The sequence below is a fragment of the Aeromonas eucrenophila genome (assembly GCF_000819865.1).
Taxonomy (GTDB): domain Bacteria; phylum Pseudomonadota; class Gammaproteobacteria; order Enterobacterales; family Aeromonadaceae; genus Aeromonas; species Aeromonas eucrenophila.
The window spans coordinates 54515-111018 of the sequence record NZ_CDDF01000003.1 but is presented as its reverse complement, the minus strand read 5'-3'; the positions used below and the strand labels follow the sequence as shown (position 1 = coordinate 111018).

At 60.9% G+C, this 56504-nt stretch carries 56 protein-coding genes and 1 pseudogene (2 of these 57 running past the window's edge); 28 read left to right on the top strand and 29 right to left on the bottom strand.

Annotated elements, in window-relative coordinates; all coding sequences use genetic code 11:
• On the bottom strand, positions 1 to 742 hold the start of the coding sequence (gene ovoA, locus BN1124_RS03835; protein WP_378051804.1) for a 5-histidylcysteine sulfoxide synthase. 1460 nt of this gene lie to the left of the window's left edge; 742 of the gene's 2202 nt are visible here — the first part of the coding sequence; the start codon lies at positions 740 to 742; its stop codon lies off the left edge, out of view.
• A gap of 290 nt (positions 743 to 1032) precedes the next feature.
• Between ovoA and BN1124_RS03830 the strand changes: the two genes are divergently transcribed.
• Complete coding sequence (locus BN1124_RS03830; RefSeq protein WP_042639332.1) at positions 1033 to 1755, top strand: head GIN domain-containing protein; 723 nt, start codon at positions 1033 to 1035, stop codon at positions 1753 to 1755.
• Between the two features lie 72 nt (positions 1756 to 1827).
• Here BN1124_RS03830 and BN1124_RS03825 read toward each other — a convergent pair whose 3' ends face one another.
• From BN1124_RS03825 to BN1124_RS03815, 3 genes are all read right to left on the bottom strand, one after another.
• On the bottom strand, positions 1828 to 2334 hold the full coding sequence (locus tag BN1124_RS03825; RefSeq protein ID WP_042639330.1) for a DinB family protein: 507 nt from the start codon (positions 2332 to 2334) through the stop codon (positions 1828 to 1830).
• A 102-nt stretch (positions 2335 to 2436) separates the two neighbouring features.
• On the bottom strand, positions 2437 to 3279 hold the full coding sequence (gene fghA, locus BN1124_RS03820) for an S-formylglutathione hydrolase (RefSeq protein WP_042639328.1): 843 nt from the start codon (positions 3277 to 3279) through the stop codon (positions 2437 to 2439).
• 52 nt (positions 3280 to 3331) lie between these two features.
• Entirely contained in the window at positions 3332 to 4459 is a 1128-nt protein-coding gene (locus tag BN1124_RS03815) for an S-(hydroxymethyl)glutathione dehydrogenase/class III alcohol dehydrogenase (protein WP_042639326.1), read from the bottom strand.
• Between the two features lie 118 nt (positions 4460 to 4577).
• Here BN1124_RS03815 and BN1124_RS03810 point away from each other — a divergent pair, with 118 nt between their 5' ends.
• From BN1124_RS03810 to BN1124_RS03805, 3 genes and pseudogenes are all read left to right on the top strand, one after another.
• A complete protein-coding gene (locus BN1124_RS03810; protein ID WP_042639324.1) occupies positions 4578 to 5483 on the top strand; it encodes a LysR substrate-binding domain-containing protein in 906 nt (301 codons plus the stop codon).
• Between the two features lie 150 nt (positions 5484 to 5633).
• Positions 5634 to 5816, top strand: a pseudogene (locus tag BN1124_RS21830) (hypothetical protein); the annotation flags it as partial.
• Between the two features lie 194 nt (positions 5817 to 6010).
• Positions 6011 to 7183, top strand: coding sequence for a M28 family metallopeptidase (locus BN1124_RS03805; RefSeq protein ID WP_042639322.1), 1173 nt, complete (start codon positions 6011 to 6013; stop codon positions 7181 to 7183).
• A gap of 77 nt (positions 7184 to 7260) precedes the next feature.
• On the opposite strand, the gene BN1124_RS03800 is transcribed toward BN1124_RS03805, so the two are convergent.
• From BN1124_RS03800 to BN1124_RS03785, 4 genes are all read right to left on the bottom strand, one after another.
• Positions 7261 to 8226 (bottom strand): ABC transporter permease, encoded by a 966-nt coding sequence (locus BN1124_RS03800; RefSeq protein ID WP_042639320.1) that lies wholly within the window; start codon positions 8224 to 8226, stop codon positions 7261 to 7263.
• 5 nt (positions 8227 to 8231) lie between these two features.
• On the bottom strand, positions 8232 to 9350 hold the full coding sequence (locus BN1124_RS03795; RefSeq protein WP_042639318.1) for an ABC transporter permease: 1119 nt from the start codon (positions 9348 to 9350) through the stop codon (positions 8232 to 8234).
• Positions 9347 to 10915 (bottom strand): ABC transporter ATP-binding protein, encoded by a 1569-nt coding sequence (locus BN1124_RS03790; RefSeq protein WP_042639316.1) that lies wholly within the window; start codon positions 10913 to 10915, stop codon positions 9347 to 9349. The genes BN1124_RS03795 and BN1124_RS03790 overlap by 4 nt, the downstream gene beginning before the upstream one ends.
• 80 nt (positions 10916 to 10995) lie before the next feature.
• Positions 10996 to 11994, bottom strand: a complete 999-nt coding sequence (locus BN1124_RS03785) for a BMP family lipoprotein (RefSeq protein ID WP_042639314.1) — start codon at positions 11992 to 11994, stop codon at positions 10996 to 10998.
• A 411-nt stretch (positions 11995 to 12405) separates the two neighbouring features.
• On the opposite strand from BN1124_RS03785, the gene uvrD reads away from it, so the two are divergent.
• On the top strand, positions 12406 to 14577 hold the full coding sequence (uvrD, locus tag BN1124_RS03780) for a DNA helicase II (protein WP_042639312.1): 2172 nt from the start codon (positions 12406 to 12408) through the stop codon (positions 14575 to 14577).
• A 129-nt stretch (positions 14578 to 14706) separates the two neighbouring features.
• Here the strand turns inward: uvrD and BN1124_RS21145 are convergent, their stop codons facing one another.
• The 4 genes from BN1124_RS21145 to ydfZ all read right to left on the bottom strand — a co-directional run bounded on the left by BN1124_RS21145 (position 14707) and on the right by ydfZ (position 17353).
• Positions 14707 to 15093, bottom strand: a complete 387-nt coding sequence (locus BN1124_RS21145; protein ID WP_156128042.1) for a BstA C-terminal domain-containing protein — start codon at positions 15091 to 15093, stop codon at positions 14707 to 14709.
• Positions 15057 to 15617 (bottom strand): hypothetical protein, encoded by a 561-nt coding sequence (locus BN1124_RS21140; RefSeq protein WP_156128040.1) that lies wholly within the window; start codon positions 15615 to 15617, stop codon positions 15057 to 15059. Before BN1124_RS21140 ends, BN1124_RS21145 begins: the two co-directional genes overlap by 37 nt.
• Positions 15618 to 15685: 68 nt before the next feature.
• A complete protein-coding gene (locus tag BN1124_RS21135; protein ID WP_156128038.1) occupies positions 15686 to 16573 on the bottom strand; it encodes a hypothetical protein in 888 nt (295 codons plus the stop codon).
• Between the two features lie 582 nt (positions 16574 to 17155).
• Positions 17156 to 17353: a putative selenium delivery protein YdfZ gene (gene ydfZ, locus BN1124_RS03775; RefSeq protein ID WP_042639310.1), complete on the bottom strand. Its 198-nt coding sequence runs from the start codon at positions 17351 to 17353 to the stop codon at positions 17156 to 17158.
• Positions 17354 to 17645: 292 nt separating this feature from the next.
• On the opposite strand from ydfZ, the gene BN1124_RS03770 reads away from it, so the two are divergent.
• Positions 17646 to 18146 carry a DUF1993 domain-containing protein gene (locus BN1124_RS03770; RefSeq protein ID WP_042639307.1) on the top strand — a complete coding sequence of 167 codons (501 nt, stop codon included), beginning with the start codon at positions 17646 to 17648 and terminating at the stop codon, positions 18144 to 18146.
• A gap of 83 nt (positions 18147 to 18229) precedes the next feature.
• On the opposite strand, the gene BN1124_RS03765 is transcribed toward BN1124_RS03770, so the two are convergent.
• A complete protein-coding gene (locus tag BN1124_RS03765; protein WP_042639305.1) occupies positions 18230 to 18679 on the bottom strand; it encodes an SRPBCC family protein in 450 nt (149 codons plus the stop codon).
• Between the two features lie 137 nt (positions 18680 to 18816).
• Complete coding sequence (locus tag BN1124_RS03760) at positions 18817 to 19473, bottom strand: VIT1/CCC1 transporter family protein (RefSeq protein WP_042639303.1); 657 nt, start codon at positions 19471 to 19473, stop codon at positions 18817 to 18819.
• A gap of 352 nt (positions 19474 to 19825) precedes the next feature.
• On the opposite strand from BN1124_RS03760, the gene BN1124_RS03755 reads away from it, so the two are divergent.
• Entirely contained in the window at positions 19826 to 20494 is a 669-nt protein-coding gene (locus BN1124_RS03755) for a chromophore lyase CpcT/CpeT (protein WP_082041413.1), read from the top strand.
• 4 nt (positions 20495 to 20498) lie between these two features.
• Here BN1124_RS03755 and BN1124_RS03750 read toward each other — a convergent pair whose 3' ends face one another.
• Positions 20499 to 21395, bottom strand: coding sequence for a LysR family transcriptional regulator (locus BN1124_RS03750; protein WP_042639301.1), 897 nt, complete (start codon positions 21393 to 21395; stop codon positions 20499 to 20501).
• A gap of 98 nt (positions 21396 to 21493) precedes the next feature.
• Here BN1124_RS03750 and BN1124_RS03745 point away from each other — a divergent pair, with 98 nt between their 5' ends.
• On the top strand, positions 21494 to 22114 hold the full coding sequence (locus BN1124_RS03745; RefSeq protein ID WP_042639299.1) for a LysE family translocator: 621 nt from the start codon (positions 21494 to 21496) through the stop codon (positions 22112 to 22114).
• 82 nt (positions 22115 to 22196) lie between these two features.
• On the opposite strand, the gene BN1124_RS03740 is transcribed toward BN1124_RS03745, so the two are convergent.
• From BN1124_RS03740 to BN1124_RS03710, 7 genes are all read right to left on the bottom strand, one after another.
• Complete coding sequence (locus tag BN1124_RS03740) at positions 22197 to 23306, bottom strand: YeeE/YedE thiosulfate transporter family protein (protein ID WP_231553592.1); 1110 nt, start codon at positions 23304 to 23306, stop codon at positions 22197 to 22199.
• A gap of 170 nt (positions 23307 to 23476) precedes the next feature.
• Entirely contained in the window at positions 23477 to 24112 is a 636-nt protein-coding gene (locus BN1124_RS03735; protein WP_042639297.1) for a LysE family translocator, read from the bottom strand.
• A gap of 365 nt (positions 24113 to 24477) precedes the next feature.
• Positions 24478 to 25278: an AraC family transcriptional regulator gene (locus BN1124_RS03730; protein ID WP_042639295.1), complete on the bottom strand. Its 801-nt coding sequence runs from the start codon at positions 25276 to 25278 to the stop codon at positions 24478 to 24480.
• Positions 25279 to 25346: 68 nt separating this feature from the next.
• Positions 25347 to 26243 (bottom strand): EamA family transporter RarD, encoded by an 897-nt coding sequence (gene rarD / locus BN1124_RS03725; protein ID WP_042639352.1) that lies wholly within the window; start codon positions 26241 to 26243, stop codon positions 25347 to 25349.
• Positions 26244 to 26365: 122 nt separating this feature from the next.
• Entirely contained in the window at positions 26366 to 26539 is a 174-nt protein-coding gene (locus BN1124_RS21495) for a hypothetical protein (RefSeq protein ID WP_193354274.1), read from the bottom strand.
• 125 nt (positions 26540 to 26664) lie between these two features.
• Entirely contained in the window at positions 26665 to 28161 is a 1497-nt protein-coding gene (locus BN1124_RS03715; RefSeq protein ID WP_042639292.1) for an aldehyde dehydrogenase, read from the bottom strand.
• Between the two features lie 317 nt (positions 28162 to 28478).
• Entirely contained in the window at positions 28479 to 29021 is a 543-nt protein-coding gene (locus BN1124_RS03710; RefSeq protein ID WP_033131378.1) for a cupin domain-containing protein, read from the bottom strand.
• A 172-nt stretch (positions 29022 to 29193) separates the two neighbouring features.
• Between BN1124_RS03710 and BN1124_RS03705 the strand changes: the two genes are divergently transcribed.
• The 6 genes from BN1124_RS03705 (at position 29194) to BN1124_RS03680 (ending at position 35863) form a co-directional block, all read left to right on the top strand.
• Positions 29194 to 30525, top strand: a complete 1332-nt coding sequence (locus tag BN1124_RS03705) for an omega-aminotransferase AptA (RefSeq protein ID WP_042639290.1) — start codon at positions 29194 to 29196, stop codon at positions 30523 to 30525.
• 107 nt (positions 30526 to 30632) lie between these two features.
• The gene (locus tag BN1124_RS03700) at positions 30633 to 32129 is read left to right on the top strand and encodes a CoA-acylating methylmalonate-semialdehyde dehydrogenase (protein ID WP_042639288.1); all 1497 of its coding nucleotides are present in this window, start codon (positions 30633 to 30635) and stop codon (positions 32127 to 32129) included.
• Positions 32130 to 32211: 82 nt separating this feature from the next.
• Positions 32212 to 32940, top strand: coding sequence for a glutamine amidotransferase-related protein (locus BN1124_RS03695; protein WP_042639285.1), 729 nt, complete (start codon positions 32212 to 32214; stop codon positions 32938 to 32940).
• Between the two features lie 154 nt (positions 32941 to 33094).
• Entirely contained in the window at positions 33095 to 34066 is a 972-nt protein-coding gene (locus BN1124_RS03690; protein ID WP_042639283.1) for a LysR substrate-binding domain-containing protein, read from the top strand.
• A gap of 74 nt (positions 34067 to 34140) precedes the next feature.
• Entirely contained in the window at positions 34141 to 34980 is an 840-nt protein-coding gene (locus BN1124_RS03685) for a PfkB family carbohydrate kinase (RefSeq protein ID WP_042639281.1), read from the top strand.
• A 430-nt stretch (positions 34981 to 35410) separates the two neighbouring features.
• Entirely contained in the window at positions 35411 to 35863 is a 453-nt protein-coding gene (locus BN1124_RS03680; protein ID WP_042639279.1) for an Rrf2 family transcriptional regulator, read from the top strand.
• Between the two features lie 93 nt (positions 35864 to 35956).
• Here the strand turns inward: BN1124_RS03680 and BN1124_RS03675 are convergent, their stop codons facing one another.
• On the bottom strand, positions 35957 to 36469 hold the full coding sequence (locus BN1124_RS03675) for a ferredoxin-type protein NapF (RefSeq protein ID WP_042639277.1): 513 nt from the start codon (positions 36467 to 36469) through the stop codon (positions 35957 to 35959).
• A 138-nt stretch (positions 36470 to 36607) separates the two neighbouring features.
• Here BN1124_RS03675 and BN1124_RS03670 point away from each other — a divergent pair, with 138 nt between their 5' ends.
• Positions 36608 to 36823: a hypothetical protein gene (locus BN1124_RS03670; RefSeq protein WP_042639276.1), complete on the top strand. Its 216-nt coding sequence runs from the start codon at positions 36608 to 36610 to the stop codon at positions 36821 to 36823.
• Positions 36820 to 38151 carry a DNA recombination protein RmuC gene (gene rmuC / locus BN1124_RS03665; RefSeq protein WP_042639274.1) on the top strand — a complete coding sequence of 444 codons (1332 nt, stop codon included), beginning with the start codon at positions 36820 to 36822 and terminating at the stop codon, positions 38149 to 38151. Before BN1124_RS03670 ends, rmuC begins: the two co-directional genes overlap by 4 nt.
• Before the next feature lie 224 nt (positions 38152 to 38375).
• Here the strand turns inward: rmuC and BN1124_RS03660 are convergent, their stop codons facing one another.
• The 5 genes from BN1124_RS03660 to def form a co-directional block, all read right to left on the bottom strand.
• Positions 38376 to 39818 (bottom strand): TrkH family potassium uptake protein, encoded by a 1443-nt coding sequence (locus BN1124_RS03660; RefSeq protein WP_042639272.1) that lies wholly within the window; start codon positions 39816 to 39818, stop codon positions 38376 to 38378.
• Between the two features lie 93 nt (positions 39819 to 39911).
• A complete protein-coding gene (gene trkA, locus BN1124_RS03655; protein ID WP_005326185.1) occupies positions 39912 to 41288 on the bottom strand; it encodes a Trk system potassium transporter TrkA in 1377 nt (458 codons plus the stop codon).
• Positions 41289 to 41433: 145 nt separating this feature from the next.
• On the bottom strand, positions 41434 to 42726 hold the full coding sequence (rsmB, locus tag BN1124_RS03650) for a 16S rRNA (cytosine(967)-C(5))-methyltransferase RsmB (RefSeq protein WP_042639268.1): 1293 nt from the start codon (positions 42724 to 42726) through the stop codon (positions 41434 to 41436).
• A 45-nt stretch (positions 42727 to 42771) separates the two neighbouring features.
• A complete protein-coding gene (gene fmt / locus BN1124_RS03645; protein ID WP_042639266.1) occupies positions 42772 to 43716 on the bottom strand; it encodes a methionyl-tRNA formyltransferase in 945 nt (314 codons plus the stop codon).
• 12 nt (positions 43717 to 43728) lie between these two features.
• Positions 43729 to 44241, bottom strand: a complete 513-nt coding sequence (gene def / locus BN1124_RS03640) for a peptide deformylase (protein WP_042639264.1) — start codon at positions 44239 to 44241, stop codon at positions 43729 to 43731.
• Positions 44242 to 44349: 108 nt separating this feature from the next.
• On the opposite strand from def, the gene BN1124_RS03635 reads away from it, so the two are divergent.
• From BN1124_RS03635 to aroE, 8 genes are all read left to right on the top strand, one after another.
• Positions 44350 to 45438: a LysM peptidoglycan-binding domain-containing protein gene (locus BN1124_RS03635; RefSeq protein ID WP_042639262.1), complete on the top strand. Its 1089-nt coding sequence runs from the start codon at positions 44350 to 44352 to the stop codon at positions 45436 to 45438.
• A gap of 13 nt (positions 45439 to 45451) precedes the next feature.
• A complete protein-coding gene (dprA, locus tag BN1124_RS03630) occupies positions 45452 to 46555 on the top strand; it encodes a DNA-processing protein DprA (RefSeq protein ID WP_378051784.1) in 1104 nt (367 codons plus the stop codon).
• Entirely contained in the window at positions 46548 to 47021 is a 474-nt protein-coding gene (locus BN1124_RS03625; protein WP_033131393.1) for a DUF494 family protein, read from the top strand. Before dprA ends, BN1124_RS03625 begins: the two co-directional genes overlap by 8 nt.
• Before the next feature lie 55 nt (positions 47022 to 47076).
• On the top strand, positions 47077 to 47634 hold the full coding sequence (locus tag BN1124_RS03620; protein ID WP_033131394.1) for a DNA topoisomerase family protein: 558 nt from the start codon (positions 47077 to 47079) through the stop codon (positions 47632 to 47634).
• Positions 47635 to 47708: 74 nt separating this feature from the next.
• Complete coding sequence (gene purE / locus BN1124_RS03615; RefSeq protein ID WP_033131395.1) at positions 47709 to 48215, top strand: 5-(carboxyamino)imidazole ribonucleotide mutase; 507 nt, start codon at positions 47709 to 47711, stop codon at positions 48213 to 48215.
• 138 nt (positions 48216 to 48353) lie between these two features.
• Positions 48354 to 48914, top strand: coding sequence for an L-threonylcarbamoyladenylate synthase type 1 TsaC (locus BN1124_RS03610; RefSeq protein ID WP_042639257.1), 561 nt, complete (start codon positions 48354 to 48356; stop codon positions 48912 to 48914).
• Positions 48915 to 49016: 102 nt separating this feature from the next.
• Positions 49017 to 49925, top strand: coding sequence for an oxygen-dependent coproporphyrinogen oxidase (gene hemF, locus BN1124_RS03605; protein WP_042639256.1), 909 nt, complete (start codon positions 49017 to 49019; stop codon positions 49923 to 49925).
• Between the two features lie 103 nt (positions 49926 to 50028).
• Positions 50029 to 50850, top strand: a complete 822-nt coding sequence (gene aroE, locus BN1124_RS03600) for a shikimate dehydrogenase (protein WP_042639254.1) — start codon at positions 50029 to 50031, stop codon at positions 50848 to 50850.
• Positions 50851 to 51916: 1066 nt separating this feature from the next.
• On the opposite strand, the gene yihA is transcribed toward aroE, so the two are convergent.
• The gene (gene yihA, locus BN1124_RS03595) at positions 51917 to 52573 is read right to left on the bottom strand and encodes a ribosome biogenesis GTP-binding protein YihA/YsxC (protein WP_042639252.1); all 657 of its coding nucleotides are present in this window, start codon (positions 52571 to 52573) and stop codon (positions 51917 to 51919) included.
• A gap of 143 nt (positions 52574 to 52716) precedes the next feature.
• Between yihA and BN1124_RS03590 the strand changes: the two genes are divergently transcribed.
• The 4 genes from BN1124_RS03590 to hemN all read left to right on the top strand — a co-directional run.
• Positions 52717 to 53334, top strand: a complete 618-nt coding sequence (locus tag BN1124_RS03590; protein ID WP_042639249.1) for a c-type cytochrome — start codon at positions 52717 to 52719, stop codon at positions 53332 to 53334.
• Between the two features lie 804 nt (positions 53335 to 54138).
• Complete coding sequence (yihI, locus tag BN1124_RS03585; RefSeq protein ID WP_042639247.1) at positions 54139 to 54717, top strand: Der GTPase-activating protein YihI; 579 nt, start codon at positions 54139 to 54141, stop codon at positions 54715 to 54717.
• An 11-nt stretch (positions 54718 to 54728) separates the two neighbouring features.
• Positions 54729 to 55172: a DUF2489 domain-containing protein gene (locus BN1124_RS03580; protein WP_042639245.1), complete on the top strand. Its 444-nt coding sequence runs from the start codon at positions 54729 to 54731 to the stop codon at positions 55170 to 55172.
• Positions 55173 to 55194: 22 nt separating this feature from the next.
• Positions 55195 to 56504, top strand: the 5' portion of a protein-coding gene (gene hemN / locus BN1124_RS03575) for an oxygen-independent coproporphyrinogen III oxidase (RefSeq protein WP_042639243.1). It continues 64 nt past the right edge of the window; 1310 of the gene's 1374 nt are visible here — the first part of the coding sequence; its start codon is at positions 55195 to 55197; its stop codon lies beyond the right edge, outside the window.

Genomic DNA, 56504 nt, shown 5'->3' with positions numbered 1-56504 from the left:
CCCAGCCGTAGGTGGCGTCCTGCTTGCCGAGGCGCACCCGTCCTCCCGCCACCGGCTGCAGGTCGTTGGCGGGTACCTCATCCCGCTGGTGGCAGCGATCCTCGCAGACCGGCCAGTGGGACTGGGGGCGTACCCAGGCCAGCGGCAACTGGCGGATCAGCACGCTGGAGGTCTCGAGGTGGATGCGCTCGTGCTCGGTCCCCATCAGGATGACCCAGGCCGGGCTCTGCCAGTCGATGGGCAGGGTCAGCGGCATCTGCTGGATGAAGTCGACCACCAGGGCGCGCACGCGGCCACGGTAGGCGCGCAACTGCGCCACCTTGGGCCAGTCGTAGTGGGTGTCGTCGAGATCGTCCCAGCTCATCTCATCCACCCCGATGGCGACCATGGCCTCGATGCGCGGATCGAGCCGGTGGTCGATGAGGCGGGCCGCCAGCAGCTTGTTGACGAAGAAGGCGGCGGTGTGGCCGTAGTAGAAGATGAGCGGGTGGCGCAATGAGATCGCCTTGTTGAACCAGGCGCGCTCATCGGCCAGGCAGTCGAACAGGCTGTCGTAGAGATCGAAGGTCTGGCAGAAATAGCCGAGCAGCTCGCGGCGCTTCTGCTCGGGATCTTCGCCGGTCAACAGCGGGGTGCGGGTTGGTGCTGGCAGGCCGCTGATGCCGGCAAGCGGGTGGCTGGCTTGGGTCACGCTCTGACTCCTTGTTGGCAGTGAAGACGGGCAAGACAGGGACAAATACATCGCTGGAGAGCTCTATACGCACAAAGTATCACTATTGGCGCAATAGACCGGCGCGACAACCAAAAACTTCGATGACCCGCCTGCAGAAGGTGCCGATGATGGGCCCGGCTCATCCCCGTTTGGGGATGGTCAGTTTTGCCAACATATGGTCTAAATGACGCCGTTCAGCAGGGTGGTGATGGCGTAAATATCAGTAATTTTGATGAAAATCATAATGTTGATGATATGGCATGAGGTTTGCCCTCGTGATGGCAACAGGCCGGATGTGGCCATAACACAGGAGTGTCGTGATGAAGTGGATGATGGGAGCGATATTGGCCCTGGGACTCGGCGGGTGCAGCTGGCCGGATGTGACCCGAGTGAGCGGAACCGGGGAGGTGATCGAGCAGCAGCATGCGTTGGGCCAGCAGGTGACCCGGGTGTTGGCCGGGGTGCCAGCCAATATCCATCTGGTGGCAGGGCAGACGAGCGGGATCCGCATCAAGGGGCAGGAGAACCTGCTGCCCTATCTGGTGCTGACCGAGCGGGGCGACAAGCTGGAGATTGAGGTCAAGGATGGTTATCGGTTCGATCTCTCCGAGCCCATCGATATCACCATCACCCTGCCAAGGCTCAATGAGCTGGCGCTGGCGGGTCTGGCCCGTGGCGATCTGGGCGGCTTCAAGGGGGATGAACTGGTGCTGTCGGTGGCGGGCTTGGGGGATATAGTCGCCAGCCAGCTGGAACTGGACCGTCTGGAGGGCAATATCGCCGGCGCGGGCAACCTGGATCTGGGGGAGGGCTCGGCCAGGGAGATAGAGCTGAACATCGCCGGCGCCGGCGGCGTGCTGGGAGGCGGTCTGCAGGGGGAGAAGGTCGAGGTCAATATCGCGGGCAGTGGCGACGTGGAGGTGCGTGCCAGCGAGCTGCTCAAGGTCGGCATCGCCGGCTCGGGGTCGGTCAATTATTGGGGTGATCCCCGACTGGAGAGCGAGATCGCCGGCTCGGGCGCCGTCTCCCGGGAAGGGAGCTGAGAATTCCGATCGCAGTTAAAAAACAGGCCCGTGAAGGGCCTGTTTTGTTATCCGTGGTCGTGGCGCTTCATCTCAGGCGAGGGGCAGGGCGAGACGCAGATCCGCATTCAGCCGCATCAGCAGCCACTGCATGCCGGCGAGGTGCTGGTGGTCGTGGCTGACCAGCAGGCGCACCAGACCGTCCAGGGTCAGCTCCCCATAGTTGCCGTAGTGGGCTCGTCGTTCCCAGACCGAGGGAGCCCGCTCCCTTAGCCAGGCGACTGTCTCGGTGCGGGCGGCACGAAAGCGGGCCAGCTGGGTGGCGGGATCCTGTTGGCGGTAGTCGTTATCCAGCGCCAGCTGATAGCCATCGAGGGAAACGAGCTCGGGCAGATCCTCATCCAGGGTGCGTTGAAAACGGACCCGATAACCCAGCACCTCGATATCCAGCAGGTGGCAGAGGTGGCCCTGAGCGCTGAAGCGCTCGGAGGGGATGCCGGCCCAGTTGGCTGGCTCCCAGTTCAGATGGTCGGCGGGCACCTGGGCCAGCAGTTGTGCGAACTGATCCGGCATGGCCTGCAGGCTGGTGAAGAGATGCATCCTTGTCTCCCGTTCCTTGCGTCAAGCGGGCCACCGCCAACTGGCGGTGACCCTTGGGTATTTGCCTCTCTTGCCACGATCAGGGCCAGAGAAGGCCGTTGGCTAGTCGCCGAGGTGCCGTGCGTGGAAGCGCAGGTGTCCCTCGATGAAGCTCGCCACGAAGTAGTAGCTGTGGTCGTAGCCGGCGTGGCGGTTGAGCTCCAGTGGCCACTCCTTGGTCGCGGCGACCTCGGCCAGGGCGTCGATGCCGAGCTGCTCGGCGAGGAAGGGATCGTCCAGCCCCACTTCCACCAGAGTCGGCAGCGATTGGCCGCCGTGGTGGCGCAGCAGCTGGCAAGCATCCCACTCCTGCCACAGCAAGGGGTTGTTGCCGAGGTAGGCACCGAGCGCCTTCTGGCCCCAGGGGCAGCGGCTCGGGTGGCTGATGGGGCTGAAGGCCGATACCGAGCGATAGCGACCGGGTTCGCGCAGCGCCGCGATCAGGGCCCCGTGGCCCCCCATGGAGTGGCCGCTGATGGCGCGTTTCGTCGAGACCGGGAAGTGGGTCTCGATGAGCTCGGGCAGCTCCCGGATGACGTAGTCATACATCTGGTAGTGATCGCGCCAGGGGTGCTGGGTGGCGTTGACGTAGAAACCGGCGCCCATGCCGAGGTCATAGCCGGGATCGTCCGGGATCCCCTCGCCGCGCGGGCTGGTGTCAGGCGCCACCAGGGCGATGCCGAGCTCGGCGGCGATGCGCTGGGCCCCGGCTTTCTGCATGAAGTTTTCATCGGTGCAGGTGAGGCCGGAGAGCCAGTAGAGCACGGGTACCTTCTGGCCGGTGAGGGCCTGGGGCGGCAGGTAGATGGCGAAGCGCATCTCGCAACCGAGCACGGTGGAGGGGTGGCGGTACTGTTTGTGCCAGCCGCCGAAACTCTTGTTGCTGCTGATGATGTCCAGATTCATCGACGAACTCCTCAGCCCCGCACATTCATCGATGGGCGGGGCCGTGATGGGATCAGTAGTGGATGACGGTGCGGATGCTCTTGCCTTCGTGCATCAGATCGAACGCCTCGTTGATCTGCTCGAGCGGCATGGTGTGGGTGATGAAGTCATCGAGACGGAACTCACCCTGCATGTAGCGCTGCACGTAGCTCGGCAGCTCGCTGCGACCGCGCACGCCGCCGAAGGCGCTGCCGCGCCAGACCCGGCCGGTGACCAGCTGGAACGGACGGGTGCTGATCTCCTGACCGGCACCGGCCACCCCTATGATGACCGACTCGCCCCAGCCCTTGTGGCAGCACTCGAGCGCGGCGCGCATCACCTTGACGTTGCCGATGCACTCGAAGGAGAAGTCGACGCCGCCGTCGGTCATCTCGACGATCACCTCCTGAATGGGTTTGTCATAGTCGTTCGGGTTGATGCAGTCGGTGGCGCCCAGCTTGCGGGCCAGTTCGAACTTGCTCTCGTTGATGTCGATGGCGATGATGCGACCGGCCTTGGCCAGACGGGCGCCGATCACGGCGGAGAGGCCGATGCCACCCAGCCCGAAGATGGCGACGCTCTCACCCTCTTTGACCTTGGCGGTGTTTATCACGGCGCCGATGCCGGTGGTGACGCCGCAACCGAGCAGGCACACCTCTTCCAGCGGGGCAGCCGGATCAACCTTGGCGATGGAGATCTCCGGCAGCACAGTGTATTCGCTGAAGGTGGAGGTGCCCATGTAGTGATAGATGGGCTGACCATCCTTGGAGAAACGGGTGGTGCCGTCCGGCATCAGCCCCTTGCCCTGGGTGGCGCGGATCTTCTGGCACAGGTTGGTCTTGCCGGATTTGCAGAACTTGCACTCGCCGCATTCCGGGGTGTAGAGCGGGATCACGTGATCGCCGACCTTGACGCTGGTGACGCCGGCGCCGACGGACTCGACGATGCCGCCGCCCTCGTGGCCCAGGATGCAGGGGAAGACCCCTTCCGGATCCTCACCGGACAGCGTGAAGGCATCGGTGTGGCAGACGCCGGTCGCGACGATCCGCACCCGCACCTCGCCGGCCTGGGGTGGCATGACCTCGACCTCTTCGATGGAGAGCGGCTGACCCGGGCCCCAGGCGATGGCGGCCTTACACTTGATGCTTTGAACCTGTGCCATGGATGATGTCCTTTTGGTGGAGAGTTGAACGGAAATGAGTTCGGACAATCAGTGTAGTTTCCCATCGATTTGGTGATAATAAGGCGAAATATCAAATCACTTTTACAGATAGGTAATAATGTTCGGCTGGGAAGGGATCTGTGAGTTTGTCAGCGTGGCGGAGCAGGGGGGCTTCACCCCGGCGGCGCGCAAGCTGGGGGTGTCGGTGGCTCAGGTCAGCCGCCAGGTGGCGCAGCTGGAAGACCGGCTGCAGGCCAAGCTGCTGCTGCGCACCACCCGTCAGGTGCGGCTCACCGAGCTCGGTGAGATCTATTTTCGCCACTGCCGCCAGCTGCTGGACAACCTGTACGAGGCCGAGCTGGCCCTGGGGCGCCATCAGGCGGTGCCGCAGGGTAGCTTGCGCATCACGGCCCCCGTCTCCTACGGCGAGAGCCGCATCGCCCCGCTGGTGAACGACTTCATGGTGCGTTTCCCCCAGCTGGAGGTGACCCTCAACCTCACCAACCAGCTGCTGGATCTGGTGCACGAAGGCTTCGATCTCGCGATCCGGCTCGGCCATCTCAAGGACTCGAGCCTGGTGGCGCGCAAGCTGGCCAAGCGGGTGCCCTATGTGTGCGCCTCGCCGGCCTACACCGCCCGCCACGGCATGCCCAACAGCCTGTCCGAGCTGGCTCGCCACCGCTGCCTGGTGGGCAACGGGGACGAGTGGCACTTCACCCTGGACGGTCGCCCCCACAGCGCACGGGTGCGCGGCGTGCTGCAGTGCAACAGCGGCCACGCCTTGCTGGATGCGGCGCTCAAGGGGATCGGCATCATCCAGTTGCCGGACTACTACGTGAGCGACCACCTCGCACAGGGGGAGCTTATCGAGTTGCTGCCCGAGCTACGGGCGCCGGAGGAGGGGATCTGGGCGCTCTATCCCCACAATCGCCACCTCTCCCCCAAGGTGCGGCTGCTGGTGGATTATCTCGCCGAGCGGCTGAGCGCACCCGCCCAGCCCGTGCTGGTGCGGCCCATCGGCTAACGCTCTGATGATAAAATTCTCCCCATACAAAAGGTTCTGTCCCAATTCCGTGTTGGAAGGCGAATCCTGAAGCAGGTCATTACCGTGAGGGCCGTCATCCTGGATACCCCAGCCTTTCAACACCTGTTGTCTCTCTTCCCATGACTTACCTTGCTCCAGTGCCGCGTTGCCACTCCCCATCCGACGGCTTCATTGACCACACAATTGCCGGTATGTCGTTGCTGCCCCCCGGCTATCTGTGCCGAAATGGCACAGTTTGACTCCCTATGTCAGCCCCCCAGCCTGGGCTGTTATCGTCCTGTCCGGCGGGCACGCTGTGTGGAACACCTTCGCCAGCACAAAGCTCCGCCTGCCCCCCTCGTACCGGCGTAGTAGACAGCAGATCCTGCAGCGGCCCCCACCGGACGGGGGGATAGCCACACCAGATGGGCAAATTCACATGCATCCACCCTTGGCTAGACTGGGCCAGTCGTCTTATGACACCCATTTGGCACATTTGCCCGCCACTATATCTGGAAGGATCCGATATGAAACCCTTGTTGACCGCCCTCTTGCTGCCCCTCGCCGTACAAGCCGCCGAACCCGTCTGGATCACGATCGGTGCCGACAGCGGCGTCGAACTCAAGCAGGTCAAGGCCAAGCTGGCCCCCCTGTTCAGCGCCAGCGGCGCCCCAGTCCAGCTGGCCCAGGTCGAGGCAAGCGAACTCGGCACCCTCTCCCACCTGATGCACGAAGGACATCAGCGCTGCGGCGGCTATGTGGTGCACAGCACCCTGGCCGACGCGCTGCAGAGCATGGCCCAGCCCATCAGCCAGAGTCTGTTCAGTGCCCCGCCGCTGACCCAGGGAGCCAGCGTCAACCGGCTGCTGCCCTACCTGGATCAGGGAAACATAGCCGGCACCATCAGCCAGCTCGCCAGCTGGCGCAACCGCTACTACACCACCACCACCGGGGTACAGTCGGCCGACTGGGTGGCCGGCCAGTGGCAGAGTCTGAGCGCCGCCCTGCCCTGGGCCAGCGTCAGCCGGGTCAAGCACAGCGGCTATCCGCAGCAATCCGTGGTGTTGACCCTCAAGGGCAGTCGCTACCCGGACGAAGTGGTGGTGCTCGGCGGCCACCTCGACTCCACTGCGGGCTCCGCCCCCAACAGCCGCACCCTGGCACCGGGCGCCGACGACGATGCCTCCGGCATCGCCACCCTGACCGAGGTGCTGCGGGTCATCGCCGAGCAGGGCCGTCAGCCGGAACGCACCCTGCAGTTCATCGGCTATGCGGCGGAAGAGGTGGGGCTGCGCGGCTCCAAGGACATCGCCACCCGCTATAAAGCAGCCAACACCAAGGTGCTGGCGGCGCTGCAGCTGGATATGACCAACTACCAGGGATCGGCGGAAGACATCGTCTTCATGACCGACTACACCGACAAGGGGCTGACCGGCTATCTGGCCCAGCTGCTCGACGCCTATCTGCCCCAGATCCGCTACGGCTACGACAGCTGTGGTTACGGCTGCTCGGATCACGCCTCCTGGCACAATCAGGGCTACCCGGCCGCCATGCCGTTCGAGTCGCGCTTCAACGACTACAACCCCAACATCCACACCGCCCAGGACACATTGCAGAACGCCGATCCCTCGGCCGCCCACGCCCTCAAGTTTGCCCAGCTGGCCACCAGCTTCGCCATCGAGATGGGCAAGATAAACTGAGGCGCCAGGGGGTGATGAACCACGCAAAAAAAGGCCCACTTTCGTGGGCCTTTTGCATTGTTTGCATAGATGGGAAGCTATTCCCGTTCCTTGACGTAGGGGGTGCCGAGTGCCTTGGGTGCCACCGCCTTGCCGATGAAACCGGCCAGCAGGAACACGGTCAGGATGTAAGGCAGCGCCTCGATGGCCTGTACCGGGATCGGGAAGTCGCCGATGCTGACCCCCTGCAACCGGATGGCGACCGCGTCGAGGAAGCCGAACAGCAGGCAGGCCGCCATGGCGCTCCAGGGTTTCCACTTGCCGAACACCAGCGCCGCCAGCGCCATGAAGCCCTTGCCCGCACTCATGTTCGGGATGAACTGAGCGGTCTGGGCCACGGCCAGGTAGGTGCCACCTATGCCGGCCAGCAGGCCGCCGATGATGAGCGCGGTGTAACGCATGCGCACTACAGAGATGCCGGCGGTATCGACCGCGGCCGGGGCTTCACCCACGGCGCGCAGACGCAGGCCGAAACGGGTACGGAACAGCACCCACCAGGCCAGCGGCACGGCGGCGAAGGCCACGTACTCCAGCAGGGAGTGACCGCTCAGCAGCTCGCTGTAGAGCTGGCCGATAACCGGCACGTCATACAGCTCCTTGGCGTAGGGCAGATCGATGGGGGCGAAGCGGGCCGCACCGGACAGAGCCGGGGTCTGACCGCCCTGATCGAACCAGTAACGGCCGAGGGTCACGGTCAGGCCGGCCGCCAGTATGTTGATGGCCATGCCGCTCACCACCTGATCACCGCGGTGGGTGATGGTGGAGAAGCCGTGCAACAGGGCGAACAGGATGGAGACACCCACCCCGGCGCCGAGGCCGATCCAGGCCGAGCCGGAGACCGCCGCTGCCGCCGCACTGGCGAAGGCCGCCGCCAGCAGCTTGCCTTCCAGCGCGATGTTGACCACCCCGGATCGTTCGCAGAACATCCCCGCCATAGCCGCCAGGATGAGCGGCGGTGCGGTACGGATAGTCGCATCCAGCATCAGAATCAATGTTTCGAACATGATGGTCAGGCTCCTTTGACTTGCGCGGCTGAACGGTTGGCGAAGGCCAGATAAGCCTGCTCGATGCGCGGGCGCAGCATGTGCTCGAGGGCGCCGCAGAACAGGATCACCAGACCCTGCAGCACCACGACGATGTTGCGATCCACCCCGAATTCGAAGCTGAGCTCGGCGCCGCCCTGATAGAGGAAGCCGAACAGCAGGCTGGCGATGATGACGCCGACTGGATGATTGCGTCCCATCAGCGCCACCGCGATACCGGTGAAGCCGAAACCTTCCACGAAGTTCAACTTGATCTGGTGCAGCTCACCCTGCAGCACGTTGAGGGCGAAGAAGCCCGCCAGCATGCCGGAGATCACCATGGCCAGGATCACCACCTTGGGATAGGAGATGCCCGCGTAGGCGGAGGCACTCTGGCTGGCGCCGACCGAGCGGATCTCGTAGCCCCAGCGGGTATGCCAGATGAAGACCCAGACCAGCACCGCGCAGATCAGCGCCCAGAAGAAGCTGATGTTCAGCGGGCTGTTGGGCATGGCCACGCCGAAACCGGCCGCCAGCTCACTCATCTTCGGCAACCAGCTCGCCACGGCGAACACCTTGCTCTCGGTGGCCATGGATCCTGGTGGCTTGAAGACGTCGACCAGCAGGTAAGCCATCAGGGAGGCGGCGATGAAGTTGAACATGATGGTGGTGATAACGATGTGGCTGCCGCGCTTGGCTTGCAGCCAGGCCGGGATGAAGGCCCAGGCCGCACCGAACAGACCGCCGGCGATGATGGCCAGCGGCAGCAGCAGCGCGAACGGCAGCACGTCACCGAGCAGCAGACAGACCAGGCCGACGCCGAGGCCGCCGATATAGGCCTGCCCCTCACCGCCGATGTTGAACAGGCCGGCGTGGAAGGCCACCGCTACCGCCAGACCGGTGAAGATGAAACCGGTGGCGTAGTAGAGGGTGAAGCCTATCCCCTCGCCGGTGCCGAAGGCGCCGTACCACATGATCTTGGCGGCATCGACCGGGTTAATGTCGAGGTAATAGAACAAGATGGCCGACACCAGGAAGGCCAGCAGTATGTTGACCGCGGGCAACACGCCCACGGATATCCAGGCAGGGATACGTGCTTGGCTCATGACCGAGCCTCCTTGGCAATCTCGTCGGGAATGATGTTAGCCATCATCAGGCCTATGGTGCGTTCGTCCGCCTTGGCACCGTCCAGCTCACCGACGATGCGACCGTCGGCGATGACCAGGATCCGGTCCGACAGGCTCATGATCTCGTCCAGCTCAACCGACACCAGCAACACGGCCTTGCCCTTGTCGCGCATGGCGATGATCTGCTGGTGGATGTACTCGATGGCGCCGATGTCGACCCCACGGGTCGGTTGGCCGACCAGCAGCACATCCGGGTCCTGCTCCACCTCACGGGCGATCACCAGCTTCTGCTGGTTGCCACCGGAGAAGTTCGCGGTCTTGTGATCGGGATGGGGCGGGCGCACGTCCCACTTGTCCATCTTGGCTTGGCAATCCTGCAGGATTGCGTCCTTGTTCTGCAGCCAGCCTTTGTTGTACTGGGCGCGTCTGTGATAGCCGAGGATGAAGGCCTCTTTCGCCTCGAAGCGATTGATCAGCCCCATCTTGTGGCGGTCTTCCGGGATGTGGCCGAGGCCAAAGTTGCGCACCTGCTCCGGATCGGCCGGCTGGGCCGGATTGACCAGATGCACCTGGCCGCGACCGGTGATGGTGAAGTTGCCCTTGCTCGGCTTGATGATGCCGCCGAGCAGGCTGAGCAGCTCGGACTGACCGTTGCCGGAGACGCCGGCGATACCGACCACTTCCCCTGCACGCACCTCGAAGCTGACGGATTTGACCCGTTCCACCTTGGCGTCATCGAAGTAGCACAGCCCTTCGACCTTGAGCTTGGCTTCGCCCGGCTGGGCGGCACCCTTGTCGACCTTGAGGCGCACCTTGCGGCCCACCATCAGCTCGGCCAGCTGTTCCTTGTCGGTATCCTTGGTGGCGACGTGTGCCACCATCTCGCCCCGGCGCATGATGGAGACCTGATCGGTGATGGCCAGGATCTCGCGCAGCTTGTGGGTGATGATGATGATGGTGGTGCCCTGATCCCGCAGCTTTTTCAGCACCTCGAACAGGTGATCCGCCTCTTGCGGGGTCAGTACCCCGGTCGGCTCGTCGAGGATCAGGATGCGGGCGCCACGATAGAGCGCCTTGAGGATCTCGACCCGCTGTTGCAGGCCCACCGGCAGATCCTCGACCTTCTCGTGCAGCGGCACTTCGAGACCATAGTCCCGCGCCAGCTCGCCGAGCACCTTCTCGGCGCCGGCCAGGCTGCGACCGAGATACCAGTCGTTTTCCGCGCCGAGAATGACGTTCTCCAGCACGGTGAAATTGTTCACCAGCATGAAGTGCTGGTGCACCATGCCCACGCCTGCGGCAATCGCATCTTGTGAGCCATGGGGCTTGAAGGGGCTTCCGTCGATCAGCATCTCGCCTTTGTCGGCGTGGTAGAAACCGTAGATGATGCTCATCAGGGTCGACTTGCCGGCGCCATTTTCGCCGACGATGCCGTGAATACTGCCTTTTTGAACCTGAAGGTCGATCTGCTTGTTGGCGTACACTTCGCCGAACCGCTTATCGATACCTCTTAATTCGATGGCATAGCGATCTGTCTGATCCATGATTCCGTCCGGTCATGAAATTGGAACTAAAAACCGGCCCCTGTGGGCCGGTCATCAGGTTTGAGCGTAGTAGTGCTGACTCAGTATTTGCAGCTGTTGTCGCTCATGTAGTCATGCACCTTGATCTTGCCGGCGATGATGTCGGCCTTGATGGCATCAACCTTGGTTTTCATTTCCGGGGTGATCAGCGCCTTGTTGTTCTCGTCGATAGCCCAATCCACACCACCTTCGGCCAGACCCAGAGTCTGGATACCCGGTTTCCAGGTGCCCTTGGCGCCGTCATCCCAGGACTTGTACGCGGCCATGCCAACGTCTTTGACCATGGAAGTCAGCATGGTGCCAGGTTGCAGGTGGTTCTGGTTGGAATCCACGCCGATGGCCAGCTTGCCTTCGTCCTTGGCGGCTTGATAGACACCGATACCGGTACCGCCGGCGGCGGCATAGACCACGTCGGCGCCCTTGGCGAACTGGGATTTGGCCAGTTCGGCACCCTTGGCCGGGTCAGCAAAGGCGGCCGGGGTGGAGCCGGTCATGTTCTGGTATACGTCGATCTTCGGATTGATGTACTTGGCGCCCTGCTCGTAGCCGCACTGGAATTTGCGGATCAGCGGGATGTCCATGCCGCCCACGAAGCCGACTTTGCCGGTCTTGGAGGCGATGGCAGCCAGTGCACCCACCAGGAAGGAACCTTCATGCTCCTTGAAGATGAGGGACTGTACGTTCGGCTTGTCGACCACCATGTCGATGATGGTGAACTGGGTGTTCGGGAATTCGGTGGCGACTTTTTCTACCGCGGAGCCCATGTTGAAGCCGACGGCGACGATGGGACCGTTGCCACGGCTGGCCAGACGACGCAGGCCCTGCTCACGCTGGGCCTCGTTCTGGGGTTCGAACTCCTTGACCTTGACGCCCTTGTCTTTGTTGTAGACTTCGACGCCATTGCGGAACACGGCTTCGTTGAAGGATTTGTCGAATTTGCCAGCGGTGTCATAGATGACGGCGGGCTCGGAAGCTGCCTGAGCGGAAAGGGCAGCGAGGGTGAAGGCGGCAACGGTGGCCAGCTTGAGCACTTTAGTCACGATCGTATCCTTGATTGTTATGTGAGGGTCCACAACCTGCCTGGGCAGGTCATATAGCACGCTGGCTAACTGTAAGTGAGCCAGATTGTGGGTCAAGGAGATCATAAAGGAAAAACGTTTGCGTTAACGGTTTGAAATATAAGCAATTTGCTTTATAAGTGTTTGTTTTTGACGTCGTTTTCAGAATTAAATTCTGTGATTAATAGGGGTCAAATGACATTTTTGTTTATATTCATATGGTTGTGCGCAATCGTTTTAATCAAGCGGTGAAAAAGCTAGCTTCCATTGGCGCCAATTTGTGGCATGGCATCCCTGCCACTTCGGGCCGTGCCGGTGCCCCCCGCATGTCGATTTGGTCTCTGGCTCCGCAGGCCGTATAATCGCCGCCTGTATAAATAAACAGGAGTGGTGATGGACGTTTCGACCCTGCTCGACGGGCTCAACGACAAGCAAAGAGATGCCGTTGCGGCGCCCCGCAGCAATCTGCTGGTGCTGGCCGGTGCCGGTTCGGGCAAGACCCGGGTACTGGTGCACCGCATCGCCTGGCTGATGCAGGTGGAACGTTGTTCACCCTTCTCCATCATCGCCGTGACCTTCACCAACAAGGCCGCCGCCGAGATGCGCGGTCGGGTCGAGAAGGTCATAGGGGACGGCGTGCGCGGCATGTGGATAGGCACCTTCCACGGCATCGCCCACCGCCTGCTGCGGGCCCATCATCTGGATGCTGGCCTGCCGCAAGACTTCCAGATCCTCGACTCCGACGATCAGTACCGCCTGATCCGCCGGGTGCTCAAGGCGCTGAACCTAGACGAGAAGCACTGGGCTCCCCGCGCCGTGATGGGCTACATCAACGGCAAGAAAGATGAAGGGCTGCGCCCCGGCGACATCGACCTCTACGGCGACCCCGTCACCCGCACCTATCAGCAGATCTACAAGACCTATCAGGAGACCTGCGATCGCTCCGGGCTGGTGGACTTCGCCGAGCTGTTGCTGCGCGCCCACGAGCTGTGGCTGAACAAACCCCACATCCTCGAGCACTACCGGGATCGCTTCCAGAACATACTGGTGGACGAGTTTCAGGACACCAACGGCATCCAGTACGCCTGGCTGCGGATGCTGGCGGGCGACAGCGGCCGGGTGATGATAGTCGGCGACGATGACCAGTCCATCTACGGCTGGCGCGGCGCCAAGATAGAGAACATCCAGCGCTTCCTGACTGACTATCAGGGCGCCGAGACCATTCGCCTCGAGCAGAACTACCGCTCCACCGCCAACATCCTGAAAGCCGCCAACTGCGTCATCGCCAACAACTCGGAGCGGCTCGGCAAGGAGCTGTGGACCGAAGGGGCCGAGGGGGATCCCATCTCGCTCTACGCAGCCTTCAACGAGGTGGACGAGGCCCGCTTCGTGGTCGGCCGGCTCAAGGACTGGAAGGAGAAGGGCGGCCTGCTGGCCGACTGCGCCATCCTCTACCGCTCCAACGCCCAGTCGCGGGTGCTGGAAGAGGCGCTGATGCAGGACGCCATGCCGTACCGCATCTACGGCGGCCTGCGCTTCTTCGAGCGCCAAGAAATCAAGGACGCCATGGCCTACCTGCGCCTCATCAACAACAGAGGCGACGACGCCAGCTTCGAGCGGGTCGTCAACACCCCGACCCGGGGCATAGGTGAGCGCACTCTGGAGATCCTGCGCAACAACGCCCGCGATCAGGGCCAGAACCTGTGGCAGTCCGCCAAGACACTGCTGAACGACAAGGTGCTGACCGGCCGCGCCGGCAACGCGGTGCGCGGCTTCGTCGAGCTGATCGACGCGCTGGAGGAGCAGGTCTCCTTATTGCCCCTGCATCAGCAGGCGGACATCGCCATCCAGCATTCCGGCCTCAAGGCCATGTATCTGGCGGAGAAGGGGGAGAAGTCCCAGGCGCGGGTGGAGAACCTGGATGAGCTGGTGACGGCCTGCCGCCAGTACCAGCGCCCGGACGAGCTGGAAGACATGAGCGATCTCTCCGCCTTCCTCGCCCACGCGGCGCTGGAGTCCGGTGAGAATCAGGCGGACGAATACGCCGATGCGGTGCAGCTGATGACGCTGCACAGCGCCAAGGGCCTGGAGTTCCCGCTGGTGCTGCTGGTGGGGGTGGAGGAGGGCATGTTCCCGAGCCAGCAATCCACCGAGGAGTCGGGCCGCCTCGAGGAGGAGCGCCGCCTCTGTTACGTGGGCATGACCCGCGCCATGGAGAAGCTCTACATCTGTTATGCGGAGAGCCGCCGCATCTACGGTCGCGAGATGTTCCACAAGCCGAGCCGCTTCATCCGCGAGATGCCAGCCGAGTGCCTCGAAGAGATCCGGCTGCGCACCCAGGTCAGCCGCCCCACCCAGTACGGCCGCTTCAGCCAGAACGAGGTGCAGCAGAGCTTCGACGCCAGCGGCATCAAGCTCGGCCAGCGGGTGCTGCACCCGAAATTCGGGGAAGGGATAGTGCTGAACTTCGAAGGGGTCGGCCCCCAGAGCCGGGTGCAGATCCAGTTCGACGACGTCGGCGCTAAGTGGTTGGTGACCGCCTATGCCAGATTGGAAGCGCTCTGATTTTCCCACCTTTTGATATAACCAACCCGGCTTAGGCCGGGTTGGTTTTCATATCAGTTATCAAGACAGTCTTAATGACGCGATCGTCAGAATACGCTTCGCCGTTAGAAACTACAGACGGGATGAAAATTAATTTATTAGAATTTTACTGGTCACATCTGGCGGCATCACTGCTGCGAGAAGAAGAGGCATAGATTCCAACTTAACAGTACCATCACCGACTTTCCTTTTTATGTAAGCCGGGTATTTCTCTGGTAAGTAAATGTTTTGAAACCATGCTCTGAACTCAGACAATGCACTTATTGGATATGCATTAATCTCAGGATCTAGCAGGCGATATGACTCTGGGTATTTATGATGTATTTTAATTCTTTCACCATGTATCGCTGCTAGTTGACTAGTTTTCCAATGTTTTGCCCAATGGATTCCTAAACTACCATCTGGCATAATTGAATCATCAACTGCAATATTATTGCGAATCAAGGACGCAATAATAGTTGTAGCTTCATCGAACATAGTAAAAATCCCTTCGGAGATTCATTACTAAGGACTCTCTCTTGAAATAGTCTCCAGCTTTCAGCAAATACGTCCTTTTCATTATAACCCAACCGCTCATGTATATATTTTCGCAGGCCTAATTTTGCTGCCTTCCTATAATTCTGAATTGCTTCTAACTTGGTTGTTTGAGCGTAGTGGGCATAATAATCAGTAATTGCCATCACTATCTGTTCTGGCACAGCATGAATTACACCAGTTATAGAGTTATGACTATCAATTTCAACATATAAACTATCGGGGACTGAATCAGACTCGGTCCACTCTTTAATCAGTTCTGTTAACTGTTGTCCCCGAGTTCTACCTTGCGCATCACCAGCCGCCCAGTCTTGAGCTAGTTGTATAACCGAACTGGGAGCTAAACCACAGAACTTGGCTAAGCCTTGGAGAGAAAGGAATGTTTCACCATTGGGTAAAACCCCCATGCTAATACTATCAACCTCTTGAATCTTAACTGGTACTAAGGACAAGTGTTGTTGAATCACGTTATACTCCATTAAAAATTTATATTACATTGAGTTGGTATAACATCTCTATCGGCAACTAAATCACACTATTGTGATTCTTTGTATTTTTGAACTGTAATAAAATTGACAATGGCACAATAAATGGTAGGTTTTCCTGTGGAAGGAGAATAATGTACCTGCCCAGCAACTAATACATATGCTCCCTGTAAGTCATCGAGGCTTTTTAAGTGGAAAGATGAGATGAACTTTTCTTTTATATCTCTAAATATTTTTATGCTGACACCTTTCCTCGATTCACTTGCATTTAGCCATAGACCACCATCAAGAGTTTCATCTTGGGCATCAACAATAACCCCCCAGAATAGTCTATATTTATTGTCATCCATGGAGTCGTCGACTTCATCAAATGAAACAACAAGATTCTTTATTTTTCCGTCAACCTTTAGTCTACCAGCATCAGAAAACAATCTAACTTGCTTGTCTGATTGCCTAAATTCAGGGAATCTTTTTAGGTAAGATAAAATTTGACGCAAACTTTTGTTTGCTTCAGTTTCATTTTTGACACCAGCCCCTTTTCCTATAGCTCCACCGCTAGGTTTAACTACAAACTCCGCTTCAGGTATTTGGTCATACGATATGTCAGCTAAAATGCCGCCAATCTTATCATCCAAATTAATAACGTACTCCGTTACTAATGGGATTTTACCTGCCGTGGAAAGTTCACCATCAGTTTCATCTTCAATAAGCACATATGATGTTCTATATTGACACTCAGAATTATAGTGGTGGGAGTTAAAGTGAGCAGCCCTTTTCACTTTAGCAAGAGGGTTAGTTGCAGAACGGAACCATGCAACATCGCCACATCCTTTACATACAAGACCTGCTTTTAGCTTTTTTTGATGCTCAGGAGACAATATCGAAAAATCAGTAGCGGAGTATGTAATTCCAGTCTGCTGGCACAATGCATAATCCATAGAACCCTCTTACCAAGCATTGACAATATGAAGTCATGCTAATGGATGGAATGCTTCATTTGAAACAATGCGAGCTCATTTTGTGATCATCAGCCAATTCAGGACTGTAGGTTCGATTAGCGAAGCGTAATCAGACGATCGCGTATGGGGCAATCGTCTATTCGAACATTAGCGAAGGCAAAACCCTCCAGCCTTCCCTCAACCGACCCGCATCAATCCCATGCCACATAACGATGGAAGATGGAATAAGGCCAGTCAGCCACTTGGGTGACATGACCATGCTTGAGCGGATTGATATGGACGTAATCCATATGGCGGATTCTGCTCATCCCGGATCAGGTGTTCCCAGTATTGGTGTTGCCAGATGCTCCGCTCCCCGTGGCGTAACTGGGTCTGGCTGCTGCGTCGGTCGGGGGCAAGGCGCGGGAGCATTAGTTTTGGATCGTCCGATTACGCTTCGCTAATCGAACCTACGTAATAAAAACGGTGGAGAACGAGGGAGGGAATCAGAAACCCGGCCGTTAGATGGGGCGCGGCGGCCGGGTGAATTGTAAAGAGTAGGGTGACAGGTAACGCCGGGTATCAGCCTAGTCTAATCAACTCGATGGGCGCGTAACGCTCTTGGGAGTTGGCCAGCAGCACACACTTCTCATGCTCTGCCTCGTAGGGGGTCATATTGTCGGTGTGGGCCTCCTTCAGGACGTCGACGGCACTGGTGGCGGCAATCATGACGCGCTGACCCAGGTTCAGCACATTTCTGTTCCGGTCATAGATCTTCATTGCATTCTCCTTTCGTTGTACCCGGATGGGTGCTCCGGGCGGCGGGATCAGACTACGCCCCTGAAAAAGGGTGATGTATGTCACAGATCAAAAAAGAGGCAAAGAGGGACTCATCATGGCGGGGACACCTGGCGGCGTTGGCAAGATCAGCGCCGCCGGGCTTGCCATATACTGTCGCTCCGCCGATGGATGGGCTGCGCTTTTTACTGGCATGGGCTCGAACCACAAAGGGGATGCGCTATAGTGATGCCGCTTGTGCAAACCCGCCTTCAATCCGATTAGAGAACGCACCATGAACCGTGATATTGCCGCCCAGTTTATCAAGATGCTGACCAACCTCGACCAGTGTCTGGCCAAGGCCGAGGCCCATGCCGAGGCGAAGAAGTTCAACGTGGACAACTTCTTCAATGAACGCCTCATCGTCGACATGCTGCCCTTCTCCAAGCAGGTGCTGATCTGCTGCGACAGTGCCCGCGCCGTCATTGCCACCGCCAGCCACAGCGAGTTGCCGGCCATGGGGGACGATCCCAAGACCATGGCGGATCTGCGCGCCCACATCCAGCGCAGCATCGCCTTCCTGCAGAGCAAGCTGGAGGCCGACTTCAGCGGGTTCGAGAGTGGCCAGTACTTCCCTTACTGGGCCGGTGGCAAGAGCATGGACGGCCATACCTGCGTCCATGAGTACGGCATCCCGAACTTCTACTTCCACCTGACCATGGCCTATGCGCTGCTGCGCCAGGCCGGTGTGAACCTCGGCAAGGGGGATTACCTGGGTGGCCTGAACCTGCGATAAGCCGCCGCCCTGCCGCAATGAAGAGAGCCTGCCAATCGGCAGGCTCTCTGTTTTTCGGGACCTGGCTAGCGCAGAGGCGCGGACTATTCGTTCGGGATCTCGGGCTCCACCAGGGCGAGCAGCTGGGTCAGGGACTCCTGCCAGCCGAGGTAGCACATCTCGACCGGGATGACCGCCGGGATCCCCGCCTGCTCGATGGCGAGATCGGTGCCGCACAGCACTGGGGTCAGGGTGATGGTCACCTGCATCTCCCCCGGCAGGCCGGGCGCGTCGAAACTGTCGGTGTAGCGAATGCGCTCCCCCGGCACCAGTTCGAGGTACTCGCCGCCGAAGGAGTGGGAGTGGCCGGTACCGAAGTTGGTGAACGCCATGCGGAAGGTGCCGCCGACGCTGGCCTCCAGATGGGCCACCTTGCAGGTGAAGCCGTGGGGTGGCAGCCACTTGGCCAGCGCATCCGCCTCGATAAAGGCCCGATAGACCCGCATCGGCGGCGCCTTGACTACCCTGTGCAGCCGCACTGTTCCTGTCGTCATGATGGATTCCTTCTGAGTGGTTTCGGACCAAGGATAGTCGCCAATGCCGGGATCGATCGGCGGCAGCGCTCCCGTGGTCGAATGAAAAAAGAGAGGGAGGCGCTGGCCTCCCTCCGCTCGTCACCTGTTGCGTCGCCTCAGCCGCCCAGGGCTATGGTGGCCAGCACTATGGCGACGCCCGCGGCGGCGAAGAGCACGCCGACAAGCCTGGGGCGCGGCGAGCCGGCGTAGCGAGCCAGGCCACGGCCGATCAGCATCAGCATCAGCAGGGCGATGCCGTGGGAGAGGCGCAGGGCCGGCACCGGATCCTGGAGGAACATGAAGGGCAGCAACACGGGGAAGGTGGAGAGGAACACCATCAGGAAGACCCCCAGGCTGTTGAGCAGATCGTTCCAGCGGAAGATGGGGCCCTGGCTCAACTCGGGGTGCTGGCGCAGGCGTGATTGCCAGTCACCGAGCTCATCGTCGCGGCAGATGGCCGCCAGCGGGCCGGGCAGGGCATCCCGCAGCGCCGCTATGCCCCGGTTGTCACCGGGCTGCAAGTTGTGCAGCTGTTGCAGCAGCCGCAGGGCGCGGGCCCGCTCGGTCAGGGTGGTGATGAGGTAGACGATGGCGTCGATCATGCCCCAGGCGATGTTGCAGCCGATGCCGGCGATCAGCAGGTCCTTGATCTCGGCTTTCCCCGCCTCCAAGGCGTTGAAACAACCGGTGAAGGTCAGCACCATCAGCAGACCGAACAGGATCTCGGAGTAGCGGGAGATGGGGTCGATAGGGGAAAAACGGGGCTGGTTCATGATGGGACCAATGGATGATGTTGATGACATTATCATGGGTCGAGTTCCGGGCATGTTCAAGGCGATCGCACACGCCAGTAAGCCGCCATCCAGCTTGGTAGCGAGAAACCCGCAGCCCTGATAAACCGGGGCCTGCAGCGCGATAGCCTATTGAAGCCAAGTGATCCGATTGGTCCCTAAAGAGGTGGGACAAGGGTGGGTCGAGTGAGCCTGGCCGCGCTTGTATCTGCGTCTGATTTCTTCGCTAACCGAGTGATTTTTCGATGGATCTGCAAGGAGTTGATCAAGGTAGAGGTTATTGTCGGCGTTCGCTCATATAATCGCCGCCATGCAAGCGACTCGGAAGGATTCGATGATACAGCTGATGGCGGCCCTGTTCGGGTTGTTTTACGCCTGCCTGACCTGGGCGGCGCCCGTTCCCCCGCCCACCACCCCGGTCAGCCCCTTCGTGAGCCAGGCCAGCATGGAGCCGCTGCTCTCTTGGTTCACCGGCGAGTTTTCCAGCCAGGAGCAGGCCAGCTACGACAAGCGTTTCACCAGTGCCGAGCTGCGCCTGGTGGAGATCTGGCCCGGCTACAACCACTTTCGCTGGGTCTATGCGGAGCAGTTCCTGACCGAGCGGGCGGTGCGGCCGTTTCGCCAGCGCATCTATCGTTTCTCCCCGCTGCCGGATGGCCGCATCCTGATGGCCGAGCTGACCATGCCCAGGGCCATCGATTTCGCCGGCGCCTGGCGCAAACCTGAGTTGCTCGATTCCCTCACCCCGCCACAACTCTCCCTGCGCGAGGGCTGCGAGATCTGGCTGAGCCGCCAACCTTCCGGGGAATACGCGGGCCACAGCCAGGTCGGCAGCTGCGCCACCAATTTCGGCGGCGCCAGCACCCTGGTGCAATACCTCTGGATCGGCCCCAACAGCGTCAGGCTGCTGGACAGAGCCTATGACAACGAGGCCCATCAACGCTGGGGCAGCCCGGGGGAGGGCTATGTCTATCTGCGAAGGGTGAAGCAGCGCGGTGAATAAGCGCTCAGGCGGGCAGATCCAGCTTGTGGCGGTGCTCGCTGAGGTAGTCGATCAGCAGTCGTAGCCGCAGCGGCATCGGCTCCCTGGCCGGGTAGAGCATGTTGACCGGGCGCGGGGCGGGCAGGGCATCCGGCAGTATCTCCAGCAGGGCGCCACTGCTCAGCTCGTCGATCAGCAGGGCGCGCGGCTGCAGCACTATGCCCGCGTGATGCAGTGCGGCCACCTTGAGGGCGCTGCCGTTGTTGCTGATGAACTGGCTGTCCCACAGATGCAGGTGCTCGAGAGGAAAGGCCTCCGCCAGGCTGGATTGCGTCAGCCAGGGGCTGAAGCCCAGGCAGCGGTGACGGGCCAGATCCGCGAGTTCCAGCGGGGTGCCGTGGTGCTGCAGATAGCGCGGCGAGGCGCAGAACACCGAGGCTGAGCTGGCCAGCGGGCGGGCTATGTAGGCGGCATCCTTGGGGGTGCCGACCCGGAAGATGAGGTCGAAGCCGTCGCCAATCACATCGACCAGCCGATCGCAGAGATCCAGCTCGATGCGGATCTGCGGATAGCGCGCCATGAAGTCGCACAACAAGGGGGTCAGCCGCTGGCTGCCGAAGGTGATGGGGGCATTGATGCGGATCTTGCCCGCCGCCTGACCGGTGTGGGCCAAGGTGTTCTGCTCCAGCTCCCGATAGTGTTGCAGCAGGTGCTGGCAACCGCCGAGGTACTCTCTGCCCGCCTCGGTCAGGCTCTGGCAGCGGGTGTTGCGGTTGAGCAGGCGGGAGCCGACGCGGGTCTCCAGCCACTTGATGTATTTGCCGATCATGGCCGGCGTCATCTCGAATCGCTCCGCCACGGCACTGAAGCTGCCCGCACGGGCGACTGCGACGAAGATCTCGATGGCGGTCAGGCGATCCACTCTAAACTCCTGGTTTATAAAGCCGAGCGCCACTATGTCTGGCTGGCGAAGCGGCTGTCAATATACTGGGCGGCATCAAACGAAGATGGAATGTGCCCATGAGCCTCGACTATTACGCCCTCTACCTGCTACTCGCCGTCGGCACCGTGCTCAGCCCCGGCCCGGCGGTGATCTACACCATAGGCAACACCCTGACCCGGGGAACCCGCCATGCCATCGCCGGCTTCATCGGGGTGGCGGTCGGGATCCTGTTGGTGGCGACCCTGGCCTCGCTGGCGGTGCTCTGGTTTACCCACTGGCTGGCCGCGGGCCAGCAGATCCTCACCCTGGGGGGCGCCCTCTACCTGCTCTATCTCGGGATAAACTCCTGGCGCCAGCGTGCGGTGAGCCCGCTGGTGAGCACGCCGAGCGATCGGGACTGCGGCCGCAGCTTCCTCAAGGGGGCGCTCATCAGCCTGCTCAATCCCAAGGCGATCATCTTCTTCACCAGCCTGTTTCCCCAGTTCATCGACTTTCGCCAGGGGGCCCTTGGCCAGTGCATGCTGCTGGCGCTGACCTTCAGCGCCGTGGTGCTGGTGGTGCACGGTGGTTACTGCCTGGTGTTTCGCTGGGTGGGGTTGCAGGGCTATGGCGAGCGCTTCGCGAGGGGGATCAACCGGATGTCGGCCGTGATGTTTACCGGCTTTGCCCTGTTGCTGTTGATCAGGGCGCTCGGCTAAGGGGAAGTGGGAGCAGGAGGGAGACCCTGCTACCGAGAGAGTACGGGATGACGCCGGGTGCCGGCGTCATCCCGTTTTTGCATCAGAGCCTGAACAACGGCCGCAGGCGAATGCCGATCAGGCTGCCGCCCAGCGCCATCAGCATCCAGACCCAGCCGTGCAGGCTGCCGGACGCCGTGCCATCGAAGAAGCCGCCGAGGTTACAGGCGCTGTACATGGCGCCCATCCCCATCAGCAGGCCGCCGATGATGGATGCCAGGCTGTTGCCTAGCCGCATCGGGGCGAAGTTGCCGCCACCGCTGAGGCAGCGCGCGAGCATGGCCCCCAGGATCCCGAGCCAGAACATGCCGACCATGGGGTTGATGAACAGCGGCTGGGCCAGCTTGGGGTTGCCCTCGAACAGGCCGAAAACAGAGGCGCCGCGCAGCGCCATGTCATAGACGGCGCCGGTGATGGTCCAGGCCGAGCCGTGCAGGGCGACCACGGCGGAGTTGAGCAGGGCGATGAGGATGCCGCCGGTCAGCACGGTGAAGCGGCCATCGCGCCAGAACAGGTTGCCGCCGCTGAAGATCGGCTTGAGCTCGCCGGTGCGCTTCAACTCGCTGCTGCGAAACAGCGCGAAGAGCACGGCGACCAGCGCCAGGTTCAGCAGCATGCCGCTCCAGATATTGCCGGTCAGATCCTTGGCCAGCACTACCTGGCTGGAGAAGGTCGCATCCAGGGTTGGCCGGAACTGGTTGCTGATCAGGGTGCCGATGCCGTAGCAGAGCAGCACCAGCCAGAAGCGCGGCTGCCCCTCGCCGCAGCAGTAGAGGGTGCCGGTGGCGCAGACCCCCGCCAGCTGCATGCCGATGCCGAACAGAAAGGCGCCGACGATAAAGGGCACGCCTATGGCCATGACGTTGCCCACCATGGCATCGCCAAACAGGGCGTGAGTGAAGGAGAGGAAGCAGGTGAACAGCAGGATCTCGATGGCGATGGTGAGCAGGTGAACCCGCACATAGTAGCTGTTGCGCTTGGTCAGCATCTCGCGCCAACCGAACACTATGCCGAAGCGGCTGAAAGAGAGGGTGAAGCCGAAGCCGAAACCGATCAGGGCCATCAGTGCCCATTTCATGCCGAAGTTGCTGCCGAGCCAGAACAAAGCTCCCCCCGCGAGTGCCACGATGGGGAGCGACCATTGTCGAGTCATGCCGATACGTCCATAACGTTATTGTGGTGAAGGCGTGCATCCTAATCCCACAATGAGTCCGGCACCAGCACACCGGGGCCATATTGTTACGAAGATCGGATAGAGGCTCCCGTTATGGTGTTCGCCCCACCGGCTGGCTCAACCAAGGGGGGTGAGTCGGCCCCCTTGCCTTACGCCAGCAGTGGCTGTGCCAGATCCACCAGGATGGAGAGGCTAACGGCACCGAACAGCAGGCCTGTGACCATATTGAGGGGGCGCTGCACCCGGCTGAGCAGATGCTGGGCCCGCGCGGTGGAGAGGCTCCAGGCCAGTAGCCCGAACCAGGCCAGGGAGAGCAGGAACAGCTCCAGGATCAGCAGGCCACGGGTCAGGCCGTCCACCTGGGGTGTCACCATGGCCGCCAGCAGCCCCATGAAGAACAGCAGCGCCTTGGGATTGAGCAGATTGGTGGCGAGGCCAGCCTTTACGCCCCTGTTCCAGCCTTGCAGCTCGCCGCCTGCCCTGAGTGTCTGGCTGGCGGCACTGTGCCACGCCGCCTTGATGGCCCCCCAACCGAGCCAGCCCAGATAGAGGGCGCCCACTATCTTCACCACCATAAACAGCCAGGGTTGGCTCGCGATCAGCAGGCTGATGCCGGTGAGGCTCAAGGTGGCGTGCAGCAAGATGGCGAGCGCTATGCCGAGCGCCGCCCCCAGGGCCGTGGGTCTGTGCAGGCTGGTGCGCAGGATCAGCGCGAAGTCGGGGCCTGGGCTCGCCAGGGCGATCAGATGGATGAGACCTATGGTCAGGAACAGGCTGGTGAACATGAGATACCTCGATGACTAGATGAGGTTGCAGCATGAGGGATGGGGGCGGGGGCTGGCTTGTAAAAGATTGCACTCCGGGTCGGCCATGTCTGGCCGCACTCGCCTGTCAGAGGCGGCACCTTGTTGCAGTGTTTGGTATTGCCAGGCATTTATTTTTCGGAATTTTATAGCGTAAAAATGCCGAAATTTGGTGTGTAAATTAGCGTCATGGCGAGTGGTCAGCCGGATCGACGGGAAAAGGGCAGTGTTTGCTGGCAGTTATCGGTGGGGCTGGCTTGCTTCAGACAGTATTTGCTGGCGGTGCTCCGCCGGACTGGTGCCTCTAAGGCCGTATCTGCTGGCGGTAATCCGCCGGGCTGATGTCTCTAAGGCCGTATCTGCTGGCGGTAATCCGCGGGCGTGAGCCCGAAGGCCTGCCGGAAGCCGTGATGGAAGTGGCTCTGATCGAAGAAGCCGACCGCGAGGGCCACCTCGCTCACCGGCATGCCGCTGCCGAGCAGGCGCTTGCCCTGCTCGAGGCGCAGTCGCTTGAGCCAGGCATAGGGGGTCATGCCGGTCTTCTTCTTGAACTGGCGCAGGAAGGCGAAACGATCCAGCCCGAACTGGGCGGCCAGATCCTCCAGGCTGTGGCGCTGGTCCAGCTGACCGAGCAGATGGTCCCGCAGGTATCGCAACTGGGGATCCGCCAGGGCATGGCGCTCGGGGGCCAGCCCGAAGAGCTCGTCGAGCAGGGCCAGCAGCTGGCTCTCCGCCAGCAGGCCGTCCGGCTCCGGGCCATCCAGATACATGTGCAGGCGGGCGAAGCCCTGATAGAGATCGGGTCTGGTCTGCAGGCCCTTGTCGAAGAAGGGCTCGGGATTGTTTGGCAGCCAGCGCGCCAGCTGCTCCGGGGCGATGGCGAACACCCGCACCTCGTAGCCTTCCGGCAGCAGGCTCAGGCCGTCGTGCATCTCGTCCGGGTTGACGGTGGAGAGCTCGCCGCGCACCAGATTGTGGCTGCTGCCCTTGTGGATGAACTTCTGGCCACCCTGCTGCACCAGACCTATGTGGTAGTCCAGGTGCACGTGGCGGCCATAGCTGAACTCCCTGTGGTGGGAGTGGGAGAGTTCAACCCCCGGCAGCAGCCGGGGTTGCCAGTAATGGATGTGGGATGGGGGGGCGCTCATCGGCTATTGATATCTCAAAACCCGGGGGTTGGCTTGTAGATTATTGCAGCCACGGAGCGCCCGGCACCTCAACCGGCCGCCTGACGCCGCTTGCCGCTGTGCAGCCCGTCCAGGGTGAACAGCACCAGGGCACTCCAGATACAGCCGAAGGTGATCATCTTGTCCAGCGCCAACGCCTCCCCGTACAGGGTCACCGCCAGGATGAACATCAGGCTGGGGCCTATGTACTGGAAGAAGCCCAGGGTGGAGAGCTTGAGACGGGTGGCGGCCGCGGTGAAGCAGAGCAGGGGCGCCGTGGTGACGGCCCCGGCGGCGATCAGCAACAGGTTCAGGTGCCAATTATTTTCTGTGAGATGGCTGGTGGGACTGTCGGCGAAACCCCACAGATAGATGGCCGCCGGCGGCAGCATGATCATGGTCTCGATCAGCAGGCCGGTGAGGGCATCGAGGGCCAGTTTCTTGCGGATGAGGCCGTAGATGGCGAAGCTCGAGGCCAGTACCAGGGCTATCCAGGGCAGGGAACCGAAGGCGATGAGCTGAACGGCGACGCCGACCACCGCCAGCCCCACCGCCCACCATTGCAGGCGGCGCAGCTTCTCGCTCAGGAACAGCATGCCGAGCAGCACGTTGAACAGCGGGTTGATGTAGTAACCGAGGCTGGCATCCAGCATGTGGCCGTTGTTGATGGCCCAGATAAACAGCAGCCAGTTGCCACCGACGGTGACCGAGGTGAAGGCCAGGGTGAGCAACACCTTGGGCTGGCGCAGCACCGCCTGCACCTTGTGCCACTGGCGGGCGAGCAGGGTCATCACCATCAGCAGGGCGCAGGACCAGATCATGCGGTGAGTCAGGATCTCGGCGGCCGGCACGGCGGAGATGGTCTTGAAGTAGATGGGGGCCAGACCCCAAAGGGTATAGGCGCACAGGGCATAGATGACGCCCTGGCGCTGAACTTGCTGTTGCATGCGGAGAACCTTCACTGGAGAGCGGATGTTGGAAAACATCGCAAAAAGTCAGTGTAGCGATCCTTTTGGGGGGAAAGAAGTCAATAAATTGGTCGGAGGGGATTTTTACAGCAGGCTCGGGGTCAGCGGCCACCGCCACGGCGGATCTTCTCCACGTCCATCAGCAGCCACAACATCAGGGCGATGGCGGAGATCCAGGGGCCCCAGGTCACGTAGGCTTCACCCTGACCCAACATGAAGAACAGCAGCGGCAGACCCACCACCAGAAACAGTACACTCGCCAGGAAGAACAACATTTTTATCTTTATATTTAAGGGCTTGTCTATTTGACGATTATATCGATTGAGGCTTGTGATGAAAGGGTAAAAATGAAAAAGGGGGATTTCTCCCCCTAGTCGTGCCGATATGGTCATATCTGGCGTTATTCGAGCTGGATCCAGGTGCTTTTCAGCTCTGTGTACTTCTCCAGCGCGTGCAGGGACTTGTCGCGCCCGTTGCCGGACTGCTTGAAGCCGCCGAACGGCATCGTCATGTCACCGCCGTCCCAGTTGTTGACGAACACGGTGCCGGCGCGCAGGGCGCGGGAGCCCTTGACCGCCTTGTTCAAGTCCGCGGTCCAGATGGCGGCGGCCAGGCCGTAGTCGGTGTCGTTGCCCAGCGCGATGGCGTCTTCGAGGCTGTTGAAGCCGGTCACCGCCAGCACGGGGCCGAAGATCTCCTCGCGGAAGATGCGCATCTGCGGTGTCACCTCGTCAAAAATCGTGGGCTCGATATAGAAGCCGCCACTCTCGGCATGGGTGCGGTTGCCCCCCAGCAGCAGCCTGGCGCCCTCCTGCTTGCCGATCTCGATGTAGTTCAGCACCTGCTCCATCTGGATGCCGTCCACCATGGCGCCGATGCGGGTGCTGGGATCGAGCGGGTTGGCGGCAATCCATTCGCGGGCATGGGCCAGCAGGCGCTCCATGAACTGCGGCTTGATGCTGTTTTGTACCAGCAGGCGGGAGGCGGCGGTGCACACCTCGCCCTGGTTGTAGAAGATGGCGCCCACAGCGCTCTTGGCGGCGGCGTCCAGATCCGGCGCATCCGCCAGCACTATATTGGGGCTCTTGCCGCCACACTCCATAAAGGCGCGCTTGAGGTTCGACTTGCCGGAGCACTGCACCAGATGTTTGCCGATCTTGGTGGAGCCGGTGAAGGTGATGCAGTCCACGTCCATGTGCATGGCCAGCGCCTCGCCGACCGTGTGGCCAAAGCCCGGCAGCACGTTGAACACCCCGTCGGGGATGCCCGCCTCTTTGGCGATGCCGGCGATGCGCAGGGCGGTGAGGGGGGATTTCTCGGACGGTTTGAGGATCACCGAGTTGCCGGTGGCGAGCGCCGGGCCCAGCTTCCAGCAGGCCATCACCAGCGGGAAGTTCCAGGGGACTATGGCGGCGACGACGCCGAGCGCCTCACGGGTCACCAGCGCCAGGGCGGACTCCTCCACCGGGGCGACCTGATCGTAGATCTTGTCGATGGCCTCGGCGTTCCAGGCGATGCAGTTGGCGGCGGCCGGGGCGTCATAGCCCATGGCATCGCCGATGGGCTTGCCCATGTCCAGGGATTCCAGCAGCGCCAGCTCCACCTTGTTGAGGCGCATCAGCTCGGCGAAACGTTGCATGATGAGCTTGCGCTGTTTCGGGGCCAGCCCGCTCCAGCGTTTGTCATCGAAGGCGGCGCGGGCAGCTTTCACCGCCAGCTCGGCATCGGCGGCGTCGCAGGAGGCGACCTTGGTCAGCAGCTGGCCGTTGGCCGGGTTGATACAGTCGAAGGTGGCGCCGTTCACGGCGTCCCGGTAGTTGCCGTCGATAAAGGCTTGCGAGGGCAGGGTCAGATGGGAGGCCTTGTGTTGCCACTGGGCCAGGGTCAGGTCACTCATGTTCACTCCTTGAACCGGCAAAGACAGTCTCTGTGTATCAATATGCTAAACATGTCGCCGCTTGTAAATCATATGTGAACAACTTTATTAAACATTCACCCTCCCCAGCCAGGGGCGGTTGACGAGGGCGTTAGTCGGGATCGGCCGAGTTTCAGAGGGTCTGACCGCCGTTGTCGGCGGTCAAAAGCAGGGGGACATTCACCGGGATCGGCCGGGTTTCAGTGGATCTGACCGTCGTTGCCGGCGGTCAGATCCAAGGGGATATTAACCGGGATCGGACAGGCTCCCGTGCGTCCGACCATGGGTGCTATCGGTTATTAGAAGCTGGCGGGGGTGTTGGCGGAGATCAGCACGCACTCCTGCTCGCCCAAGTTGCGGAAACGGTGCGGGGTGCGGCTGTCAAAGTAGTAGCCATCTCCCGGCGCCAGCAGGTGGACCTGCTCGCCGACCGTGACCTCGACCTGGCCCTGGATGACGATGCCGCACTCTTCCCCCTCGTGGCTCAGCATGTCGTCGCCGGTGTCGGCGCCGGGGGGAAGGACCTCCTGCATCATGCCGATGGCGCGGTTCGCACGGCTGTGGCCCACCAACCTGTAGCTGATGGGATGGGTGCCGAGATCCGGCATGTCGTCCGCGCGGAAGATCACCTCGGAATCCATCTCCGTCTCATCGGTGAAGAAGCTGGCGAGCGACATGGGAATGCCTTCCAGCACCTTGCGCAGTGAGGCCACGGAGGGGCTCACCTGATTCTTTTCGATCTGGGAGATAAAGCCGTTGGTCACACCCGAGCGCTTGGCCAGCTCACGCTGGGAAAGGGCCGCCTTGGTGCGAACCGCCTTGAGGCGGTGACCGATATCCATCGATAGACACTCCTTGACTGTTTACTATTATTAAAATTGTGTTAAATATCTTATACCACCCCGAGGGGGTGACACCAAGCAGGGCGATAAATAGCCCTTTTTTATGGATTCTAGTGTTTAATTTAATAGGCATAAGCCAAGCGTTACTAAACGCCTTAAGGATGAGGTGACCATGAAACCGATTAGCGACATCAATACCCCTTCCGACATGTCCGCCTTCTGGATGCCCTTCACCGCCAACCAGCAGTTCAAGGCGGCGCCGCGGATCCTGAAGTCGGCAGAGGGGATGTATTATCACTCAGAGGATGGCCGCAAGATACTGGATGGCACCGCCGGACTCTGGTGTTGCAACGCGGGTCATGGTCGGCGCGAGATCGCCGAGGCGGTCTCCCAGCAGATTTCCCACCTCGACTTCGCCCCGACGTTCCAGATGGGCCACCCGCTGCCGTTCGAGCTGGCCAACCGGCTGGTGGAGATCGCCCCCAAGGGATTCGGCCACGTCTTCTATACCAACTCGGGCTCCGAGGCCGTGGACACGGCGCTGAAGATGGCGCTGGCCTGGCAGCGAGCGCGGGGCCAGGGCACTCGCACCCGCCTCATCGGCCGTGAGCGCGGCTATCACGGGGTCGGCTTCGGCGGCATCTCGGTGGGCGGCATCCCCGGCAACCGCAAGTGGTTCGGCTCCCTGCTCGGCGGGGTGGATCATCTGCCTCACACCCTGAATATCGCCAAAAATGCGTTCACCCGGGGCCTGCCAGCAGAAGACACTAGCCTGGCCGACGAACTCGAGAAGATCGTCTTCCTGCATGACGCCAGCAACATAGCGGCGGTCATCGTCGAACCCATCGCCGGCAGCACAGGCGTCATCATGCCCCCCAAGGGTTACCTCAAGCGGCTGCGGGAGATCTGCACCAAACACGGCATCCTGCTGATCTTCGACGAGGTCATCACCGGCTTCGGCCGTTTGGGCGCTCCCTTCGCCGCCCAGGAATTCGACGTCATGCCCGATATGATCACCTGCGCCAAGGGGCTCACCAACGGCGCCATCCCCATGGGGGCCGTGCTGGTGCGCGACCATATCTATGACGACATGATGGCCGCGGGCAAGGGCGCCATCGAGCTGTTCCACGGTTACACCTACTCCGGCCACCCGGTGGCCGCCGCCGCGGGCCTCGCGACCCTCGAAATCTACCGGAGCGAAAACCTGCTGAGCCGCGCCGCCGATCTGGCGGGCTACTGGGAGGAGGCGGCCCATTCCCTCAAGGGCTGCAAGCATGTGAAAGACGTGCGCAACTACGGCCTGGTGGCGGGCATAGAGCTGGAAGCCCTGCCGGATGCACCGGGCAAGCGTGCCTATGAGGTGTTCGTGCGCTGCTTCGAGAAGGGGGCCCTGATCCGCGTCACCGGCGACATCATCGCCCTGTCGCCGCCCCTCATCATAGAGCGCAGCCAGATCGACGATCTCTTCACCCTGCTGCAGGATGTGTTGCAGACGCAGGAGTGACCCTTTCATTGGATTGCAGGGTGCCCGCCGAGCGGGCGCCCTCTTCCCGTGCCTGACGCCAATGGCCGCGCACGGGAGCGACCAGCATTACCCATCACGGAGGATATATGACATACAGGGTTAACAACTTCATCGACGGCCAGTTGCAAGAGAGTCGTGGCGAGCGCTTCGGCGCCATCTTCAATCCGGCCACCGGCCAGCAGCAGGGCTCGGTGGCGCTCAGCACCGCCGCCGAGTGTACCGAGGCCATCGCCAGCGCGGAGCGCGCCTTCGCGGACTGGTCCCAGACCCCGCCGCTGGTGCGGGCGCGGGTGCTGTTTCGCTTCAAGGAGTTGATGGAGCAGTACAGGGATGAGCTGGCCAGGCTCATCAGCCGTGAGCATGGCAAGGTGTTCTCCGATGCCCAGGGGGAACTGACCCGGGGGCTGGAGGTGGTGGAGTTTGCCTGCGGCATTCCCCACCTGCTCAAGGGGGAGCACTCCCTCAACGTGGGCCGCGGGGTCGACAGCCACTCCATGATGCAACCCGTAGGGGTCTGCGCCGGCATCACGCCGTTCAATTTCCCGGCCATGGTGCCGCTCTGGATGTTCCCGGTGGCGCTGGCTTGCGGCAACACTTTCATCCTCAAGCCGTCCGAGAAGGATCCCTCCCTGGCCCTGCGCATGGCCGAGTTGCTCAAGCAGGCGGGCCTGCCGGACGGGGTGCTGAACGTGGTCAACGGTGACAAGGAGGTGGTGGACGTGCTGCTGACCGATCCGCGAGTCGGCGCCGTGTCATTTGTCGGCTCCACCCCCATAGCTCAGTACATCTATGCCACCGCCTCGGCCCACGGCAAGCGGGTGCAGGCGCTGGGCGGCGCCAAGAACCACATGCTGGTGATGCCGGACGCGGACCTCGATCAGGCGGTCTCCGCCCTGATGGGGGCGGCCTACGGTGCGGCCGGCGAGCGCTGCATGGCGATCTCGGTGGCCCTGGTGGTCGGCGATGAGACCGCCGACGCCCTGGTTGGGAAGCTGGCGCCGCTGGTGGAGAAACTGCGGGTCGGACCCGGCCTGGGCCCTAGCCCGGAGAACGAGATGGGGCCCCTCATCAGCCGTGAGCACCTGGCCAAGGTGCGCGGCTACGTGGATCAGGGGGTGGCCGAGGGCGCTGCGTTGGTGGTCGATGGCCGTGGTGTGAGTCATGGGGACGGTTACTTTATCGGCGGCAGTCTGTTCGACAAGGTGGGCCCCGAGATGCGCATCTACCGGGAGGAGATCTTCGGCCCTGTACTGGCCATAGTACGGGCGCCGGACTATGAAACGGCGCTCAAGCTCATCAACGAACACGAGTACGGCAACGGCACCGCCATCTTTACTTGCGACGGAGACACCGCAAGGGACTTCACCACGCGGGTGCAGGTCGGTATGGTAGGGGTGAACGTACCCATCCCGGTGCCCATGGCGTTTCACAGCTTCGGTGGCTGGAAGCGGTCCATCTTCGGGCCACTCAACATGCACGGGCCGGACGGGGTACGTTTCTACACCCGGATGAAGACGGTGACCGCCCGTTGGCCCCAGAGCCTTCGCGCCGGCGCCGAGTTCTCCATGCCGACCATGAAATGACAACCATGCAGTAGTTAGCCCAGGCATGGCCCGGCGGAGGGATCCGCCGGAGTGCCCCGCTATCCCTGTGAAGGAGTGACAGATGCGACTGGGAATTCTCGATTGTGACCGGCTGGATCCCGATTTGGTGGGAAGTTTTGGCCCCGTTTACTCCGAGATGTTTATCAAGGGCTTCCGGGCGCTGGCGCCGGCGCTGGAATACCGAGTCTGGTCGGCCCTCGACGGCGAGCTGCCGGCCGATCTGAATGAGTGCGATGCCTGGCTCATCACCGGCTCCCGCCACGATGCCTACAGTGATCTGCCCTGGATCCTGGCGCTGCGCGACTGGATCCGTCAGGCCCACGACGCCAACGTCAAGCTGGCGGGGGTCTGCTTCGGCCACCAGGTGATCGCCCAGGCGCTGGGGGGGGAGGTGATGAAGTCCACCAAGGGCTGGGGGCTCGGCGTCTCTGTGCACCCCATGCAGGCGGCGAAACCCTGGATGCAGCCGGAGCTGGAGACCATCCGGATCCTGGCCAGTCATCAGGATCAGGTGGAGCAGCTGCCGCCGGGGGCGACCCTGCTGGCGGGCAACGATTTCTGCCCCAACTTCATGTTCCTGCAGGGGGATCACATAGTGGCCATCCAGGGCCACCCGGAATTTTCGGTGGAGTACAACCGGGCGTTGATCGAGCGGCGCCGGGACAGGCTGCCCGATGAGCATTACCAGAGCAGCCTCTCCTCCCTGGAGGGGGAGGTGGACTCGGCCACCATGATGCAGTGGTTGTTGCAGTTCCTCGGCATACTGCCGGTCGGGCCCGCATTGCGCTGAAGCCCGTTTGTCATATCACCGCGGCAGATGCTAGATTTTGTAGCAAAATGAAGGATCAAGCGGTGATATGCCAAGTTCGGATGATACACTGGCCGCCATTTGTGGCGGCCTTGTCCATCTGATGACAGCCGCGCCAGCCAGTGAGGATGCAACCTTGAAACTACAGCAGTTGAAGTATCTGATCGCGGTGCGGGACCACAATCTCAACGTGTCCGTCGCCTCCGATGCGCTCTACACCAGCCAGCCTGGGGTGAGCAAGCAGATCGGCTTGCTGGAGAGCGAGCTGGGGGTGCGTATCTTCGAGCGGCGTGGCAAACACCTGCATCGCATCACCCCGGTGGGGGAGGAGATCATCAGGTGCGCCGAGGCCATGCTCAACATCGAGGGCAAGATCAAGGCCATCTCCCGCGAGTATCTGGATCCGACCGTGGGGACCCTCAACATCCACACCACTCACACCATAGCGCGCTACCTGCTGCCCAAAAGCGTCACCTATTTCACCAAGAAGTACCCCAAGATCTCGTTCCACCTGCATCCCGTGATGTCGGCGACCAAGGAACAGATCAGCAAGGGTTACTCGGATTTCTCCATCGTGGCCCACGAGATCGGCTTCGACAAGGAGCTGATCGCGCTACCCGCCTACCTCTGGACCCTGTCCCTGGTGGTGCCGCAGGATCACCCCCTGGCCAAGGTGAAGAAGCCGAGCCTGGAGCAGCTCTGCCAGTATCCCATCCTCAGCTACGAGAGTGGCGCCACCGGGCGTCAGGTGCAGGATCGGGTGTTCCAGGCCGCCGGCCTCACCCCCAATTACTACATGACGGTGATGGATGCCGGCGTCATCAAGCGCTACGTGGAGCTGGGCTTCGGCATCGGCATCATCTCGTCCCTGGTGGCCAATGACACCGATGCCCCCGGTCTGGTGGCCATCAACCTGGAATACCTGTTCGAGCCTTGCCCTGCCCAGCTCTGCTTCAGCAAGAGCATACTGTTGCAGAACTACATGTATGACTTCATCAGCTCCTTCTCCCCCCATCTCACCAAGGAGATGATCCAGAACGTGATGCAGCAGCCGACCCAGGCGCGCATCGAGGAGCTGCTGGCCGGGGTGGAACTGCCGGTCTACTGATCCCTCTCCCGTCCTTCCCCTGATGACACCGCTATCTTGGGCCCCGCCGGGCCCTTCCCGTTTCGGAGGTTCCCATGTCCCGCATTCTGCTGCTTGCCAATCTCAACTGTGATCACGTGCTCTCCCTGGCCGAACCCCTGGTGGCGGGGGCACGACTGCAGTATGTGGATCAGGGGCGCAGGCTCGGGGGCGGCGCCGCCAATAGCGGCATCGGCCTGGTGTGGGCTGGGCACGAGGTGTGCATCGCCTCCCGGGTCGGGCTGGACGAGACCGGCGACTGGCTGCTGGAGCAGGCGGCCGGCCATGGCCTGAACTGTGCCCACGTGGAGCGCTTCGGTGGCGAGACCGGCGAGCTGCTGATCCTGGTGGACTCCACCGGCGAGCGCACCATACTGCGGCGCCCGCGCCGCCCCGATCTGCCCGGCGATCTGCCCACGGAAGGGGTGGATTGCCTCTATGTGAACTATCCGGGCACCGCCATCATCGGTTACATGCGCCAGATGCTCGGCAAGAGCTTCGTGGTGGCCCAGTACCCCAAGGGCGGTCAGGCCCGCCGCCCCTGCCACGTGCTGGTGGCCTCCCGCTCCGATCTCGCCGAGGTGAGCGATCCCTGGCTGCACGCCCGCCAGTTGGCGGGGGATCAGCTGGAGTGGCTGGTGCTGACCGAGGGCAAGGCGGGGGCCGTGGCCATCCACGGCGAGGAGCAGATCCGGGTGGCGGCGCGGCCGGTGTCCGTGGTGGACACCACGGGGGCGGGGGATGCCTTCGCCGGCGGCCTCATCCACGGTCTGGCGCGGGGCATGGCGATCGGGGATGCCCTGCAGTGTGCGGTGGACTGGGGCGCCTTCGCGGTGGCCTCCGAGAGCTCCATCCCCTCACAGGCGCTGAAAAACTGGTTGAAGCAGCCTCACTGAGAACCTGTTCACGATCTTACTGCGAGACCGTGATCAAGGCTCATGTGCTGCTCGGAATCCTCATTTATGCCTATAAACTCCGGTTCCTGTGCTGCTCTTCACCTTGCTGACAGCCTCTCGTGACAGATCGTGAACAGGTTCTGAGGCGCCTCGACCAGTCCCTCTTTACCCGGTTCGGGTCAGGCTGGCTGGCGGAAGTTCGCCGCCAGAAATGGCCAAAACCTCCCCTCGAGCCGGCAAGTTTGCGATCAATCAAAGAAAGTGTCGATTTATGTACATCTTCGTCGACACCCGTCCGGGCTGCTCTTAACCTTGTCATTCCACGACTCGGCTGAAGAAGCGGATCCTGTGCCGGCGCACCTGTCATCTCACCTCTTGGCCACCGGTTGTCGTCCTGATTTCTGGCTTGTAGTAAGAGGCAAGTGCGACCATGCAACTGACACGATTTACCGACTACGCCCTGCGTACCCTGACGTTTCTGGCGATCCAGCCAGGTGATCGCCTGTCGACCATCACAGAGGTGGCCGACACCTTCGCCATCTCCCGCAACCACGTGGTCAAGATAGTGCATCAGCTCGGCATCAAGGGTTACATCGAGACGGTACGTGGCAAGCATGGCGGCATCCGCCTCGGCCGTTCCGCCGTCTCCATCAACCTGCGGGACGTGGTGATGGACATGGAGAATGTGCTCTGCCCGGTGGACTGTAAGCGCGAGAACTGCCGCCTGTCCGGTGGCTGCCGCATTCAGGGCATTCTGCGCCGCGCCATGAACGCCTTCCTCGAGGTGCTGGGGGAGTACACCCTGGCGGATGCGGTGCGAGATCCCACCCGACTATGCCACCTGCTGGGCATAGAGCAGGATAATGTTCTGGTGATGTCCTGAGGGGACTGCCAAATCATCGGGGCCTGCGGGCCCCTTTGTGTTTTTCGGGAGGGGTGATGCCCTTGCCGGGAGCGGGGGTCGAGGCGCGGGATCTCAGTGCTGGGGGATCAGGGTGATGGCGCCGTGCAGGCAGGCGAGGCCGCAGGCGCCGCAGCCATCGCAGGCCGCCATGTTGATGCTCACCCCGTCGCTGCTGGCCTTGATCGCCTGCTGGGGACAGGCGTCCTCGCACAGCAGGCAATAGTAACCCTGGCGGGACTGGCAGCTCTCCTCGATCCTGACCCGGGTTTGTACCTGGCGGCCGAGGTGCAGATCCAGCGCCCCCGTGGGGCAGGCTCTGGCACAGCTGCCGCAGTAGCTGCATTGGCCGCAGGCGAGATCCAGCACCGGGGTGCCGGCGATGGGGGTGCCGTCGTATTCCGGCTGATCGGCTGGTTTGAGCAGGCCGTTGGGGCAGGCCTTGAAGCAGTCACCGCAGCGGCTGCACAGGGAGAGGAATTGGGACTCTTCGATGGCCCAGGGCGGGCGTGCCTCATGACAAACCACGGCCGGTTGGCCGGGCTCTCCCAGTGCGTTCATCAACCAGCGACAGAAAAAATGCGTCATGCCTACCCCGAATACCCATTAGGGGTTAATTTTAGCCAGTTTTCCGTCGGCAAGCCAGAGATTAGCGCGCCCCAGGATCGCAAGCCGGGTTGCCCTTGTGTAAGCTAGGCAGGTCTTTTTGCGTGGTTGAACATACACATGTGGTTATTTCTCTGGCGTGCCTCCCTGCTCTATGTCTTCCCCTTGCTGATGTGGGCCTACTGCGACATCAAGGGTATCGAGTTCGCCGAGCTCGATACCGGGGTCAACAGCCACAAGTGGGTGGTGCTGGCCGCCTACCTGCTCTATGTCCTGCTCTGGCTGCTGCTCAACCGCTACCTCGAACTCTTCCTGCGCCAGCGGGGCCGTCGATGATCCCTTCGACGCTCTGGCTGTCCGTGCTGCTGGCGGGCCTGCTTGCCCTGGGGCTCGGCTGGCTGGTGGGGCGCCGCGGTGCCCGTGAGCACGCCTTGCTCATCGAGGAGCGTTATCAGGCGCTGCAGGACAGGTTCGACGAGCTGCAGGACGAGAAGATGCTGGGCCAGCAGAAGCTGGAGCAGCAGCAGACCCTGCTGCTCAAGCTCACCGCCCGCCTCAAGGATGCGGAGGCCACCCTGCGCAGCGAGCGCCTCGCCAGCGCCGAGAAGCTGCAACTGCAACAGCAGGCGGAGGCTCGCCTCAGCCAGCAGTTCGAAAACCTCGCCAACCGTATCTTCGAGCAAAACTCCGGCAACTTCCGCGAACTGAACCAGAACAGCCTGGATCTGTTGCTGACACCGCTCAAAGAGCAGCTGGAGGGCTTCCGCCGTCAGGTGGGAGAGACCCACGCCCAGGAGACGGCCCAGCGCCACAGCCTGAAGTTCGAGCTGGAGCGCCTCGCCGAGCTCAATGCCCGCATGACCGAAGAAGCCGCGGCCCTGACTCGTGCCTTGAAGGGCGACAGCAAGCAGCAGGGCAACTGGGGCGAGGTGGTGCTGGCCAGGATCCTCTCCGAGTGCGGCCTGCGAGAGGGCCACGAGTACCACACTCAGGTCAATATCGAGGTGGAGAAGAACAAGCGCTACCAGCCGGACGTGATAGTCCACCTGCCCCAGGAGAAGGACATCATCATCGATGCCAAGGTCTCCCTGACCGCCTACGAGCGCTGGTACAACAGCGATGACGAGCTGGCCAAGGCGGTGGCACTGAAAGAGCACGTCGCCTCGGTGCGCAACCACATCCGCGAGCTGGGCCGCAAGGATTACCAGCAACTGCCCGGGGTGCGCACCCTGGACTATGTGCTGATGTTCGTGGCGGTGGAGCCCGCCTTCCTGACCGCGGTGGAGGCGGATCCTTCCCTGGTGCGCTACGGGCTGGATCACAACATACTGCTGGTGAGCCCCACCAACCTGATGGTGGCGCTGCGCACCATAGAGAACCTGTGGCGCTACGAGCGCCAGAACCAGAACTCGCGCCAGATTGCGGAGCGGGCCGGACGGCTCTACGAGAAGCTGCGGCTGTTCGTGGAGGAGATGCAGCAGATGGGGAGCAGCCTGCACAAGGCGCAGGAGAGCTACGACAAAGCGATGGGACGGCTGGTCAACGGCCGTGGCAACCTGATCGCCCAGGCCGAGCGTTTTCGCGAGCTGGGGGTGGAGGTAACCAAGCCGCTGCCGGAGCCCCTTATCAACCGGGCGCTGGAGCGGGAAGAGCCGGCCGATTGAGGCGGTTCGTCGTTCACCTGACAAGAAGGGCAGCCAGTGGCTGCCCTTCTGCATTTGCGTGTCCGAATACACATCGTTACCAACCCCGTTGCCGCGTCCGAATACGCTTCGCTATTCGAACCTACGGGATTCATTTCCTCGTTTATTACCACAACTCGCGGGCTGTAGGTTTGATTAGCCGCGCAGCGGCGTAATCAGACGTTCGCGGTCATGCCATCTTCCCGTCATTGCTTCCAGAACGAGGGGAAGAAGATCACCGCCACCGTCAGGATCTCGAGCCGCCCCAGCAGCATGCCGAACGACAGTATCCACTTGGCCGAGTCAGGCAGACTGGCGAAGTTGGTGCTGGGACCGATGACAGGGCCCATGCCCGGGCCCACGTTCGCCACCGCCGTGATGGAGCCGGAGATGGCGGTCAGGGGATCCAGGCCGATGGCGGCGAGCAGGGCGGCTATAAACAGGATGATGGCGAAGTAGGCCAGCACGAAGGAGATCAGAGAGCGGATGATGGCGTCGTTGACCGGCCGGCCGTTGTACTTCTGCGGGAAGACGGCGGAGGGGTGCATCAGCTGGCGCATCTGCTTCTTGAACAGAGAGAAGGCTACCTGCACCCGGAAGATCTTGAGGCCCCCGGCGGTGGAGCCGGAGCAGGCGCCGAGCGCCAGCAAGATGATGAAGATGATGCTGGTGAGCGGCCCCCAGGTGCCGAAGTCACCGAGGCCGAAACCGGTGGTGGTGAGTACCGAGACGATGTTGAAGCTGCTGATGCGCAGGGCGTCCATGAAACCGTAGATGTCCCGGATCCACAGATAGAAGGTGACGATGGCGGTGACCCAGACGACCAGCCAGAAGAAGCCCCGTACCTGGGCATCCTTGAGCAGGCTGTTGTCACGGCGCGACAGCGCCTGCACATAGAGCAGGAAGGGCAGGCCGCCAAGGAACATGAAGAGGGTGCCAATCCAGTGCGCCGCATGGGAGAAGTGGGACATGGACTGATCCGAGGTGGAGTAACCGCCGGTGCTCAGGGTCGCCATGGCGTGGTTGACTGCCTCGAACAGGTTCATGCCGCTCACCCAGTAGGCGAGGAAACAGAGCATGGAGAGCACCAGATAGACCAGCACTATGTTGTTCGCCACCGTCTTGGCGCGCGGCGCACTCTTGTCAGACCAATCCGAGCTCTCGGTCTGGAACAGCTTCATGCCGCCGACGTTGAGGTAAGGCAGCACCGCCACCGCCATCACGATGAAGCCCACTCCGCCGAGCCACTGCAAGATGGATCGCCACAGCAGTATGCTGTGGGCCATGCCATCCAGCCCCGACAGCACGGTGGAACCCGTGGTGGTGACCCCTGACATGGTCTCGAAATAGGCGTCGGTGAAGTTGATGTGGGTGATGAAGACGAAGGGCAGGGCGCCGAAGATGCAGGCCACCACCCAGACCGAGGTGGTGAGCAGGAACATCTCCCGCACCCCGAGGTGAAACTCCGCCTTGCGGCCGTGGTGCAGGCAGAGCAGGGCAGCGCCGTGGGTGATCAGCACGGATTTCAGAAACTCGACGAAGCCCTCGGAGCCGGTGAACAGGGCCAGCAGGGTGGGCAACCACATGAACAGGGCCAGCTTGGAGAGCACCAGCCCGAGGCTGAAGAGGATGGGACGCAGCTTGATCATGGAAGAGAACCGGGTCGTGGATGTACAAGAGGCCCGGACAAGACGCTGGGTCGTTGTCCGGGTCTGGCTGCCGTTGTCTGATGCATGGTCAGGTTAGAGGAAGAAGGGGCTTGGCTGGAACAGGCGTTCCACTTCCGGGATGTACTTCTTGTCGACCAGGAACATCACCACGTGGTCATCCTGCTGGATCTGGGTGCGATCGTGGGCGATCAGCACCTCGTCCCCACGGACCACGGCACCTATGGTGGTACCCGGCGGCAGCTTGAGCTCACCCACCGTCTTGCCCACCACCTTGGAGGTGTTCTCGTCCCCGTGAGCGATGGCCTCGATGGCCTCGGCCGCGCCACGGCGCAGGCTGTAGACGTTGGCGATGTCGGCGCGGCGCACGTGGGTCAGCAGGGCCGAGATGGTGGCCTGCTGCGGCGAGATGGCGATGTCGATGGAGCCACCCTGCACCAGATCCACGTAGGCGCCGCGCTGGATCAGCACCATTGTCTTCTTGGCGCCCATCTTCTTGGCGAGCAGGGCCGACATGATGTTGGCCTCGTCCTCGTTGGTCACCGCGATGAAGACGTCGATCTGGTCGATGTGCTCCTCCGCCAGCAGCTCCTGATCCGCCGCGTCGCCGCAGAAGACTATGGTGTTCTCCAGGATCTCCGAGAGCTGCTCAGCCCGCTTCTGGTTGCGCTCGATAAGCTTGACGCTGTAGCGCTTCTCCAGCTGACGGGCGAGGCCGGCCCCTATGTTGCCGCCCCCGACGATCATGATGCGGCGATAGGGGCTCTCGAGGCGCTGCAGCTCCGACATCACGGCGCGAATATGGCCGGCGGCGGCGACGAAGAACACCTCGTCATCCGCCTCTATGATGGTGGTGCCTTGCGGGCGGATGGAGCGACCCTGGCGGAAGATGGCGGCGACCCGGGTCTCGATGTTCGGCATGTGATCCCGCAGGGTGGAGAGCGCATTGCCCACCAGGGGGCCGCCGTAGTAAGCCTTGACCGCCACCAGACCCACCTTGCCGCCGGCGAAGTCCACCACCTGCAGGGCGCCCGGATACTCGATGAGACGACGCACATAGTCGGTCACCAGCTGCTCGGGGGCGATCAGGTGATCCACCGGCACGGATTCCGGCAGGAACAGCCGATCCCGCTCCACCAGATAGGCCGGTGAGCGGATGCGCGCCACCTTGTTCGGGGTGTTGAACAGGGAGTAGGCCACCTGGCAGGCGATCATGTTGGTCTCGTCGCTGTTGGTGACCGCGACCAGCATGTCCGCATCCTGAGCGCCCGCTTCCCGCAGCACCCTGGGATGGGCACCGTGGCCATTCACCACCCGCAGATCGAACTTGTCCTGCAGCTCCCGCAGACGGTCGCTGTCGGTGTCGACTATGGTGATGTCGTTGTTCTCACCGGCGAGGTTCTCCGCCAGGGTGCCGCCGACCTGGCCCGCGCCAAGAATGATGATCTTCATAGGGGAATCTTGCTCAAGGTTGCTTCATTACGGGAGGGGCCAGTCAGTTCGATGCCCGCGGCGACATTTTTCATAGGGAAATCGTGCTCAAGGTTGCTTCGAAACGAGGGCGCCCGATCCGGCGCCCCGACCCCTCATCTGCAGCTTACTGCTTGATCAGCTTGGCGTAGTAGAAACCGTCCATCTCCGCCTCGCCGGGCAGGAACTGGCGGCCCGGATTGGCCGGGGTATCCTGCTCGTGCAGCGGCACCAGACGGGCGTCCTTGGTGTCGACCAGGAAGGCGCGGATCTGATCCCGGTTCTCCTCCGGCAGCACGGAACAGGTAGCGTAGAGCAGGGTGCCGCCGCTTTTGAGTTTGGCCCAGAGTGCATTGAGGATGCGGCGCTGCAGCTCGGCCAGCTCGCGGATGTCCTGATCCCGGCGCAACCACTTGATGTCCGGGTGGCGGCGGATGACGCCGGTGGCGGAGCAGGGGGCGTCCAGCAGGATGCGATCGAACTGACCCTGTGGCCACCACAGATCCGGGGTGCTGGCGTCACCGTGGATTACCTGGGCGGAGAGGCCGATGCGATCCAGGTTTTCTTGCACCCGTTTGAGGCGGTTTTCATCGGCATCGACGGCGACCACCCCGGCCAGTTTGGGTTGCAATTCCAGCAGGTGAGCGGTCTTGCCGCCGGGGGCGGCGCAGGCATCCAGCACCCAGTCACCGGCTTGCGGGTCGAGCAGGCGAGCGGCCTGCTGGGCGGCACCATCCTGTACCGAGCAATCGCCCTGCTCGAAGCCGGGCAGCTTGGTCACGTCGCAGGGGCGCTCCAGCAGGATGCAGTCATCCCCTTCCTCGCCGGCCATCGCATTGATGCCAACCTCGGCCATGCGGGCCAGCATCTGCTCGCGACTCTGGCGCTGGCTGTTGTTGCGGATCCACATGGGGGGGCGCTGGTTGTTGGCCTCCATGATGAATTCCCAGTCTTCGGGATAGGCCTGGCGCAGGCGCTTGGTGATCCACTCCGGGTGGCCGAGGCGGATGCTGGGGACGCGGTCGATGCGCAGCAGTATGACTTCGGCGCTGCGCTGGAAGTTGCGCAGCACGCCGTTGATGAGGCCACGCAATGAGGTGCCCTTGAGCAGTTTGACGGCGTTGACGGTCTCGGCCACGGCGGCGTGAGCCGGAATGCGGGTGTAGATGAGCTGGTAGAGACCGACCAGGATCAGATAGTGGAAGATGCGGCTCTTGTTCTTGAGCGGCTTGTCCATCATCTCGCTCACCGCCGCATCGAGGCGGGGTAGCCAGCGCAGGGTGCCATAGCAGAGTTCTTGCAGGAGGGCGCGATCGCGAGGGGCGACCTTCTCCTGGGCAGCAGGCAGAACAGCGGAGAGGGATTGGCCCTGATCCAGCACCTGTTGGATAACGAGAGCGGCCTGTGCACGTGTTTTCATATGGTTACCTTAGATGCGCAAGTCGGGGCATCAGCCCCGCTTGGTTCAATTCAATTGCGTGCCGGGTTCAAACCAGTCGCGGCGAGAGTTGAGCAGGTCCGAGACGGACATGGCCTTCTTGCCAGGCGGTTGCAGGGTCAGCAGGCGCAGCACGCCCTTGCCGGTGGCAACGTCGATCCCCTGCTTGTCGGCCTTGAGCAGGGTGCCGGCCGTTTGGCCGTGTTCCTGCACGAGCACCTCGGCTTGCCAGACTTTGATGGTCTGCTCCGCCACCTCGAACCAGCTGATGGGCCAGGGATTGAAGGCGCGGATGCAACGCTCGATGGCGGCGGCATCCATGGACCAGTCGATGCGGGCTTCTTCCTTTGAAAGCTTCTGGGCGTAGTTCGCCAGCGCATCGTCCTGCTGCTCGGCTTGAGCCTCGCCTGCGGCCATGGCATTGACGGTCTCGACCAAGGCCTGGGGGCCCAGCTCGGCCAGCTTGTCATACAGGCTGGTGGAGGTCTCATCAAGGGCGATGGGGCAGGTGACTTTACGGATCATGGCGCCGGTATCCAGCCCCACGTCCATCTGCATGATGGTGACGCCGGTCTCGCTATCCCCCGCCCAGATGGAGCGCTGGATGGGGGCGGCACCGCGCCAGCGTGGCAGCAGGGAGCCGTGCACGTTGATGCAACCGAGACGCGGGGTGTCGAGCACCGTTTTTGGCAGGATCAGGCCATAGGCCACCACCACCATCAGATCGGCGCCAAGAGCGGCTAGCTCGGCCTGGGCCTCTTCATTGCGCAGGGAGGCGGGCTGATAGACCGGCAGCCCGTGGGCGAGGGCCAGCTCCTTGACCGGGCTGGCGGTGAGCTTCTGACCACGGCCGGCCGGCTTGTCGGGCTGGGTATAGACGGCGACGACCTCGTGGTCGGAAGACAACAACGCCGCCAGGTGACGGGCGGCGAAGTCGGGGGTACCGGCAAAAATCAGTTTCAGCTTATTCAATGGGGCAGATCCTCAGAGGGCTTGGCGATCTTCACGGGCCATCTTTTCCAGCTTCTGACGAATGCGCTGGCGCTTGAGCGGGGACAAGTAATCCACAAACAGCTTGCCGACCAGATGATCCATCTCATGCTGTATGCAGATAGCGAGCAGATCGTCTGCTTCCAGCTCGAAAGGCTTGCCGTTGCGATCCAGCGCCCGTACCTTGACCCACTCGGCGCGTGGCACCAGGGCGCGGCTGCCGGGGACGGAGAGGCAACCCTCTTCGATGCCGGTGCTGCCGGATTGCTCCAGGATTTCGGGGTTGATCAATACCAGCTGATCTTCACGGTCCTCGGAGACATCGATCACTATGATGCGCTGATGAATGTCGACCTGAGTCGCGGCCAGGCCTATGCCTTCCTCCGCGTACATGGTTTCGAACATATCATCTACAATCTGTTGTAACTCGGGTGTAATGGTCTCGACAGGGGCTGCGATGGTACGCAGACGCTCATCGGGGAAACGCAATACATCTAGAATGGCCATAGTTTTTTCTTTAGTTTCGTATAAATGCAGTCAATATTGACGTAATTCTAGTCATTTACGTCGACAAAAAACAGCAACACTTTGCGAGCAGAAATAACAGGGAGTGTTATGCATCTGAAGCAAACCATCTTCGCCTGCCTGGCGGTAGCCCTGAGCAGTGGCGCCATGGCGCAGCAACTGACGTTGAAACCTGGCCATCCTGACAATTATGTGGTGCAGAAAGGAGATACTCTTTGGGATATCTCGGGCCAGTATCTGGCCGAACCCTGGCTCTGGCCACGCCTCTGGAACATCAATCCCCAGATCGCCAATCCGCACTGGATCTACCCGGGCGACGTGCTGCAACTGAGCTGGGTCAATGGCGAGCCGCGTCTCGGCAAGGCCAGCCAGGGTGGCAAGCAGGTCATTCACCTGTCACCCAAGAGCCGCTATGACAACAAGGCCAGTCCGATCCCGACCTTGCCACTCAGCGAGATAGGCCCCTTCCTGCAGACCGATCACATCCTGGCCGACAGCCAGCAGAGCAAGGATATGCCTTACGTGCTCGGCAATAACGAAAAGCATGTCGGCATGCTGGAGGGGGACACCCTCTATGTGCAGGGTTCGTTGACCCCGGGCCAGGACTACGGCGTCTATCATCCCGGGGTCGTGTACAAGGACAGAAAAACAGGGGAGCAGCTCGGGCAGGAGGCGGTCTTCGTCGGTACGGTGCGGGCAGAGGAGCGGTTGGCCAACAACAGCACCAGAGTCACGCTCACCCACAACAGACGCGAGGTGTATCAGGGGGACAAGATCATCCCCTTGCCACCCCAGGAGAGCCTCTCCGCCGTCTTCATGCCAAAGGCGGCGCCAGCCATTACCCCCGGTTATGTGATCGAGCTGCCGAGCAAGGCGCACGGTGGCGGCAAGTTTGACGTTGTCCTCATCAACAAGGGGTTGCGGGATCAGGTGTCCCCCGGCGATGTGCTCGAGATCCAGCGTCCGGGCGCCGAGATGGTGGACAAGAATGGCAAGGTATCATACCGGGAATATACCTCCATTTATGACAAGGCATTCTATTCCGCGGGCAAGTCATCCCTGCCGGCCGAGGCGGTTGCCAGGGTCATGCTGTTCAAGGTGTACGACAAGCTGAGTTACGGCCTCATCCTGCAGAGCCAGGACATGGTCGGTTCCGGTTATCAGGTCAGCAATTTCTGACGTGTCGCCCTCGTTGGAACGACTCGTACTCTGGCTGACGCTGGATGCAGTGGCCGGCATAGGCCCGGTCACCGCATCACGCCTGCTGGCCCGCTTCGAGGGCGACATCGTCGCCCTGTTTGACTGTGATGACAGGAAGCTGCGGGAGATTGGTCTCGATGAGGCCCAGATCCGGCAACTCCGATGGCCGCAACCCGAGGTAGAGCAGAGCCTGAACTGGGCCACCAGGCAAGGCCATCATCTTGTCTGTCCCGACTCCCCTCATTATCCCTCCCTGTTAAAAGAGATCCCGGCCGCCCCCTTATTGCTCTATTGCCGTGGCGAGCTGGATGCCCTCGCCCTGCCACAGCTGGCGATGGTGGGCACGCGCCATCCTACCTATGCCGGCAAGGACAACGCGGCTCGCCTGTGCGCCGAGCTGGTGGCCTGCGGCCTGGCGATCACCTCCGGGCTGGCGCTGGGTATCGATGGGGTTTGTCATCAGCAGGCGCTGGCAGCGGGCGGCGTGACCCTGGCGGTGTTGGGTTCCGGGCTGGATTGTCTCTACCCCAAGCGCCATCAAGGGCTGGCCGAACAGATCCTGGATCGCGGTGGTCTGCTTATCTCCGAGCTGGCACCGGACAAGGGACCCTTGGCGGAGCACTTCCCCCGTCGCAATCGCATCATCAGCGGCCTGTCGCTCGGAACCTTGGTGGTGGAGGCCGCCGAGCAGAGCGGTTCCCTCATCACCGCTCGTTACGCTCTGGAGCAGGGCCGCGAGGTGTTTGCCGTGCCCGGCGCCCCGCAAAATGCCCAGGCTGCGGGTTGCAACCGGTTGCTCCAACAGGGCGCCAAGCTGGTCTTGACCGCGGCCGATGTCATTGAGGAGTTGCCGGCCTTGGTATCCCTGCCACGGCCCATGAGTCGCTCTCCCGAGCCTCCGCATAATAGCGAATTGCCTTATGCCGATTTGTTGGATAACGTAGATTATGAAGCCACGAGCGTGGATACCGTTGCCGAGCGGTCCCGGCTTCCTGTCGAGCAAGTCCTCGGCAGGTTGGTAGAGCTGGAGCTGGCCGGTGCAGTGATGGCGGTAGCCGGTGGATACGTCAGAACGAGGAGGGCGAATCATGTTTGATGTATTGATGTACCTTTTCGAGACCTACATCCACAGCGATGCAGATGTGATGGTCGAGCAGGATGAACTCACCGACGAACTGAGCCGGGCCGGTTTCAATCCGGACGAGATCGAGAAGGCGCTCAACTGGCTGGAACGGCTGGCCAATCTGCATGACAGCGAGCGGGAGGTGTATGTCACCGCCAGCGCGCAAGGTTCGATGCGGATCTATGCCCCGCAAGAGCTGGCTCGTCTGGGCACCGAGTGTCGCGGCTTCCTGTTGTTCCTGGAGCAGGCTCAGGTACTGAATGCCGAGACCCGCGAGATCTGCATCGAGCGCCTGCTCGAGCTGGATAAACCGGATATCGAGCTGGATGATCTCAAATGGGTAGTCATGATGGTTCTTTTCAACGTACCGGGCAGTGAAAATGCCTACCAGCAGATGGAAGAGCTGGTGTTTGATGAGTCAGACGGCGTCATCCACTGACAGTCCGGTGCCGCGCTGGTAGAATTCAGACCATCTGGATTTCAAGGCGCGGCCCATGTCAAAGATCGATCATCACCTTTTCTCCACCCACGAACCTGCGTTCGAGCGGGAACCTTGCCCGCAGTGTGGTGCCGAGCTGGTGATCCGCCAGGGCAAGCATGGCCCTTTTCTCGGTTGCTCCGCCTATCCCTCCTGCGACTATATCCGCTCCCTGACCCCCTCCGGTCGCGACATCGAGAAGGTGCTCGAGGGTTCTGCCTGTCCAGACTGCGGCCAGCCACTGGCGATCAAGAAGGGGCGCTACGGCCTGTTTGTGGGTTGTACCCAGTATCCGGCCTGCCAGCACATCGAATCCTTGCAGGAAAGCGACGATACCCAGATACCCTGTCCCGAGTGTGGCAAGAACCATCTGGTGAGTCGCACTTCCCGCTACGGCAAACAGTTTTATTCCTGCGACGGCTATCCCCATTGTAAATATGTGGTTAACGACAAGCCGATCCCCATGCCCTGTCCAAAATGTGGCTGGGGCATCATGGTAGAGAAGAAAGTGAGGGGAAATCTGTGCTGGATCTGCCCGCAAAAGAAATGCGGCCATCAAACTGAGCAGGTATAATCCCGCCGCCGTAACCAAATTGAAACGTTTTCGGCGAACTTCAACCCCCCACTTGGAGTAAGGAAATTCCCACCATGAATAAACCCTTTGTTGCCGTATTGATGGGCTCTGACTCAGATTTCCCCGTGATGCAAACCACCCTTGAAGTCCTCAAGACTTTTGATATCACAGTGGAAGTGAAAGTGACCTCCGCGCACCGTACTCCGGCGGCGACGCATCAGTACGTCACCGATGCCGAAGCCCGTGGCTGCAAGGTCTTTATCTGTGCTGCCGGGCTGGCTGCCCACCTGGCCGGTGCCGTCGCCGGCATCACCACCCGCCCGGTGATCGGAGTGCCTATCGATGGCGGTCCGCTCAAGGGCCTGGATGCGCTGCTCTCCACCGTGCAAATGCCGGGTGGCGTGCCGGTAGCGACAGTGGCGATCGGCAAAGCCGGCGCCAAGAACGCAGGTTACCTGGCTGCCCAGATGTTGGCGGTCGGTAATGACGAGCTGGCGGCCAAGGTACGGGCGGAACGCCAGAAGAATGCCGAAGAGGTGATGGCCAAGGATGCCGCCCTGCAGGCTGAACTGCTCAAGTAAGTAATGAGGCGGCAGCCAGCCGGACAGGTTCGCGCTTTTCCTGGATAACAGGACGCGAGAATGTGCACCGGCGGCTGCGGCTCTAACAGGTTCAATCCAAATAAGTGATGAGGCGGTAGCTTGGCTGCCGCATTTTTTATGCCAAATGAATTTGAACAAGCGATTGCCGCCCTCCGCACCGACGGGGTGATCGCCTATGCGACCGAGGCCGTGTTTGGCTTGGGCTGTGATCCCGACTCCGAGGCAGCGGTGCAGCGCCTGCTGACCATCAAGCAGCGTCCGGTGGAGAAGGGCTTGATCCTGATCGCCGCCGATGTGGCGCAGTTGCAGGATTACATCGACCTCAGCCAGCTCAGCCCCGAGCAGCTTGCTCGCGTGCAGGCGAGTTGGCCGGGTCCCTTCACCTGGATCATGCCGGCTCGCGCTACAACGCCAGCCTGGTTGACGGGTCGTTTCGATACCCTGGCTGTGCGAGTCAGCGCCCACCCTCAGGTGCAGGCCCTGTGCCGCGCCTATGGCAAGCCGCTGGTCTCCACCAGTGCCAACCTGACCGGTGAAGAGCCGGCCCGTTGCACCGCCGACATAGGGGCAACCCTGACACAACTGCTGGCCTATGTGCTGCCCGGCGAAGTGGGCGGCCAGGCCAATCCATCCGAGATCAAGGACGCCAGAACCGGCGCCGTCATTCGCCCTTCTTGAGAAGGGGGAACTTTCTTTTGTCAAAGAGCGGACGTGCCTCGAGCCCTGTCGCGACATCATAATAAAACAGGCGGGGCATGACCCCGCCTGACTGGAGATGAGATGAGCAAACCGGACGTGGCCCAGGTCAAGGACTTCCTGCTGCAGTTGCAGGACGAGATCTGCCGGGCACTGGAGCAGGCCGATGGGGAAGGGCGCTTCGTGGAGGATGCCTGGACCCGTGACGGTGGCGGCGGTGGCCGCACCCGGGTATTGCGTCAGGGCGCCGTGATCGAGCAAGGCGGTGTCAACTTCTCCCATGTTTATGGCAACGCCATGCCCGCATCGGCGACCGCTCACCGTCCCGAACTGGCGGGTCGCACGTTCGAGGCCATGGGCGTCTCGCTGGTGATCCATCCGCACAATCCCCATGTGCCGACCAGCCACGCCAACGTCCGTTTCTTCATCGCCGAAAAAGAGGGAGAGGATCCCATCTGGTGGTTTGGCGGTGGCTTCGACCTGACACCGTTTTATCCCTTGGCCGAAGATGTGCTGCACTGGCATCGGGTATCCCACGACCTCTGTCAGCCTTTTGGCGAGGATATCTATCCCGAGTTCAAGTCCTGGTGCGACAGTTACTTCTTCCTCAAACACAGGAACGAGACGCGCGGCGTCGGCGGCCTCTTCTTCGACGATCTGAATCGTTGGCCATTCGAGGATTGCTTCGCCTTCATGCAGGCGGTCGGCAATGGCTACCTCGACGCCTATCTGCCGATCGTCGAACGTCGCAAGACAGCACCCTATGGTGAGCGGGAGCGATCGTTCCAGCTCTATCGTCGTGGTCGTTACGTGGAATTCAACCTGGTTTATGACAGGGGGACCCTGTTTGGTCTGCAGACCGGTGGCCGGACCGAGTCGATCCTGATGTCCATGCCCCCCCTGGCGCGCTGGGAGTATGACTGGCAGCCGGAGGCGGGCAGCCCTGAGGCGTTGCTCTACCGCGACTACCTGGTACCAAGAGACTGGTTGTGAGCAGAGGGGCCTTTATCGGCCCCTTTTTGTTGCCGATATTCGGCTTGTTCCCGAGGGGGAAAACCCGTTAAATCGGACTATCGCCTTCTGATGGAACTCATTGATGGATCGTTATCTGGTTTTTGGCCACCCGGTGCGCCATAGCAAGTCCCCCTTTATCCACACCCTGTTTGCCAGACAGACCCAGCAAGCGCTGGAGTACGGTCTTTCAGAACCTGCCGTCGATGACTTTGCCCTTGCCTTGCGCGCTTTCTTTGCCGAGGGAGGCAAGGGTTGCAACGTGACGGTTCCCTTCAAGGAGCAGGCATTTTCCCTCGTCGATCGGCTGAGTCCAAGGGCCAGGCTGGCGGGGGCGGTCAACACCATCAAGCTGACGGACGACGGCGTGCTGCTCGGGGACAATACCGATGGGGCCGGTCTGGTGGCGGATCTCAAGGCCCACGGCATCACTCTGGCGGGCAGCCGGATCCTGCTGCTCGGGGCGGGTGGCGCGGCCCGGGGGGCGCTGGCCCCCTTGTTGGCCGAACAACCGGCCGAGCTGGTGATCGCCAACCGCACCCATGCCAAAGCTGAACAGCTGGCTGCCGAGTTCCATGAACTGGGGGCCGTTGTGGCCCAGCGCTACGAGGTGCTGCAGGGGCCGTTCGATCTCATCATCAATTCCACTTCCGCCAGCTTGCAGGGTGACTTGCCTCCCCTCGAATCAGCCCTGATCCACGCCGATATCGCCATTTACGACATGATGTACGGTGCGACGGACACCCCCTTCATTCATTGGGCAAAACAGCACGGCGCCCGGCAGACCATGGATGGGTTGGGCATGCTGGTGGAGCAGGCCGCCGAGGCGTTCACCGTGTGGCGTGGCATCCGACCCGGAACCAAGCAGGTACTGCGAGAGTTGAAGCGCAATCTGGGGATACTGTGAATCAGGGCCACCGTTTCCCGATCTGACGCTTGGCAGGACGGACTATGGGGCATTGCGGCGTGCTACAGAGGCTGCAGCAAGAGGTGATGAGCGAGGTCAGCCGATGTAACTATCGTTCAACGGCCGCCTGCGATGGGGCCGATCAGCCGTACCGCCCCTCGTTCAGGGCGAAATAGCCGTAAAACCTTCAAGTGTCAGTGCTTCTGCATTAGAGGGGGCTTTTATTTAAATTGTTTTAAAACAGTTGGTTAGTCTTGTCTCATTTGCCTGATCGAAAGATTCTTCAAGTTTTTTTCCGATACAGCGGAACTTGCATGAAATGCTGCTGACTAACTAGATAGTTGAGGAAGTGCTAGCTAGTCACCTTTATAACTCCCCGGTATTCGTACTGGGGATTTTTTTATCTATATGAAAAATAAAGTAATTTATCTTATCTATTTTCATTGAAACTAAATTACATAAATTACTTTCACCTTCTGCTGCTTTGCTGTACAGTTATCTGCGTAGGGTACAGAGGTAAGATGTTCTATCTTTCAGACCTTTTATTTCACGTAATTGAATGTGGCTGAATAGCAGCCCCGATGAGTCTTCGTCGGGGCGTTTTTTTATGTCTAACGATTAGAGTAAATGCTTTAATGAGGCGTGATTTTTGTTAGAATGAGGGTGTTTCTTGAGGAAAACCAATCGTCTTTGTTCTCGAGAATTAGCTTTTTCCCAATTTTTGAACTCATTGCTTCAGGCCAGTACCGCGGATTGCGTTACTGGCCTCATTTTTGTCCCTCCTCCATTTATTCCCTCTGAAGTCATGTAATAAAATTTCAGTTTTGTTTCTTTCAGGTTCTGATCGGGTTCTATCCTGGTCGAAAACTGAAAACGCTATCAAGTTGACACCAAGTTAATTATCCAAGCAGCCAAACTAGATATCATTCTGATTATAAAAGCTTATTTCATTGGCAGGTTCGACGGCGACATGACGGGGGACAAGAGGCTGGAAGGAAGGGGCAGAGTGAAAGTCTTTCAATCAGCGGAGGACTAACTCCGCTCATTGAGCAGGGCGAGGAGTACCTTACTCCTCGATACGGTCGTCTTCGTCAGTGTCAATCGGGGCAACGTCGGCACCGGACAGATACCAGCCACTCAGGGTTTGAGCCAGCTTCTCGACACCTATGTTGGTGAGAGAAGAGAAAGCCTCAACCTGGATCTGCGGGCCCAGTTCCGCCACGGCCTGGCGTACCTTGATCACCTGATTGTTGCGCGGGCCCGGGCTCAGCTTGTCGGCCTTGGTCAGCAGCAGCATGACGGGCAGTTCACGGTGTGCGCTCCACTCCAGCATGTTCATGTCAGTCTCTTTGAGCGGATGGCGGATATCCATCAGGATCACCAGTCCTTTCAATGACTCACGGCGTTGCAGATACTCTGCCAACGACTTTTGCCACTTGAGCTTCATTTCCAACGGTACTTGGGCATAACCATAGCCCGGCAGATCGACCAGACGCTTGCCTGGTTCCAGCTCGAACAGGTTGATCAGCTGGGTACGGCCCGGCGTCTTACTGGTGCGTGCCAGGTTCTTGTGTTTGGTTAAGGTATTCAATGCAGATGACTTACCGGCGTTGGAACGACCGGCAAACGCGATCTCGACACCCCCATCATTTGGCAGGTGGCGGATGTCGGGTGCGCTGGTCACAAAATGCACCTTATTGAAATTTAGAGTTTGTGTATCCAACGTAAATTCCCCATAGAGATAGAGGGTTATAGAGTTACTTTTATGTGAAATCGTGTAAAATGGCGTCGCTTTAACGCGTTTATTTTAACATGCCTTCGGCGGCATGGGATCTGGAAGCCTAATAACGAGAAAGTTGGAACGCCATGAAGAACCTAGTCATTACTCTTGCTCTGATGGTTGGCGTAACTGGGATGGCACAAGCCAAGGGCGATGCCGCTGCGGGACAAACCAAGGCTGCCGTCTGTGCGGCCTGCCATGGACCGGACGGCAACAGCCCAGTTGACATGTATCCCAAGATTGCTGGTCAGCACGCATCATATATCAAAAAACAATTAGTTGAACTGAAGGCTGCAGCTTCTGGCCAAACTGGCCGGGTTGCTCCCATCATGGGACCCATGGCTTTGCCCCTGTCCGATCAGGACATGGACGATCTGGCCGCCTATTTCTCCACTCAGAAGGTCACGCCAATCGCCGTGCCTGATGAGGTGGTCGCCGCTGGCAAGGCGCTCTACATGGGAGGCGACATGAGCCGTGGTCTGGCCGCTTGCACAGCCTGCCATGGACCGCGTGGCTCCGGCATTGAACAGGCCAAGTATCCCAGCCTGTCGGGGCAGCATCCCGCCTACATCAAGGCGCAGCTCACCGCCTTCCGCACGGCTGCCCGCGAAAATGACCCCAATGGCATGATGCGAGACGTGGCCAAGAAGCTGACGGATCAGGATATCGAAGCGCTGTCCAAATACGTGGCCGGTTTGCACTGATAGCATCCGAAATCTATCTTGTTGAAAATAAACGGGGAACTTCATGTTCCCCGTTTATTTTTGGCCTTTAACACCATTGGCCACAAACGGCCCGCATTGTTGTAAGAGATCTTCCATTTGCAAATCCGGCCTGGGCTGAAACAGCCTGCAGCTTTCATTATGGAAGTCATAAGTTTCAATGTGTTAAATAAGAATCGGCTATTTATCTTCGTTTGAAAACATTCTGAGTGGATTGAGCCATTCTGCCAAGTTGCTACAGTGGAGCCATGGAATGACCCTGCGAGCGGATCTGCGCTCGGCAAGGGTGGACAGGGAGTCGGCTCGGCACATGCAAGTGGTGAGCACGGGATTGAATGACCAGGATGGTAACCGCTCGGGATGAGCGGGGCTGCGGGAGGCAACCACCCCGGATGGATGGCAGGATGTCATCGAGACGGGTCAGGCAAGCACATGCACATTCAGGAACGACTAATAAGGGTCAGGATGACCCCACAAAACATGATGCGCAGAAGTACGCCCAGGGAAAAGGCGTTTGCAACCAGGGAATGGGACTCGCATAAACATATAAAGGCAGCTTCGGCTGCCTTTTTTCAGTTGGGTCATTAACCCGCCTAGCCATTCTGTGTCAAAATACCAGCAACATGCCCAGAGGATGCCGATCCTGCGGTGTTCAGCGACCAAATCTGGTCGAATTGGTGCGGGATCCCACTCTTGTTCCAGATTTACTGTTCCCCGTCTCAGCATCTCCCCGGACGAAATCATCCCGGGTTCGGGCTTTAATCCAGTTATTTGTCGGAGTCACTCATGTCGGCCAAACAACCTACCCGCAAGCCTACCGGCAAGCGCAAAGAATCAGATGCCAGTGCCCAGGAAGGTCGTGAGCGCAAGCGCGCCGCCAAGCGCAAAGGCTTGAAGGCGGGCTCCCGTCAACAGGCAGAACAGTCTCATAGCAGTGGCAACAAGCAGCCTAAGGATCCGCGCATCGGTTCCCGCAAGCCGATCGTGCTGGTGCTGGACGAGAAGAAAGCCAAATCGGTGGCAGCCAAACCACTGAAAGAAAAGAAGCTGGTGATGACACCGGAGCAGGAACTCGCCTCCATCGAGAACGATGATCGCCTGAACGATCTGCTGGATCGCCTGGACAACGGTGAGACGCTGGAAGCGGCCGAGCAGGCCTGGGTTGACCAGCGTGTCGATCGCTATCAGGAGCTGATGGACGAGCTCGGCATCATCGACACCGATGAAGACGAAGATGAAGATGGCGTGTTCGACGAAGCCGACTTTGACGAGCCGACCCAGCCAGCCTCCGAAGAGGAGCTGTGGGAGCGCTTCAACCAGGCCGGTTATCAGCCTGAGCCCAAGCCAGAGTCGAAGAAGAAGTGATGAGTGGATGGATGCTGGCTGCCCTGTTGGGTGGCCTGATCTTGCTGGGGCTGGCGGTATACGCCGGTACCCTGCTGGCGCGTCTCAAGCGCCAGCGCGATGCGCAGCAACAGGCCATCGCGGCCCGCAACGAACGCATCCTCGAGAGTGTCAGGGTGATCGCCCATGCGGTGCGGGATGGTCAGTGTGACTATTCCGAAGGGGCCATCCGGCTGACCAACTTGCTGGATGCCTTGCAGATCCAGGGTGGTCGTCCCTTCGCCAGTGAATTTCCCGGTCTGTATGCGCTCTATGAGAAGGTGAAAGAGATGCCGACTCACGAGGCGAGGCGGGCCCTCAAACGCAATGAAGTGATGAGGATGGATCTCGAGCGCAGCGGCTATGAGGCCGAGCTGGAGGCGCAGATCTTGAAGGATGTTGCCCAACTGAAGGATCTTCAGTTAAGCCGTCGATGACAAAAAGAAAGAGGAAGCAAGCGTGCAAGTAGAGCAGATTGTGTGGGACCAGGCCCTGATCGAGAAATACAACTACAGCGGCCCACGTTATACCTCCTATCCCACTGCGCTGGAATTCAGCGAGCAGTTTGGTTATCCGGACTTCGTCCACGCCGCGGGCCAGTACCCGACCCGCAATCTGTCGCTTTACGTGCACATCCCCTTCTGTCACAAGCTCTGCTATTACTGCGGCTGCAACAAGGTGATCACCCGTCATCAGCACAAGGCCGACCAGTACCTCGACTTCCTCGAACAAGAGATCAAGGCTCAGGCCCCGCTGTTCAAGCACCGGCTGGTGACCCAGCTGCACTGGGGCGGCGGCACGCCGACTTACCTGAATGAAGCTCAGACCAGACGGCTGATGGCCATGCTGCGGGAGCACTTCGACTTTGCAGCCGAAGGGGAGATCAGCATCGAAGTGGATCCGCGGGAGATCGAACTCTCCATGCTGGATGTGCTGCGAGAAGTGGGCTTCAACCGCATCAGCCTCGGGGTGCAGGACTTCAACAAGGCGGTCCAGGTCGCGGTCAACCGCGAGCAGGACAACGACTTCATCCGCGCCATGCTGGAGCGGGCCCGCGAGCTCGGTTTCCGCTCCACCAATCTCGATCTGATCTATGGCCTGCCGCACCAGAACCGCGACAGCTTCCATCACACCCTGGAAGAAGTGCTCAAAACGGACCCGGCCCGCCTCTCCATCTTCAACTATGCCCATCTGCCGAGCCGCTTCGCCGCCCAGCACAAGTTGAAGGAGGCCGACATGCCGGCGCCCCGCGAGAAGCTGGCCATGCTGCAGGACACCATCGCCTTCCTCACCGGCCAGGGCTACCAGTTCATCGGCATGGATCACTTCGCCAAGCCCGATGACGAGCTGGCGGTGGCCCAGCGAGAGGGCAAGCTGCATCGCAACTTCCAGGGTTATACCACTCAGGGGGATTGCGATCTGCTGGGCCTCGGCGTCTCCTCCATCAGCATGATCGGCGATGCCTATTCCCAGAATCAGAAGGATCTCAAGGCCTATTACGCCCAAGTGGATGAGCTGGGCCATGCCCAGTGGAAGGGGTGCTCCCTCAATCGGGATGACCTGATCCGCCGTGAGGTGATCAAACGCCTCATCTGCGATTTCTCCCTGAACTTCGCCGCCGTCGAGCAGGCCCATGGCCTGGTGTTCAAGGAGTATTTCGCCGAGGATCTCAAGCTGCTGCAGACCTTCATCGACGATGGCCTGGTGCGCATGAACGACGACGGACTGGAGGTGGTCTCCACCGGTCAGCTGCTCATTCGCAACATCTG

Coding starts and splice junctions, on each gene's coding strand:
- rmuC (WP_042639274.1), top strand. CDS start 36,820: ATGATCCCTTCGACGCTCTGGCTGTCCGTGCTGCTGGCGGGCCTGCTT.
- BN1124_RS03670 (WP_042639276.1), top strand. CDS start 36,608: ATGTGGTTATTTCTCTGGCGTGCCTCCCTGCTCTATGTCTTCCCCTTG.
- BN1124_RS03770 (WP_042639307.1), top strand. CDS start 17,646: ATGAACCGTGATATTGCCGCCCAGTTTATCAAGATGCTGACCAACCTC.
- BN1124_RS03610 (WP_042639257.1), top strand. CDS start 48,354: ATGCCAAATGAATTTGAACAAGCGATTGCCGCCCTCCGCACCGACGGG.
- ydfZ (WP_042639310.1), bottom strand. CDS start 17,353: ATGAAGATCTATGACCGGAACAGAAATGTGCTGAACCTGGGTCAGCGC.
- BN1124_RS03805 (WP_042639322.1), top strand. CDS start 6,011: ATGAAACCCTTGTTGACCGCCCTCTTGCTGCCCCTCGCCGTACAAGCC.
- BN1124_RS03765 (WP_042639305.1), bottom strand. CDS start 18,679: ATGACGACAGGAACAGTGCGGCTGCACAGGGTAGTCAAGGCGCCGCCG.
- BN1124_RS21135 (WP_156128038.1), bottom strand. CDS start 16,573: ATGGATTATGCATTGTGCCAGCAGACTGGAATTACATACTCCGCTACT.
- yihI (WP_042639247.1), top strand. CDS start 54,139: ATGTCGGCCAAACAACCTACCCGCAAGCCTACCGGCAAGCGCAAAGAA.
- BN1124_RS03745 (WP_042639299.1), top strand. CDS start 21,494: ATGAGCCTCGACTATTACGCCCTCTACCTGCTACTCGCCGTCGGCACC.
- BN1124_RS03715 (WP_042639292.1), bottom strand. CDS start 28,161: ATGAGTGACCTGACCCTGGCCCAGTGGCAACACAAGGCCTCCCATCTG.
- BN1124_RS03795 (WP_042639318.1), bottom strand. CDS start 9,350: ATGAGCCAAGCACGTATCCCTGCCTGGATATCCGTGGGCGTGTTGCCC.
- BN1124_RS03625 (WP_033131393.1), top strand. CDS start 46,548: ATGTTTGATGTATTGATGTACCTTTTCGAGACCTACATCCACAGCGAT.
- BN1124_RS21495 (WP_193354274.1), bottom strand. CDS start 26,539: ATGTTGTTCTTCCTGGCGAGTGTACTGTTTCTGGTGGTGGGTCTGCCG.
- BN1124_RS03635 (WP_042639262.1), top strand. CDS start 44,350: ATGCATCTGAAGCAAACCATCTTCGCCTGCCTGGCGGTAGCCCTGAGC.
- BN1124_RS03680 (WP_042639279.1), top strand. CDS start 35,411: ATGCAACTGACACGATTTACCGACTACGCCCTGCGTACCCTGACGTTT.
- BN1124_RS03620 (WP_033131394.1), top strand. CDS start 47,077: ATGTCAAAGATCGATCATCACCTTTTCTCCACCCACGAACCTGCGTTC.
- BN1124_RS03590 (WP_042639249.1), top strand. CDS start 52,717: ATGAAGAACCTAGTCATTACTCTTGCTCTGATGGTTGGCGTAACTGGG.
- aroE (WP_042639254.1), top strand. CDS start 50,029: ATGGATCGTTATCTGGTTTTTGGCCACCCGGTGCGCCATAGCAAGTCC.
- BN1124_RS03695 (WP_042639285.1), top strand. CDS start 32,212: ATGCGACTGGGAATTCTCGATTGTGACCGGCTGGATCCCGATTTGGTG.
- BN1124_RS03825 (WP_042639330.1), bottom strand. CDS start 2,334: ATGCATCTCTTCACCAGCCTGCAGGCCATGCCGGATCAGTTCGCACAA.
- fghA (WP_042639328.1), bottom strand. CDS start 3,279: ATGAATCTGGACATCATCAGCAGCAACAAGAGTTTCGGCGGCTGGCAC.
- BN1124_RS21145 (WP_156128042.1), bottom strand. CDS start 15,093: ATGTTCGATGAAGCTACAACTATTATTGCGTCCTTGATTCGCAATAAT.
- trkA (WP_005326185.1), bottom strand. CDS start 41,288: ATGAAGATCATCATTCTTGGCGCGGGCCAGGTCGGCGGCACCCTGGCG.
- BN1124_RS03815 (WP_042639326.1), bottom strand. CDS start 4,459: ATGGCACAGGTTCAAAGCATCAAGTGTAAGGCCGCCATCGCCTGGGGC.
- BN1124_RS03800 (WP_042639320.1), bottom strand. CDS start 8,226: ATGTTCGAAACATTGATTCTGATGCTGGATGCGACTATCCGTACCGCA.
- def (WP_042639264.1), bottom strand. CDS start 44,241: ATGGCCATTCTAGATGTATTGCGTTTCCCCGATGAGCGTCTGCGTACC.
- BN1124_RS03790 (WP_042639316.1), bottom strand. CDS start 10,915: ATGGATCAGACAGATCGCTATGCCATCGAATTAAGAGGTATCGATAAG.
- hemF (WP_042639256.1), top strand. CDS start 49,017: ATGAGCAAACCGGACGTGGCCCAGGTCAAGGACTTCCTGCTGCAGTTG.
- BN1124_RS03760 (WP_042639303.1), bottom strand. CDS start 19,473: ATGAACCAGCCCCGTTTTTCCCCTATCGACCCCATCTCCCGCTACTCC.
- BN1124_RS03730 (WP_042639295.1), bottom strand. CDS start 25,278: ATGAGCGCCCCCCCATCCCACATCCATTACTGGCAACCCCGGCTGCTG.
- rarD (WP_042639352.1), bottom strand. CDS start 26,243: ATGCAACAGCAAGTTCAGCGCCAGGGCGTCATCTATGCCCTGTGCGCC.
- BN1124_RS03810 (WP_042639324.1), top strand. CDS start 4,578: ATGTTCGGCTGGGAAGGGATCTGTGAGTTTGTCAGCGTGGCGGAGCAG.
- BN1124_RS03675 (WP_042639277.1), bottom strand. CDS start 36,469: ATGACGCATTTTTTCTGTCGCTGGTTGATGAACGCACTGGGAGAGCCC.
- BN1124_RS03705 (WP_042639290.1), top strand. CDS start 29,194: ATGAAACCGATTAGCGACATCAATACCCCTTCCGACATGTCCGCCTTC.
- BN1124_RS03685 (WP_042639281.1), top strand. CDS start 34,141: ATGTCCCGCATTCTGCTGCTTGCCAATCTCAACTGTGATCACGTGCTC.
- BN1124_RS03580 (WP_042639245.1), top strand. CDS start 54,729: ATGCTGGCTGCCCTGTTGGGTGGCCTGATCTTGCTGGGGCTGGCGGTA.
- BN1124_RS03710 (WP_033131378.1), bottom strand. CDS start 29,021: ATGGATATCGGTCACCGCCTCAAGGCGGTTCGCACCAAGGCGGCCCTT.
- BN1124_RS03740 (WP_231553592.1), bottom strand. CDS start 23,306: ATGACTCGACAATGGTCGCTCCCCATCGTGGCACTCGCGGGGGGAGCT.
- BN1124_RS03755 (WP_082041413.1), top strand. CDS start 19,826: ATGATACAGCTGATGGCGGCCCTGTTCGGGTTGTTTTACGCCTGCCTG.
- BN1124_RS03700 (WP_042639288.1), top strand. CDS start 30,633: ATGACATACAGGGTTAACAACTTCATCGACGGCCAGTTGCAAGAGAGT.
- purE (WP_033131395.1), top strand. CDS start 47,709: ATGAATAAACCCTTTGTTGCCGTATTGATGGGCTCTGACTCAGATTTC.
- BN1124_RS03830 (WP_042639332.1), top strand. CDS start 1,033: ATGAAGTGGATGATGGGAGCGATATTGGCCCTGGGACTCGGCGGGTGC.
- uvrD (WP_042639312.1), top strand. CDS start 12,406: ATGGACGTTTCGACCCTGCTCGACGGGCTCAACGACAAGCAAAGAGAT.
- BN1124_RS03735 (WP_042639297.1), bottom strand. CDS start 24,112: ATGTTCACCAGCCTGTTCCTGACCATAGGTCTCATCCATCTGATCGCC.
- BN1124_RS03660 (WP_042639272.1), bottom strand. CDS start 39,818: ATGATCAAGCTGCGTCCCATCCTCTTCAGCCTCGGGCTGGTGCTCTCC.
- rsmB (WP_042639268.1), bottom strand. CDS start 42,726: ATGAAAACACGTGCACAGGCCGCTCTCGTTATCCAACAGGTGCTGGAT.